Origin of the sequence: Thermovirga sp., assembly GCF_017656375.1 — a bacterium.
Lineage (GTDB): Bacteria > Synergistota > Synergistia > Synergistales > Thermovirgaceae > Thermovirga.
Genome location: NZ_JACDOB010000002.1, coordinates 57,672 through 115,342 on the forward strand (window position 1 = coordinate 57,672; position 57,671 = coordinate 115,342).

The 57,671-nt window shown below is 42.7% G+C and carries 56 protein-coding genes and 1 riboswitch (2 of these 57 cut by a window edge); of the genes, 7 read left to right on the top strand and 49 right to left on the bottom strand.

What is annotated here, in order from left to right; translation table 11 throughout:
• From ald to H0Z23_RS01785, 12 genes are all read right to left on the bottom strand, one after another.
• Positions 1-255, bottom strand: the start of a protein-coding gene (gene ald, locus H0Z23_RS01730) for an alanine dehydrogenase (protein ID WP_296867206.1). The gene continues 861 nt to the left of window position 1, outside the view; only the first 255 of its 1,116 coding nucleotides appear in the window; the start codon lies at positions 253-255; the stop codon falls past the left edge of the window.
• 121 nt (positions 256-376) lie between these two features.
• Positions 377-1,492, bottom strand: a complete 1,116-nt coding sequence (gene alr / locus H0Z23_RS01735) for an alanine racemase (RefSeq protein ID WP_296867208.1) — start codon at positions 1,490-1,492, stop codon at positions 377-379.
• Between the two features lie 86 nt (positions 1,493-1,578).
• Entirely contained in the window at positions 1,579-2,955 is a 1,377-nt protein-coding gene (locus H0Z23_RS01740; protein ID WP_296867210.1) for a sodium:alanine symporter family protein, read from the bottom strand.
• Between the two features lie 287 nt (positions 2,956-3,242).
• Positions 3,243-4,397, bottom strand: coding sequence for a glycine/sarcosine/betaine reductase complex component C subunit alpha (grdD, locus tag H0Z23_RS01745; protein WP_296867212.1), 1,155 nt, complete (start codon positions 4,395-4,397; stop codon positions 3,243-3,245).
• A 15-nt stretch (positions 4,398-4,412) separates the two neighbouring features.
• Positions 4,413-5,951: a glycine/sarcosine/betaine reductase complex component C subunit beta gene (grdC, locus tag H0Z23_RS01750; RefSeq protein WP_296867214.1), complete on the bottom strand. Its 1,539-nt coding sequence runs from the start codon at positions 5,949-5,951 to the stop codon at positions 4,413-4,415.
• Positions 5,952-6,018: 67 nt separating this feature from the next.
• Positions 6,019-7,326: a glycine reductase complex selenoprotein B gene (grdB, locus tag H0Z23_RS01755; protein WP_296867216.1), complete on the bottom strand. Its 1,308-nt coding sequence runs from the start codon at positions 7,324-7,326 to the stop codon at positions 6,019-6,021.
• A gap of 31 nt (positions 7,327-7,357) precedes the next feature.
• Positions 7,358-7,834, bottom strand: coding sequence for a glycine/sarcosine/betaine reductase complex selenoprotein A (grdA, locus tag H0Z23_RS01760; protein ID WP_296867218.1), 477 nt, complete (start codon positions 7,832-7,834; stop codon positions 7,358-7,360).
• 28 nt (positions 7,835-7,862) lie between these two features.
• A complete protein-coding gene (locus tag H0Z23_RS01765; protein ID WP_296867220.1) occupies positions 7,863-9,149 on the bottom strand; it encodes a glycine/sarcosine/betaine reductase component B subunit in 1,287 nt (428 codons plus the stop codon).
• A 35-nt stretch (positions 9,150-9,184) separates the two neighbouring features.
• Positions 9,185-9,502 (bottom strand): thioredoxin domain-containing protein, encoded by a 318-nt coding sequence (locus H0Z23_RS01770; RefSeq protein WP_296867222.1) that lies wholly within the window; start codon positions 9,500-9,502, stop codon positions 9,185-9,187.
• Positions 9,503-9,553: 51 nt separating this feature from the next.
• On the bottom strand, positions 9,554-10,009 hold the full coding sequence (locus H0Z23_RS01775; protein ID WP_296867224.1) for a GrdX family protein: 456 nt from the start codon (positions 10,007-10,009) through the stop codon (positions 9,554-9,556).
• A 93-nt stretch (positions 10,010-10,102) separates the two neighbouring features.
• A riboswitch (glycine riboswitch) is annotated at positions 10,103-10,216 on the bottom strand.
• Between the two features lie 136 nt (positions 10,217-10,352).
• Positions 10,353-11,693: a sodium-dependent transporter gene (locus tag H0Z23_RS01780; protein ID WP_296867226.1), complete on the bottom strand. Its 1,341-nt coding sequence runs from the start codon at positions 11,691-11,693 to the stop codon at positions 10,353-10,355.
• Positions 11,694-11,903: 210 nt separating this feature from the next.
• The gene (locus H0Z23_RS01785) at positions 11,904-12,686 is read right to left on the bottom strand and encodes a nitrilase-related carbon-nitrogen hydrolase (RefSeq protein WP_296867227.1); all 783 of its coding nucleotides are present in this window, start codon (positions 12,684-12,686) and stop codon (positions 11,904-11,906) included.
• A 140-nt stretch (positions 12,687-12,826) separates the two neighbouring features.
• Here H0Z23_RS01785 and H0Z23_RS01790 point away from each other — a divergent pair, with 140 nt between their 5' ends.
• From H0Z23_RS01790 to hypE, 3 genes are read left to right on the top strand one after another with little or no spacing between them, the layout of a single operon-like run.
• The gene (locus tag H0Z23_RS01790) at positions 12,827-13,075 is read left to right on the top strand and encodes a HypC/HybG/HupF family hydrogenase formation chaperone (protein ID WP_296867229.1); all 249 of its coding nucleotides are present in this window, start codon (positions 12,827-12,829) and stop codon (positions 13,073-13,075) included.
• Entirely contained in the window at positions 13,056-14,150 is a 1,095-nt protein-coding gene (gene hypD, locus H0Z23_RS01795) for a hydrogenase formation protein HypD (RefSeq protein WP_296867231.1), read from the top strand. The genes H0Z23_RS01790 and hypD overlap by 20 nt, the downstream gene beginning before the upstream one ends.
• 4 nt (positions 14,151-14,154) lie before the next feature.
• The gene (gene hypE / locus H0Z23_RS01800; RefSeq protein ID WP_296867233.1) at positions 14,155-15,147 is read left to right on the top strand and encodes a hydrogenase expression/formation protein HypE; all 993 of its coding nucleotides are present in this window, start codon (positions 14,155-14,157) and stop codon (positions 15,145-15,147) included.
• Between the two features lie 47 nt (positions 15,148-15,194).
• On the opposite strand, the gene H0Z23_RS01805 is transcribed toward hypE, so the two are convergent.
• The 11 genes from H0Z23_RS01805 to H0Z23_RS01855 form a co-directional block, all read right to left on the bottom strand.
• On the bottom strand, positions 15,195-15,980 hold the full coding sequence (locus H0Z23_RS01805; RefSeq protein ID WP_366928862.1) for a TIGR00282 family metallophosphoesterase: 786 nt from the start codon (positions 15,978-15,980) through the stop codon (positions 15,195-15,197).
• A 12-nt stretch (positions 15,981-15,992) separates the two neighbouring features.
• The gene (gene rny, locus H0Z23_RS01810) at positions 15,993-17,522 is read right to left on the bottom strand and encodes a ribonuclease Y (protein WP_296867235.1); all 1,530 of its coding nucleotides are present in this window, start codon (positions 17,520-17,522) and stop codon (positions 15,993-15,995) included.
• Between the two features lie 106 nt (positions 17,523-17,628).
• A complete protein-coding gene (locus H0Z23_RS01815; RefSeq protein WP_296867237.1) occupies positions 17,629-18,066 on the bottom strand; it encodes a regulatory protein RecX in 438 nt (145 codons plus the stop codon).
• Positions 18,063-20,144 (bottom strand): ATP-dependent DNA helicase RecG, encoded by a 2,082-nt coding sequence (gene recG, locus H0Z23_RS01820; RefSeq protein ID WP_296867239.1) that lies wholly within the window; start codon positions 20,142-20,144, stop codon positions 18,063-18,065. Before recG ends, H0Z23_RS01815 begins: the two co-directional genes overlap by 4 nt.
• 7 nt (positions 20,145-20,151) lie before the next feature.
• On the bottom strand, positions 20,152-20,643 hold the full coding sequence (locus H0Z23_RS01825; RefSeq protein WP_296867241.1) for a DivIVA domain-containing protein: 492 nt from the start codon (positions 20,641-20,643) through the stop codon (positions 20,152-20,154).
• 41 nt (positions 20,644-20,684) lie between these two features.
• Positions 20,685-21,383, bottom strand: a complete 699-nt coding sequence (locus H0Z23_RS01830; protein WP_296867243.1) for a YggS family pyridoxal phosphate-dependent enzyme — start codon at positions 21,381-21,383, stop codon at positions 20,685-20,687.
• Positions 21,377-22,339: an HlyD family efflux transporter periplasmic adaptor subunit gene (locus H0Z23_RS01835; protein WP_296867245.1), complete on the bottom strand. Its 963-nt coding sequence runs from the start codon at positions 22,337-22,339 to the stop codon at positions 21,377-21,379. Before H0Z23_RS01835 ends, H0Z23_RS01830 begins: the two co-directional genes overlap by 7 nt.
• 17 nt (positions 22,340-22,356) lie before the next feature.
• The gene (locus H0Z23_RS01840) at positions 22,357-23,319 is read right to left on the bottom strand and encodes a 2-hydroxyacid dehydrogenase (RefSeq protein WP_296867247.1); all 963 of its coding nucleotides are present in this window, start codon (positions 23,317-23,319) and stop codon (positions 22,357-22,359) included.
• A gap of 9 nt (positions 23,320-23,328) precedes the next feature.
• On the bottom strand, positions 23,329-24,102 hold the full coding sequence (folE2, locus tag H0Z23_RS01845; RefSeq protein WP_296867249.1) for a GTP cyclohydrolase FolE2: 774 nt from the start codon (positions 24,100-24,102) through the stop codon (positions 23,329-23,331).
• Between the two features lie 2 nt (positions 24,103-24,104).
• A complete protein-coding gene (queD, locus tag H0Z23_RS01850) occupies positions 24,105-24,467 on the bottom strand; it encodes a 6-carboxytetrahydropterin synthase QueD (protein ID WP_296867331.1) in 363 nt (120 codons plus the stop codon).
• Positions 24,468-24,533: 66 nt separating this feature from the next.
• On the bottom strand, positions 24,534-25,475 hold the full coding sequence (locus H0Z23_RS01855; protein WP_296867251.1) for a DUF72 domain-containing protein: 942 nt from the start codon (positions 25,473-25,475) through the stop codon (positions 24,534-24,536).
• Positions 25,476-25,614: 139 nt separating this feature from the next.
• On the opposite strand from H0Z23_RS01855, the gene dapA reads away from it, so the two are divergent.
• Together dapA and H0Z23_RS01865 are read left to right on the top strand one after the other, a co-directional pair.
• Positions 25,615-26,520, top strand: a complete 906-nt coding sequence (gene dapA, locus H0Z23_RS01860) for a 4-hydroxy-tetrahydrodipicolinate synthase (protein ID WP_296867253.1) — start codon at positions 25,615-25,617, stop codon at positions 26,518-26,520.
• Positions 26,517-27,074, top strand: coding sequence for a flavodoxin family protein (locus H0Z23_RS01865; RefSeq protein WP_296867255.1), 558 nt, complete (start codon positions 26,517-26,519; stop codon positions 27,072-27,074). Before dapA ends, H0Z23_RS01865 begins: the two co-directional genes overlap by 4 nt.
• A gap of 27 nt (positions 27,075-27,101) precedes the next feature.
• Here the strand turns inward: H0Z23_RS01865 and H0Z23_RS01870 are convergent, their stop codons facing one another.
• The 5 genes from H0Z23_RS01870 to H0Z23_RS01890 are packed head-to-tail and all read right to left on the bottom strand — an operon-like array spanning position 27,102 to position 32,861.
• Entirely contained in the window at positions 27,102-28,226 is a 1,125-nt protein-coding gene (locus tag H0Z23_RS01870) for an ATP-NAD kinase family protein (protein ID WP_296867258.1), read from the bottom strand.
• Position 28,227: 1 nt separating this feature from the next.
• Positions 28,228-29,817, bottom strand: a complete 1,590-nt coding sequence (gene gcvPB / locus H0Z23_RS01875) for an aminomethyl-transferring glycine dehydrogenase subunit GcvPB (RefSeq protein WP_296867260.1) — start codon at positions 29,815-29,817, stop codon at positions 28,228-28,230.
• A gap of 25 nt (positions 29,818-29,842) precedes the next feature.
• Entirely contained in the window at positions 29,843-31,234 is a 1,392-nt protein-coding gene (gene gcvPA, locus H0Z23_RS01880; RefSeq protein ID WP_296867262.1) for an aminomethyl-transferring glycine dehydrogenase subunit GcvPA, read from the bottom strand.
• Positions 31,235-31,265: 31 nt separating this feature from the next.
• Positions 31,266-32,033, bottom strand: a complete 768-nt coding sequence (locus tag H0Z23_RS01885) for an SDR family oxidoreductase (protein WP_296867263.1) — start codon at positions 32,031-32,033, stop codon at positions 31,266-31,268.
• Positions 32,034-32,069: 36 nt separating this feature from the next.
• Positions 32,070-32,861, bottom strand: a complete 792-nt coding sequence (locus tag H0Z23_RS01890) for an SDR family oxidoreductase (protein WP_296867265.1) — start codon at positions 32,859-32,861, stop codon at positions 32,070-32,072.
• 99 nt (positions 32,862-32,960) lie between these two features.
• Here H0Z23_RS01890 and H0Z23_RS01895 point away from each other — a divergent pair, with 99 nt between their 5' ends.
• Together H0Z23_RS01895 and H0Z23_RS01900 are read left to right on the top strand one after the other, a co-directional pair.
• Positions 32,961-33,611 carry a GntR family transcriptional regulator gene (locus tag H0Z23_RS01895; protein ID WP_296867267.1) on the top strand — a complete coding sequence of 217 codons (651 nt, stop codon included), beginning with the start codon at positions 32,961-32,963 and terminating at the stop codon, positions 33,609-33,611.
• A gap of 168 nt (positions 33,612-33,779) precedes the next feature.
• Positions 33,780-35,891, top strand: coding sequence for a glutamine synthetase III (locus H0Z23_RS01900; protein ID WP_296867269.1), 2,112 nt, complete (start codon positions 33,780-33,782; stop codon positions 35,889-35,891).
• Between the two features lie 43 nt (positions 35,892-35,934).
• Here H0Z23_RS01900 and H0Z23_RS01905 read toward each other — a convergent pair whose 3' ends face one another.
• The 21 genes from H0Z23_RS01905 to nrdD all read right to left on the bottom strand — a co-directional run.
• Positions 35,935-37,722, bottom strand: a complete 1,788-nt coding sequence (locus H0Z23_RS01905; RefSeq protein ID WP_296867270.1) for an O-antigen ligase family protein — start codon at positions 37,720-37,722, stop codon at positions 35,935-35,937.
• A gap of 25 nt (positions 37,723-37,747) precedes the next feature.
• Positions 37,748-39,103 (bottom strand): replicative DNA helicase, encoded by a 1,356-nt coding sequence (gene dnaB / locus H0Z23_RS01910; protein WP_296867271.1) that lies wholly within the window; start codon positions 39,101-39,103, stop codon positions 37,748-37,750.
• A gap of 1 nt (position 39,104) precedes the next feature.
• Complete coding sequence (gene rplI / locus H0Z23_RS01915) at positions 39,105-39,551, bottom strand: 50S ribosomal protein L9 (protein WP_296867272.1); 447 nt, start codon at positions 39,549-39,551, stop codon at positions 39,105-39,107.
• Positions 39,552-39,558: 7 nt separating this feature from the next.
• The gene (locus H0Z23_RS01920; protein ID WP_296867273.1) at positions 39,559-40,509 is read right to left on the bottom strand and encodes a YybS family protein; all 951 of its coding nucleotides are present in this window, start codon (positions 40,507-40,509) and stop codon (positions 39,559-39,561) included.
• Positions 40,510-40,631: 122 nt separating this feature from the next.
• Positions 40,632-40,868 (bottom strand): 30S ribosomal protein S18, encoded by a 237-nt coding sequence (rpsR, locus tag H0Z23_RS01925; protein ID WP_296867274.1) that lies wholly within the window; start codon positions 40,866-40,868, stop codon positions 40,632-40,634.
• A gap of 33 nt (positions 40,869-40,901) precedes the next feature.
• Positions 40,902-41,390 (bottom strand): single-stranded DNA-binding protein, encoded by a 489-nt coding sequence (ssb, locus tag H0Z23_RS01930; protein WP_296867275.1) that lies wholly within the window; start codon positions 41,388-41,390, stop codon positions 40,902-40,904.
• A 12-nt stretch (positions 41,391-41,402) separates the two neighbouring features.
• Positions 41,403-41,684 carry a 30S ribosomal protein S6 gene (rpsF, locus tag H0Z23_RS01935; protein ID WP_296867276.1) on the bottom strand — a complete coding sequence of 94 codons (282 nt, stop codon included), beginning with the start codon at positions 41,682-41,684 and terminating at the stop codon, positions 41,403-41,405.
• 77 nt (positions 41,685-41,761) lie between these two features.
• Positions 41,762-42,067: a septum formation initiator family protein gene (locus tag H0Z23_RS01940; RefSeq protein ID WP_296867277.1), complete on the bottom strand. Its 306-nt coding sequence runs from the start codon at positions 42,065-42,067 to the stop codon at positions 41,762-41,764.
• Between the two features lie 2 nt (positions 42,068-42,069).
• Entirely contained in the window at positions 42,070-43,749 is a 1,680-nt protein-coding gene (gene argS / locus H0Z23_RS01945; RefSeq protein ID WP_296867332.1) for an arginine--tRNA ligase, read from the bottom strand.
• Between the two features lie 20 nt (positions 43,750-43,769).
• Positions 43,770-45,638, bottom strand: coding sequence for a hypothetical protein (locus tag H0Z23_RS01950; protein ID WP_296867278.1), 1,869 nt, complete (start codon positions 45,636-45,638; stop codon positions 43,770-43,772).
• The gene (secA, locus tag H0Z23_RS01955) at positions 45,639-48,323 is read right to left on the bottom strand and encodes a preprotein translocase subunit SecA (protein WP_296867279.1); all 2,685 of its coding nucleotides are present in this window, start codon (positions 48,321-48,323) and stop codon (positions 45,639-45,641) included.
• 137 nt (positions 48,324-48,460) lie between these two features.
• Positions 48,461-49,852: a tryptophanase gene (locus H0Z23_RS01960; RefSeq protein ID WP_296867280.1), complete on the bottom strand. Its 1,392-nt coding sequence runs from the start codon at positions 49,850-49,852 to the stop codon at positions 48,461-48,463.
• A 172-nt stretch (positions 49,853-50,024) separates the two neighbouring features.
• The gene (pgsA, locus tag H0Z23_RS01965) at positions 50,025-50,564 is read right to left on the bottom strand and encodes a CDP-diacylglycerol--glycerol-3-phosphate 3-phosphatidyltransferase (protein ID WP_296867281.1); all 540 of its coding nucleotides are present in this window, start codon (positions 50,562-50,564) and stop codon (positions 50,025-50,027) included.
• Positions 50,565-50,636: 72 nt separating this feature from the next.
• On the bottom strand, positions 50,637-51,341 hold the full coding sequence (locus H0Z23_RS01970) for an ABC transporter ATP-binding protein (protein WP_296867282.1): 705 nt from the start codon (positions 51,339-51,341) through the stop codon (positions 50,637-50,639).
• Positions 51,334-52,128: an ABC transporter ATP-binding protein gene (locus H0Z23_RS01975; protein WP_296867283.1), complete on the bottom strand. Its 795-nt coding sequence runs from the start codon at positions 52,126-52,128 to the stop codon at positions 51,334-51,336. The genes H0Z23_RS01970 and H0Z23_RS01975 overlap by 8 nt, the downstream gene beginning before the upstream one ends.
• The gene (locus H0Z23_RS01980; protein ID WP_296867284.1) at positions 52,125-53,177 is read right to left on the bottom strand and encodes a branched-chain amino acid ABC transporter permease; all 1,053 of its coding nucleotides are present in this window, start codon (positions 53,175-53,177) and stop codon (positions 52,125-52,127) included. The genes H0Z23_RS01975 and H0Z23_RS01980 overlap by 4 nt, the downstream gene beginning before the upstream one ends.
• Positions 53,174-54,067: a branched-chain amino acid ABC transporter permease gene (locus H0Z23_RS01985; protein ID WP_296867285.1), complete on the bottom strand. Its 894-nt coding sequence runs from the start codon at positions 54,065-54,067 to the stop codon at positions 53,174-53,176. Before H0Z23_RS01985 ends, H0Z23_RS01980 begins: the two co-directional genes overlap by 4 nt.
• An 84-nt stretch (positions 54,068-54,151) precedes the next feature.
• Entirely contained in the window at positions 54,152-55,225 is a 1,074-nt protein-coding gene (locus H0Z23_RS01990; protein ID WP_296867333.1) for an ABC transporter substrate-binding protein, read from the bottom strand.
• Positions 55,226-55,402: 177 nt separating this feature from the next.
• A complete protein-coding gene (locus tag H0Z23_RS01995) occupies positions 55,403-56,575 on the bottom strand; it encodes a glycine C-acetyltransferase (RefSeq protein ID WP_296867334.1) in 1,173 nt (390 codons plus the stop codon).
• A gap of 77 nt (positions 56,576-56,652) precedes the next feature.
• Positions 56,653-57,351 carry an anaerobic ribonucleoside-triphosphate reductase activating protein gene (locus tag H0Z23_RS02000; protein WP_296867286.1) on the bottom strand — a complete coding sequence of 233 codons (699 nt, stop codon included), beginning with the start codon at positions 57,349-57,351 and terminating at the stop codon, positions 56,653-56,655.
• Positions 57,348-57,671: the 3' end of an anaerobic ribonucleoside-triphosphate reductase gene (nrdD, locus tag H0Z23_RS02005; protein WP_296867287.1), read on the bottom strand. Its footprint extends 1,836 nt past the window's final position; only the last 324 of its 2,160 coding nucleotides appear in the window; its start codon lies off the right edge, out of view — the gene reads right to left on this strand; the stop codon is at positions 57,348-57,350. Before nrdD ends, H0Z23_RS02000 begins: the two co-directional genes overlap by 4 nt.

Here is a 57,671-nt window from a genome sequence, read left to right on the forward strand (position 1 = left end):
CATCCTGTCGTATTCCTCAGGAAGGGGCTCTTTAACCTTTACTATCATATCCGCTACGTTCCACACCTCATCGGCCGTATCCAATATTTTGGCACCGGCTGCTACATACTCTTCATCGGTAATTCCAGAACCTAGTCCTGCACCTTTCTGAATAAACACCTCATGGCCTGCTGCCACATAAGCGTGCACAGCGGCTGGTATCAACCCAACCCTATATTCGTGGTTCTTGACTTCCTTGGGACACCCTATCTTCATTTAAGCTACGCCTCCTCTTTAGCTTGATAAATTACGCTAGCCGCAATGTATATTGTATATCTTCCTATTAAAACCTTCAACCCCCTAGTGCCTTTATTTTATGTCCTATATTAGGTCAAATCTAAACGTAAATTCTGGGAACCCTCGGGGTAAATAGGTTCGGTATTTCGTAGTTTATAGTACCTAAATGTTTCGCCATCTCCTCGGGGGTTATTTCCTCGTCACTTTGTTGACCTATCAAAACAACTTCATCTCCTACTTTAACGTCTGGTATGTGAGTAACATCAACCATAGTTTGATCCATACAGATACTACCCAATATCGGGGCTCTCTTACCCTTTATTAGCACTTCGGCTTTCATGGAAAAACTCCTAGCATATCCATCATGATACCCAATAGGCAAAATTGCTATCCTATCGTTTCCCCTCGTCATATATCTCAAGCCGTAGCTTATTCCGCTACCTTGAGGCAAAGTCCTGACACAGGCTACCTCTGTAACAACTTTAAAGACTCTCTTCAATTCTATTTCTTTCCGGCACCATTCAGAAGGCCACATGCCATATAAAATAATTCCCGGCCGAACAGCATCCATATGCATTTGAGGGAAATTCAGAGTACCTGCACTATTGCAGCAATGTCTAATTCTAAATCGTACGTTTTTTGTCCTTAAAACATCAAGCACATCGCAAAAACGCCTAAATTGCAGCTGGGTGTATTCTCTGTTACGCTCATCAGCCGTAGCAAAGTGGGTAAAAATACCCTCAAGTTCAAGGCCCTTCATCGAGAGAAGTTTTTCTACCACATCCGGAACCTCTTCGGGCAAGAAACCAATACGACCCATGCCCGTATCTACCTTAAGGTGAACCCTGGCCACCTTTCCCAAGTCAATGGCCACCTTGCTGAGGGTTTCAGCAAAAGAAAGGTCTGTGATCGTTGCCGCTATATCTTTCTGCACATATTCCTCAGCTGCTATTATAGGAGATGGGCCTAAGACCAAAAGGGGGACAGAAATTCCTTTCTCTCTGAGAGTAATAGCCTCATCAGGAATCGCAACGGCCAACCTGGAACATCCTGCATCAACAAGTGTCCTTGCAACCTCGAGCATCCCCATACCATAACCGTTAGCCTTGACAACACCAATAACTTGAGATTGCTCTTTTACCAGCCCCTTCACCTGAAGAAAATTGTGCTTCAGGTTCTCAAGGTCAACCTCCATCCTCGTTGGACGAAAATTCAAAGTTATCGCCCCCTAAAACTAATATTTGCGGGGGATACAATTACCTTATCCCCCGCAACGCTCAAACTATTTCACTCGCACTATACCTACTTGATTAACCCTTCTTTCCTCTTTGTATCAAAATCTTTGACTAGCTTGCGCATTTCGTTGGACAGCCACAGTAGCGCTATCAGGTTAGGGGCCGCCATTAACCCATTCATGGTATCAGACAAATTCCATATGTTCGACAGGAATTTACCGCCGCCACCCCAAGCACCCACTACAACTACCAAGATCCAGAGAGCTTTATATATTGGGGTTATCTTCAGACCAAAGATATATGTTGCTCCAGTTTCACCATACCAGTACCATCCCAAAATGGTCGAGAAAGCGAACATAGCCAAACCGGCAGACAAAATCATAACCCCGCCCCTACCTAAAACAGATTGGAAGGCCGTCAAAGTTAGCTGGGCTCCAGTAAGTTCTGGCGATCCCGTAAGGGTACCGGTCGCCAAAATGCTTATACCTGTTATGGAGCACACAACTATCGTATCAGTGAAAACTTCAAAAAGCCCATAGCAACCCTGCCTTATAGGGTGATCCACAATGGCAGTAGCATGTACCATAGGGGCAGAGCCCAATCCTGCCTCATTGGAGAAAACACCTCTGGCCACTCCCTTGGTCAAAGCCATTTTCACAGACCACCCTGCTATTGCACCAGGCATAGCCATAGGATCATTAAACGCATATTTCACCGCCTGTCCTATTGCGGCAGGAACCATGTCTAAATGCATAAATACTACGATAAGTCCACCTATAATGTAAAAGATAGCCATAAAAGGAACTAAATAGGTCGTAACATCCGAAATTCTCTTCAATCCACCCAATATAACCAATGCAACCAAAACTGCTACGACAACACCAGATAGCCAGTGAGGAATCCCATACCCCAAATATAGGGCCTCTGCTGTTGAATTTGCCTGTATGGCATTTCCAATGCCAAAGGCAGCAAAAGTCGTGAAAAAGGCAAACAGCCACGCAAGCCATTTTTGTCCAAGTCCCTTTTCCATAACGTACATAGTGCCACCACGCCAGTTGCCTGCAGCGTCTTTTTCTCTGAATCGCACAGCAAGGGCTACTTCCGTCATTTTGGTAGTCATCCCAAATACAGCAGTGACCCACATCCAGAAAAGAGCACCCGGACCTCCTAAATGCAGTGCTGTGGCAACCCCTGCTACATTTCCGGAACCAACAGTAGAAGCCAAGGCTGTAGCCAAAGCGCCAAAAGAAGAAATAGTTCCTTCCCCTTCGGCCTTTTTGCCCAGCTTGCCTAGCACTTCTTTGAACATAAACCCAAAATATCTAACCTGAGGAAAACCTAAAATAATGGTAAGGTATATACCTGTTCCTACCAGTAAAGCCAACATAGGTGGTCCCCAAACAAACCCATTGACTATGCCGTTAATCCTCATTAAGGCTTCCAACTAAAATCCCTCCTTCTAGCTTCTCTACCCATACAACTCCTCCTAACTGCTCACCCTTATAACCTTCCATACACGAAACTCCCTTCTCTCACCCCCCTTCACAAATAATCTTTACTTAATTATAACACGTCACTCAGGAATAGTTCCTTCCTTTGTTCCAAACAGAAACACAAAAAGAGGTATTATCCCTTTTCGCGAACTAACATATACTCTACGAAACATCAGGGACAACACCTCTTTTCGAGTTTTAGTTTTTTCTTTCTAAAACACTCTACTTTAGAAACTATTTATATATAACCCTTCTCCTTAAGCACCTCAGAAGCCCTAACCAATTTTGCTGCAGGTACTTTAACCACTGGACCAGTACATCCCATTGCAGATTCAGCATAAATTCCGTTTTTCCACAGCTCCTTGACTGCCCCCTCTATGGACAATACATCTATGCCATGAATCTCTTCTTCCGTAGGCTCTGCTGGCGGAGCTGTTACATCCTCTTCCTTTGCGGCTGAAGTGCTATGGCGCAGAGAATCCAGTACCGACGAAAGCCCAGCTTTCTCAGCTAACTTCAACTCCTGGCCTAATACATCCTGAAGGCTGCCCCTAGTTGCATCTGCCGTAAACTCTATGGCATTGGCTATAACTGGGGCACCTGAAGCCCTAGAGATTATAGAGACTATGTAGGGCCACCCTTTCCCTATTGAAGGGCCATATCCCCAGCCTACAGCTTCATAGTTACCTCCTGTGGTGAAGGCCGAAAAAAGCTTGATCAAAACGTTACCCGTAAGGGTATCGGTAACACAAACATCAACGGCGCCAGCAAGAAGATCGTTTCCCCTTAAGATCGCTCCACCGTCCTTACGTATGCTCTCTCCGAACTTCAATGGATATCCTTTTTCTACTAACTCAGACAGTTTTCTGTAGACCACCTGGGCACCTTCAATGTTCAAAATTCCGATCTTGGGCTCCTTAATTCCTACAGCCTTTGCCACAGCGCTACCATATATGGCGTTGAGCACCATGGCCTCCAATCTAGAAGTAGAGCTCGTGCCTGTAGTGGATGCAATAAACATTGCCTTACCTCTTCCTGGGGTTACTACTCTCCCTATAGTAGTAACTCCCAAGGGGAACGGGTAATGTAAAGCCACTGCCCCATCTATAGTTCCAGATTTCAAAGCATCTTCCATAGCTTTCGCTATTTCATTTTCATCCCTTGAGGTCTCAATCCACTCAAAGCCATGGTCCTCCTTTGGCTTAGGGCCTATCATTACAACCTCCACACTTTTGTTTCTAGATCTAGCTAGACAGGCCCCTTCCAGCAGCTCTCCATCACCATGCTCACTACCTGAAGCCATAAGTCCAACTTTTATAGGCTTTTCTCCATAGCGAGCCTTCTGCACAATTACAGAAAGTTCTTCTCCTATAATTTTCTTTAAATTATCCATAAAAAACACTCCTCATTATTGCTGTTTCTTAAGGTCTTCTGCCAATCCTTGCAGGACATCCAAAACAGCCTCTCTTATTTCTTCTCTTGTAAGAGCTGCCTTTTCTTCTTCTTTCTGGCCCGGCTCAATAATAAAAGATGCCCCATCAGAAAGGTTTGTAAGTCTCGCCAGGAACAAGCTGCCCTTACCTATAATCATTGCTCGTTTCATCTCATTGGCCTTTATTGCATCACAAGCATGCCCGATAAATGGAACCCCTGAAGGAATGTGTCCCTGTGTGTGGGCAAAGCCAGGAATACCCTTGTTTTTAACAAATTCGTTCATAGCACTCTTCTCCAAGCGCCCTTTCATAACAGCAAGTGCAGCTATCATTTTAAAGTTGGCCAAAGGCACATCCCCGGCACCTGCAGGTAAGGTTATTTCCGGTATATGAAGTTCTGCTGCATATTTGTCTATATCGTTGAAATCCAAGCCCAGCTTCTGCAGGGGCTCCCATACTAAAGCACTTGTAATGGCCTGGGGTGAAGCTCCAGCTGCAACGGAGTGTTTGCCTAGGGCATCCAACCTAATCACTGGATTTTCTCCGTCCGAGGGGCCAAGAAGAACAGCAAAGCCTCCAAGACAGTCCTCAAGAGCTGGCATATCTTTTTTAATATGATCTCTACTGTTCATAAAAAGTTTAGGAACAGCTCCCCCAGCCAAAACTACAACGTTTTTTCTAGCACCAGATGCCACCTGGCATGCTCCTGCTATAACTGCGTTTACCGGGCCAGCACAAAAACTTCTCACATCACATCCAGAAGCATTGACACATCCAGCTATCTCCGCAACGGCCTTAGCAAAATTGCCGCCACCTCTCTGGTTAGCGTCTCCTGCAGCTTCCTCAGAACATTCTACAACGTAATCAATTTCTTCAGGTTTGATACCAGCGTTTTTCATCAAATGAAGCAAAGAAAGCACTCCACCTGCTTTGCAAGCTATATTTTCTAAAAGCACGTAAGATGACAGGCATTCATCAGTCTCGTGCCCTCTTCTGCAACATCCAACAACCCTTTCGCCAAGATACAGAGGAAGTGCTTCGTTTTCGTTGACCTCCTTCATTATTTCTTCCTGAGGATGACCTGCTTCAAGTCTCTTCAATTGGGATTCGTTCAAAAGGGAATGACCTTCCAATTTGCTTTTTATTTCAGAAGCAAAGATCTCTTCCAACCAGATTATGTCAAAGACATCACATATATCCATAAGCCCAATAAATTCATCTTCGGGCATGATTTCCCCGTATTTACCGAAGCGATCACAACTTTTCAATCTATTTTCATACATAGGGCTTGGCTGCTGCTCCAATTCTGCTAGGGTTATTCCTCCTATATAGGCCTGATTAGGAGCATAAGCACAAGCTTCCTTGTAGCTCTGCATTTTATTTTTTAGATTTTTGATAAATTCCGTCTCGCCTCTTAAAAGTCTCTCTGTAAACGGAGTATTACCGTAGTGAAAAGCAATGTTTGGAACATGATTCAGACAGTAAGAATAGCCCTTTATTGATGCTTTAGCCATTTTTGTTTCCTCCTCCTAAAAAGGTAAGGGGAAAGACACGTCGCGCCTCTCCCCTTACCTAGTATTATTAATCGTTAAATACCGTTTGATCTTCCACCTCGGTCTGAAGAGCTTTAAGAGCCTTCATTACAAGGTGCTTGCGCAATTGCTTCTCTTCTTCAGGTGTTTTTGTTGGATCTCCTAATGGATGAGGTATAGCAACAGCAGGAACTATTCTATTGGCTCCTACCGTTAAAGAAATAGGAACTATGGTACATACATGCACTACCGGCAAGCCGGCTCTTTCAATTTCCTTTACGATCGTTGCACCGCAACGAGTACAGGTTCCTCAGGTCGAGGTCACAATCACAGCAGTTACGTTAGCATCCTTGAGCTTCTGCGCTATCTCAGCACCAAATTTCTTGGCGTTCGCCACAGATGTGCCATTACCAACTGTGGTATAGAAAGTTTCGTGGAATTTCTTGATGACCCCTTCTTTCTCTAACTCCCGCATAACGTCAACAGGCAGCACCCTGTTTGGATTCTCATTAGCGTATGTGGGGTCGTACCCACCATGGGCCGTTTCATGAGTTTCAGCAGAAAGAGATTCCACGCCTGCCAAACTATATTCTCCATATTTAGAAGCACTGGAAGCCTCAATGTGATCAGGGTTGCCTTTAGGGACAATTCCCCCCGATGTGACAAGAGCTATAGTTGCCTCGGCCAGATTTGCTACAGGAGGATTAGGTGGTACTCGATCAAAAACAGGCATGGGATATTCTGTTGTGTAAGGTTCGCCTTTTAGTTTCTTCACGAACATATCCACTGCCCTTACGGCTCCTATTTTATCCGCAAAATAGTTAATTCTTACACCTTTCGGGATATACCCTTCCTCTTCTGGCTTACCTATAGGTTCGCCACGCAGTTGCTTAAGCACGAGCTTCGCCATAACAGGAATGGCATCTTTCATCCCTCTAGCGCTATCTGCGGTCTTGACTATATACGTTGCCTTCTTGAACATGTCCACGCCTGGGTTTTCCTCATACATACCAGTAACAGTAGGTATATTGAGCTCGTTAGCAACAGCTTCACATACTGCTCCACAGGCCGTGCCGTATCTGCCTGCGTTGAAAGCTGGACCTGCCACTACCGCATCAGGCTCAAACTTGGCAATGAGCTCAAGTATCTGTTTTTTTGCCTCTTCTATGTTATCGGCAAAGTAGGAATCTCCACATATAACAGTCCCTACTATTTCCGCATCTCCGCCTAAAGCACCGTTAAGGGCCAAACCGGGACCAACCGCTCCATCTCTGGCTTCTGGCCTGTAATCGGCCTTTTCTTCTCCACCTACACCAGCAAAAAACTGGTTTATGTAATGTACTACCCTGTATGCCATTCTTCCCCCCCCTTCCGCAGATATCTACGATCTACAGTGAATATTTGCTATACTGTTCTCTAATCTTTTTAACTGCAGCTGCTAATGCTTCCGTATCAAGAACCATCTCCATCATGCCGACCTGCTCTTCCCAAACAGAGGGGTCTGCTTCTCCCTTGATTTCCTCCTCAAAAACGTGGTAAACAGCGAGTCCCAACGAGACTCCTGCCAACGGACCTGCAAAGGTTGGATCTCCATTAGTAACGGTCTCAGCATATATCTCGGCGCCTTCTGGATCTGAAGAACCCAAAACTACAACCACGTTCTCAGCACCGTATTTTTCTGCTGCATCCTTAACCCTTTGCTGATTTTGCAGGTCCATTGCACCTGCAGCTGTTCAGACGAAACACTCTGTGACGGAGAAAACTATTTCTGCGCCACTATTCTTCAAGCTTTCCTCCATTGCTGGCCCGGCTACACCATCGCGCTCACCTAGGAGGATCAGCTTTTTCCCTGTAAGCTTACCCATGCACTACACCTCCTATATATTCAAGATCTTACCCTGTGTAAGCAGCTATTCTATTGAAACCCAGTTCGTTAGTTGCTCCAGTTATTGCCTGTATCTCCGTTTCTATTGAGCCATCTTCCCTTAAGGAACCATCAAACCCGCCTGCTATGATATCTGCGTATTCTGGGAAGCCTATCACCTTTTCCATCTTAGGCAGCACAACCACTTCATTGGCGTTTCCTGCAGTAACCACTGCATCTGCCTCGGAGCACGCATCGGCCAGAGACTGGCTCGCTCCATCTCTTCCTGCGTATTCGTCTGTCAAAAGAACCGTTTTGATGCCTGCTTTCTCTGCTTTGCGGCAATTCATGATTAGGTCAGTATCCGGGTTCCCAAAACCTTCTTCCGTAATAATCAGACCATCTACACCCAAAAGTCTGGCAAGCTTTACAGCATATGAAGAGCTTCTCTTCTTGTCTGCAAGAGTAGTGTTTTCGTTGGTTATTATGCAGCCAACAAAGTTAAAATCTTTGCCATGCCTTGCGTACATTTCTTTTATAACTGGATTGTTAAGATGGGAATAGGTGTTATTTTTATCGCATGCCGAAACACAGTTACCTGAAACTATTGCTCCGTCCATGACTTCATTTGGATGTATTAGAGTAGGTAGTATCTTTTTGGCATCTACCCCATAAACGTAGGTATCATGTAACAAACCTTGCGATTGGAGCATGTACAAATATGCAACTTTAGGAAGTCCCTCATGTGATTTCATAGCTTCTGCAAAGCAAGGCAACTCGTAAGTCTCTACTTCATCAGCTGCAGCACCCTTTACAGCACATGCCAGGTAGTGGGCCGTCTTGAGTCCAGCCATACGGCAAGCAGCTTCATATTCGTGTTTTTCAAGCCCCTCTTTGGGTTCAAAAACTAGTACCACGTTGTTTGTCTTAGAGAAAGGAGTGTAATCTGCCCCAGGACCTGACATATCAATAATACCTTCCTGGAAACCAACTATCCTTCCGCAGGTCACAACTGCAGCCCCAGAAAGCACTAATGTCTTACCACAACCTACCGTATCAACATCCCCTATGAATCCAGGGAAAACCTCATTTTCACCCTCAAGCTTGCACCGAGGCTCCACCACATCTTTAACAGGTAGTATCCTTACGCTCTCACCTGGCTTAGCAAAATCGACGGAGACTTTAGCAAAACGCTCATCTTCCAATAACATCTCCTCTATTTCTGCCTTATTGACATAGAGCGTACCCCCATCAAATAAGGTTTTATCGCCCCACTTCAAATCAGTAACTTTGACTTTATGTAGCTCAAGCTTCAAACTCAATCCCTCCCTTCGTTATCGTATTACTCCCGCTACAGGAGTTTTTCAACTCTCTCCCTTATAGCTTCGGGCGTAACATCTCCACCAGTAATTCTTTCCTTCAGTTCTCCATCCTTATAGAATAGAAAAGTAGGAACGCCCATGACTCGCAAAGATATTACCAACCTCCTGTTTTCTGCCACATTCAGCTTGCAGAATTTAACCTTCCCCTCGTACTCTTTTGCCAATTCCTCGACTTGGGGCATCAATGCAAGGCAAGGACCACATTTAGGCCCCCACAGGTCCACTACTACAGGAAGGTCACTCTTAAGAACTTCTTCCTCATAATTATCCTTGTTAACCTCTATCATGCGTTTCACCTCCTTTTAAATAACCAATTTATTCCCCACTCTGAATGGGAATTACCAGCCAGTATTAATGCCATTACTAATAGCCTTAGAAAAATCATACTTTATGCCATAGCGGTTTAAATTAACTGAGACAAGGTATAAGTCAAGAATAGCGTAATCCTCAGCTACGCTTTCAACTCGGGGGGGATTTTTTGAACCTTCAGGCATGCCAGAGCGAAATTTGAGAATGCTCTTTTCTATTAGTCCCAAAGATTCCAAATCCACATTAAATGGCTTGTGTTCCTTCGACACTCGCAACCCAAGGAGGATAGTTCTATAAGGTTGCTGTCTGGGAGTAAAATTACCATATAGAGGATGATTCAGAAGGGCCCATCCTTGATGTATGTAATCCCTCGCCTTCTCGAGAACAGATAAAGCATCACCTTTTACAAACTCGAGACAATCAATTTGCCCTTCGAGGATTTTATTATTGGATATGACCTTATATTTTTCATATTTGCCGAACATCGGAAACCCCCTATTACCTGAATAGGTGGGTTCTCTGTTCTTGCGTCGCTGCTCTTCAACTTAAAGCTCAAAGCAGCCACGTGTTCAGAGACTCGTCCAGCCGCAATCCTTTAGCCTGAGAGTTTCCCTTCAGCTAGAACAGCTGAGGTTGCACCTTCGGCGCCCCGTATTTCTACAAGCACTCGGGGTCTCTCTTGCGACCTTCATCCGAACCTAGCAAGTGTATTTTTGCACAAATGCTTACAACGGTCAACCTTGTTTATTATAAGCCAAAACAAAAAAACAATAAAACCGGGCAATTAACTGCCCGGTTTTATAATACCACTTGACAATAAAATACTTGTTACCATTTCAGCCCTGTTATAAATATATAGGCTATCGCAACTGGAGCCACTATTCTGCATACCCAAAGCCAAGCTGTCTCAAGCCCAAAAGGCACAGTACCATTGTTGGTAACCTCTTTCTTCGCTCCTTCTGTCCATATCCAACCCACAAACAAAGCTATGAACAGGCCACCCAAAGGCAGCAGCACATTGGAGGCAATAAAGTCCGCAGAGTCAAGAAAATCTCTACCTCCCAATTTGGGCAATTTACCCGCCAATCCTAAAACAGAAGGTATACCCAATAAGAATATCAGTAATCCATTTGTCCACGCGGCCTTTGCCCTTGACCATTTCATTTCATCGATAAAGTAGGCAGAAACAACTTCCAAAAGGGATATGGCCGAAGTCAAAGCAGCGACAAACAGAAGCAGGAAGAACAAACCGGACCAAATTGCGCCCCCTGGCATCTTGGCAAAAACATTGGGGAGGGTAATAAAGGTAAGGCCAGGCCCTGCTCCAGGCTCCACACCGAAGGCAAAAACTGCTGGGAAAATGACCAAACCTGCAAGGAATGCCACCGCAGTATCCAAGAAACAGACCTGCGCTGCAGCACCAGGAAGGACTTCTTTTTTATCCAGATAACTACCATAGGTAATCATACAACCCATACCTAAAGACAAAGAGAAAAACGCTTGCCCCAACGCTGCCCCAAGGGTTCCAGCATTAATTTTGGAGAAGTCAGGCTTAAGGTAAAATGCTATACCTTCTCCTGCCCCCTGCAGAGTAACAGCTCTGACAATCAAAATCAACAAAATGATGAATAGGCCAGGCATCAAAATCCGGCAATACTTTTCAATTCCTTCGCCTATTCCCTTATAAACTATATAAGTAGTTATTATCATAAAAAGTGCCTGCCAAGCTATAACTGCACCTGAATTGGTTATGAATCCAACAAAGAAATCCCCCGCTTTCCCCTGCTCAGCAATTTGCATAAGGCCTGTAAAGGATTTAAGGAAATATGCTATAGTCCAGCCCGCAATAACGCCATAATAAGAGAGAATTATGAAACCCGCTGCAACCCCCATCCAACCTACAATAGTCCAAGCGCCTCCTTTGAGCTTCTTGAAAGAACCAACAGCATTAAGTTGAGCAGCCCTTCCTATGGCTATCTCTGCAAGCATGACGGAAAAACCTATGACAAAGACCAAAGCGACGTAAAGCAAGACAAAAGCAGCACCACCATTTTGCCCCGTTATGTAAGGGAACCTCCATATGTTACCAAGCCCTACAGCCGAGCCTGCTGCTGCCAGAATAAAACCCAACTTAGAACCCCACTGTTCTCTTTCCGCTCCGTTACTCATACTATCCCTCCTATCGTTTCTTCTATATTATTATCCTATTTATCAACTACAAAATTTTCAGACCATCACCTCCTTCTGATATCTTATACTATATTATAAGTATTTTTTGAATTTTCTTGCAACGTCTATGATTGTTTTTTTAAAAACTTTGTAACAAAAGTTCAACTTTTTACTCCTCAATAAGCTATCATTTTGCATGCTATTATATTTTTATTTCCATTTTCGGTAAATAGCCGATCTTTTAGATGAAACAACTAAATTTTTCGCCCTGGCCCTATTTACCAGGCTCAAATCCAAAGTTACCTTTTCTATGGTTGGTTTTTCGTTTAAGTGGATTACGACATCCCCAAAGGGGTCGATTATCATGCTCTGTCCCCCAAAAGAGAACCCTTTCCCCTCATCACACCTATTTACACCCACCACAAACACCTGATTCTCAATGGCTCTTGCAATCAATAAAGTCCTCCAAAGACGTATATGTTTCTTTGGCCAAGCACCAGGAACAAAAAGCACTAAAGCTTGCTTTTCTGCCAGTGCTCTGGATACTTCTGGAAATTCCATATCAAAACATATCATAACACCACATGATACCCCTGCTATGGACATTAACCCTAGAGATGATCCAGCTTTGAACAAATTAGGCTCCTTATGTCCTGGATAGAGGTGGATTTTGTCGTAAAACGATTTCCTTCCTTCAGGTGAGTATATATAACACCTATTTCTGTTCCCCTGCTTAGTGGTAATGGCCATTGAGCCAGCTATTATCCACGTCTTATATCTTTCTGCTAAATTCCCAATATTTTCAATCAGAGGTGAGTTTTCTTTTATTAGAATTCTAGGGTCTGTTACAGGGTAAGTCGCATTCCAGAGCTCCGGTAAAACCACAACATCACATCTCATCCTCAGAGCGCTCTCCAAGTTTCGCATAACCATTTTTATGTTTCTGTCGGGATTTCCATGAGCTACTTTAAGCTGTACTATTCCTATTTCCATTTTTTCACCCCTCTTATGGGCTTTTCTTTTTTATAATGAAAATAATACACTAGGAATAACATAACATGTACTTTCTAAGTCTGAGACTTAAAGTTAAAATAACTAAGCAGCTCATACCTCAAAAAGAAAGGAGCATCAATATGTGTCTTGCGGTACCACACAAAATAATAAAGATGTTAGATAAAAACAGAGCCATTGCCTCCGCAGGGCCTGTTGAGGTCGAGATACGAACTGATATAGTACCCGACCTTGCCATTGGTGATATGGTTTTAGTCCATGCAGGTTTCGCCATAGAGAAGCTTGTAGGAACAGAAGGAGAAGAAATATGCACCTTGTGGGAAGAATTAAGGGAAGTGATGGAGAATGAAAATGTCTTCCCCTCAAACTGAAGAAAAAATGGTACTAAAGCTTTCCCAAGCTTTAAATGCCCTCTTAAGTAAAGAAGGCAACAAAAGCATAACCATAATGGAAGTATGCGGTACACACACAGTGTCCATATTTCGCCACGGCATAAAATCTCTTCTTCATCAATCATTCAAACTCATATCAGGGCCTGGATGCCCCGTTTGTGTAACAGACCAATCAGAAATAGACGCAGCCATTTCCATAGCCGAAAGAGAAGATTCAATAGTAACCACTTACGGTGATATGCTTAAGGTACCAGGAAGTTGGAGTTCTCTTCAAGAATGCAGAGCTGGTGGCAAATCAGTAAAAGTAATAACGTCCGTTGCTCAAGCCCTTGATATTGCCAGAGAAAACCAAGACAAAAAAGTAGTATTTCTGGGTGTTGGATTCGAAACTACTGCCCCAGCAACAGCTGCAGCTTTGATAGAAGCAAAAAAAGAAAAATTGGACAATTTCCTAGTTTTCTGTATGCATAAAACAGTTCCTCCTGCTTTGGAAGCATTAGCCAGCTCTGAAGAGGTATCTCTAGATGGATTTTTGCTTCCAGGACATGTGAGCGTAATCATAGGGCTGGAACCTTATCGCTTTATACCCGAAAAATATGGAAAAGCTTGCGCTATAGCGGGATTTGAACCTTTTGAAATCATGGCAGGCCTTTTAGAGATAACCAAACAAATAATTAAAAAAGAACCTACAGTTAAATCCATGTACCCCAGAGCCGTAAGGCCAGAAGGGAACTTAACTGCCCAAAACCTTTTAAACCAAGTCTTTGAGCCATGTAATGCACATTGGAGAGGTTTAGGAGAAATTCCCCTTTCTGGCTATAGACTGAAACCAGAATTTGAGGTTCACGATGCCTCAGTTCGTCTAGAAATAAAGGAATATGCCTCCTCACCTCCACCGGGCTGTCGTTGCGGAGATGTGCTAAAAGGCCTCATAAGCCCGATCGAGTGCCCGCTATTCGGTAATCCATGTAACCCTATGCACCCTGTGGGCCCATGCATGGTCTCAAGTGAAGGAAGTTGTGCGGCACAATACAAATATGACAGGAGGAGGTAATTTTATGGAAAAACTAAATATTGGACATGGTTCGGGAGGAAGGCTAACTTCTGAAATAATATTCCAAATACTGCAACCTTTCAGAAAAGAAAACGTTTCTCCCTATTTGGAAGATTGTGCCATAGTAGATGGTAATATAGCCATAACGATAGATGGATATACCATATCGCCTCGATCTTTCCCCGGGGGGAATATTGGTGAACTTGCAATCTGTGGTTCCGTAAATGACCTAGCAATGCGAGGGGCCAAACCTAACTTTATCGCTATGGGGCTGATTGCAGAAGAAGGTCTAGCTAAAGACGAACTTCTCTCCTACATGGAAAGTGCAGCAAAGGTATGCTCAGAGCTCTCCATACAGTTAGTGACAGGAGACACCAAGGTGCTCCCAAAGGGGCAAGTCGATGGCCTATATATAACTACCTGCGCAATAGGGACTCCTCCTTCAAATAGAGATCCCCTAGGCATGCATCTTATAACCCCCGGAGACGTACTTATAGTAACCACAGAAATCGGACAACATGAGGCAACAATAGCAGCTTTAAGATACGGCCTATCAGTCCCATCACTGCAATCAGATTGCGCACCGCTATGGCCTTTAGTAGAACAGATAATAGAAATGGACGGCATAAAATGTATGAGAGACTGCACTAGAGGAGGACTCGGCACCGTCTTATGTGAATGGGCAGAATCCACATCCCTTGGGATAGAGATCGAGGAAAGCAAGATACCTATATCCAATGAGGTCTCATCTCTCTGCGACATTCTGGGCTTTGATCCCCTTTATCTAGCGTGTGAAGGTTGTGCAATCATAGCCGTCGCCCCAGAAACCTCAGAAAAAGTGCTTTCAGTACTAAAAGCCCATAAATTAGGAGAAAAAGCCCAAATAATAGGTAAAGTTACAGAAGAGCATAAAGGTTACGTAGGCATGAACACAAAGGCAGGAGGCAGAAGACTCATAGATATGCCCGTAGGAGAAATGCTCCCTCGTATTTGCTAAATTAAACACATAACCCCAAAAATAAAAGGCGGAGAAATCTCCGCCTTTTATTTTTCATAAACATCGTAAATACGAACAATATCCACGGCCCTTCCTGTAGTCTCTTCCACTTCAACAACTACCGCATTGAGGATTAACCCATTCTTACATACCTCGAATTTAGAAGGTGTTCCTTTTAGGAATCTTTCCATAACTCCAAACTTATCCATACCTATTACTCCAGCATGGCCTCCAGTCATCCCAACATCAGTTATGTAAGCCGTACCTTTAGGTAATATCTGTTCATCTGCCGTTTGTACGTGGGTATGAGTACCCAAAACACAAGACACCTTCCCATCGAGAAACAATCCCAACGCCTTCTTTTCTGAAGTCGCCTCCGCATGGAAGTCAACTACCACCACTTCAGCCTTCACACTCTCAATAATTTCTTCAGCTTTTCTGAAGGGGCAATCAATAGGTGGCATGAACACTCTGCCTTGTAGGTTCATTACCAATATATTTATGCCATTCCCAGATCGGAACAATCCGTACCCCTGCCCGTGAACGCCCGGAGGGTAGTTGGCAGGTCTTAATACCCTTTGTTCACTGTCAAGGACCTCAAGAAATTCCTTCTTGTCCCAAACATGATTTCCGCTGGTGAGACAATGAAATCCAATATCAAACAACTCATTCATTACTTTTTCGGTAAGCCCGAAACCTCCCGCTGCATTCTCTGCATTCACAATACGAAAATCAAAGGGACCCCACTGAGTTTCTATTTTTCGGATATTCTCTTTCAGGAGCGTTCTTCCTGGCTTTCCCACTACGTCTCCAACAAAAAGAATTCTCATCATCTTCTCCCATTGCTACTTTGCGTACTCTACAGACCTAGTTTCCCTAACCACCACAACTTTTATCTGGCCTGGATATTTCATTTCTTCCTCTATTTTCCTTGCAATATCAAAAGCTATCTTATGTATAGCTTCATCATCAGCTACATTCGGGGAGACCATAACTCTTACTTCCCTACCAGCCTGAATCGCATATGCCTTACTTACTCCTTTAAAGGACTTTGCTAGAGTTTCAAGCTTTTCAAGCCTTCGAATGTAAGATTCAAGGCTCTCTCTTCGCGCCCCAGGCCTTGATGCACTTACTGCATCTGCCGCAGCGACAAGGACATCATAAACTGATGTCATTTCTTCATCTTCATGGTGGGAAGCTATGGCACTAACGACTTCAGGAGGCTCTCCATAGCGTCTCGCTAGATCTCTTCCGATCAGCGCATGGGGACCCTCCATCTTATGATCAACTGCTTTGCCTATATCATGCAATAGGCCAGCACGCTTTGCCAAAGTCTCATCCAGGTTCAACTCTGCTGCCATCATCCCAGCCAAGTGGGCTACTTCAAGGCTATGAGAAAGCACATTTTGACCATAACTGGTCCGAAACCTGAGCTGCCCCAGCAATTTGACCAGCTCTGGATGAATGGACTTAATTCCCACATCCAATAGAGCCTCTTCTCCCGCCTCTAATATCATTTCCTCTACATCTTTCTGAGCTTTCTCGACGACCTCCTCTATTCTGGCAGGGTGAATACGGCCATCTAAAACTAATCTCTCCAAAGACAATCTTGCAACCTCCCGCCTTACGGGATCAAAACTACTGAGCGCAACGGCTTCAGGGGTATCGTCCACTATCAAGTCGACCCCTGTATAAGTCTCAAAGGCTCTTATATTCCTGCCTTCGCGACCTATTATCCTCCCTTTCATCTCATCTGAGGGCAAATTAACTACGCTAACTGCCATCTCTGAAGTTTGGTCCACAGCACACCGCTGAATGGCCCCAACCACTATTTCTCTAGCCCTCTTCTCCGCTTCACGCTTGGCCTTCTCTTCTAATTCCTTTATCCGCGCTCCAATAAAATGCGCTGCTTCTTCTTCTGCCTCTTTCAACAGAACCTCTTTGGCCTCTTCTCTTGTCATGCCCACTATTTCTTCTAATTTTTTAAGTTGCTCCTTATGTAAAACCTCGATTTCTTCACTTTTTTTCCTGAGTTCATCTTGCTTTTGCCTTATCTCATCCTCGCGCCTCTGAAGCATATCTAATCTTCTCTCTAAGTTCTCTTCCTTCTGTTCCAATTTACGCTCCGCTCTTTGAAGCTCCATACGCCTTTCCCTAATCTCTCTTTCCGCTTCTTGGCGCAACCTTATTATTTCTTCCTTTGCCTCTGTCAAAAATTCCCTTTTCTGCCGTTCGGCTTCCTGGTATGCCTCTTTAAGGATCCTCTCTCGTTCATTTCCTGCTGTCTTTATTTTTTTCGTAATTAGACCCCTGTAAATCAAAAAGCCGGCAATAGCACCGACGGCAGCGCCCGCTACGAGCACAATTGGTAGCATGTAAACATCACCCCTTATTCCATTGTCAAGTTACGTAATCATAATTACAACATAACCCATATTTGCTATCTTGAAGTAAATCCATACCTCAAATGTATTCTACATATTAACATGCATCTTCACAAGTCATATCCAAAGCTCTTCTTATTGCAGATGAATTAAAACCTCTTCTTATCAACCTAGATCTTATTTGCTCCCTGCTCAAGTGCTCACGCCACTGGGAAGCCAATTTAAGGCACTTTGCAAACTCTTCCTCGCCAAACGTTTTCTTCACCTCTTCAATATGCTCTTCGGATATACCCCTTTTGCGCAACTCCAGCAAAATCCTTCTTATTCCCCATTCCTGATGGGTTTGAGCAAAACAGGCGGCATAAAATTTATCATCTATTAAACCACTTTCTTCTAAGTTTTCCAGTACCTTCAAAGAAACATCCTCACTGAAATTTTTGTGACGCAATTTCCTCATGACTTCTTTACGTGTATAGGCCCTTTTGGCCAATAATTTAAAGGCAAAAGCTTTAGCATTTCTCTCTTCTTCGTTCATGCCGTTATCACCAATTCGAGTTTGTCGCCCAACTTTCTCAACAAATCTTCTCTTAGCTTTGGGAATCCATCAAGCCATGGATCCCTTTCAACCAGAGAAAAAGCTTCTTTTCTAGCTGAATACAATATTTTCCTGTCTCTTAGCAAATCAGCAACACTAAAATCAGTAACTCCATGTTGTCTTGTCCCACATACTTCTCCTGGTCCACGTATAGCTAAATCTGCCTCAGCGATTTTAAAGCCATCGTTCGTGGAACACATTGCCGCAATTTTTCTTCTACCGTCGTAGTCATCCGTCTTTCCAAAAAGAAAACAGTACCCCTGTTTTTGACCTCTGCCAACTCTACCCCGCAATTGATGAAGTTGAGACAGGCCAAACATCCATGGATCCTCTATGACCATTACTGTCGCGTTTGGAACATCTATCCCTACTTCGATAACCGTCGTGGAAACTAGGATGTCAATTTGTCCTCTCTCAAAATCTTTCATAATTTGCTCTTTTTCTTTATAGTTCTTTTTCCCATGAAGAAGCTCTACCCGTTTATTTTTAAAAAATTCCCTTAAATGAGAAAATCTCTTCTCTGCCGAAGTTATGCTTGAATCCTCATTTTCCTCTATCATTGGACATATCCAATATACTTGCCCTCCTTTCTCTATTTCTTCCCTTAAGAAAGCCATAAGTTCTAACTCCATGTCCTTCCCCACGCTTTTTGTAATTATATTCTTTCTTCCAGGGGGCAGTTCATCTATGATGGAGACCGATAAATCTCCATAAACAGAAAGGGTCAAAGTCCTTGGGATAGGCGTTGCGGTCATGACCAACACATGAGGCTGCTCTCCCTTGTTCGCCAGAATATTTCTTTGCAAAACTCCAAATCTGTGCTGTTCATCTATCACAACTGCTCCTAACTTTTTGAAAGATAAATTATCTTGTATTAATGCATGAGTTCCCACTACAACGCTTATTCTGCCTTTTGAAAGACCATCATATATTTCTCTTTTTTGGGCAAGGGGCACTGAGCCTGTCAACAAAGTAACTTTTACACCCAAAGGAGCCAGCCATCTATCTATTTTTTTAAAATGTTGCCTAGCCAAAACTTCGGTAGGAGCCATGAAAGCCGCCTGGTAGCCACTATCAACAGCACAAAGCATAAAGAGTATAGCTATCACAGTCTTCCCAGACCCAACATCCCCCTGCAGCAAGCGATTCATAGGGATATCTTTAACTATGTCCTCTTTTATCTCGGAAAACACCCTTTTTTGGGCATCAGTGAGCTCAAAGGGAAGTATCCTATCAATAAAAGAGTTTAACAATGAACCTTCTGTATTGAGTTTGTGTCCTCTATTACCTTTAACGTAAGATTTTTTTCTTATAGCAAGACCCAACTGTAACAAAAAAAGCTCTTGAAATGCCAACCTGTTGCGCGCAGCTAACCAATTTTCTCTTGAACTTGGAAAGTGCATTTCTTTAATAGCTTGAAAAAAACCAGGATAACCATACTTTTTCAGGATATCTCCAGGTATAGGATCCTCAACACTACCTTCAAGCAGACAAAGGGTTTCTTTTATTATTCTTCTTATCCACTTTTGCACCAATCCATGAGTCCCAGGATAAATGGGGACAACAAGTCCCACGTTTTCAGGGGCCTCCCCTTCTTCAACTACCTCAAATTCTCCATTATTTACCTGTTTAATCCCCCCTCTTATCTCAATCTTTCCATAAATGGCAACTCTCGATCCCGGTTTTAAAATACTTTTTAATCCTACACGATTAAACCACACAGCCTGAATTAAAGAAGTACCATCGGTAAGCAAGGCAGTACAAATAGTAAGATTTTTTCGTCTTGCCTTTCTCTGTTCGACGCTTACGACTCGGGCCAAAAAGGCCTGGATTTTTCCTGGTTCTAGAGAAGACAAGTCAGAAAGCTTACTTCTGTCCTCGTATCTTCTGGGGATAAACCAAAGCAAGTCTTCTACAGTTTCAACTCCAAGCTTTTTAAATTTTCTAGCACGAACAGGCCCAACCCCTTTGAGATACTGGACAGAAGAGCCAAGCTCCAATTTTTTCAATCTTTCCAAACGTTTGTTACTCCTCCTTGACTGGTATTTCTTCTCTATCAATGTTCGTTGTTTCTAGGGAATTGAGCAATGAGCCGTATTTAGATATAAGCCCCTTAAATTCCGCTATGAACTGGTACCTGACCTGCTTTAAACGCTCAATATCTCTCCTGTAAGCTTCTGCCTTTTCCTTGGCATCCATAACTATTTTGTGTGCTTCAGCTTCAGCTTCAGCTATTATTACCTCTGCTTTGCTCTCTGCGTTATTAACTCGCTCTTCTGCACTCTTTTGGGCTAAGACAAGAGCGTCCTGTAATGACTTCTTTAATTCGTTATACTCTTTTAACTGATCCTCCATCCTTGCCACTGTAGTCTCAAGAATTTTTATCTTTTCAGAATAATCTTGAACAGTAACTATGACCTTTTCAATAAAATCTTCCACTTCCTCCGGGTTATAACCTCTCAAAGATCTACTAAAAGAAATATTCTCTATATCCAGCACAGTCATAATAGTTTCCATAGCATCCCCCCCCTTCTTTTGCTACTCATTTCCGACCACTTTTAGTTCCTTGGCCCAAACAGTGCGGTACCGATCCGGACCATAGTGCTACCTTCCATTATCGCATATTCAAAATCACCACTCATTCCCATGGAAAGTTCTGGTAGCTTTATTTTTAACAACCCTTCCAACTTGGAGCGCAACGTTCTCAAACACGCAAAAGACTTCCTTATTTCATCTTCCCTGTCTGTCAGAGGCGCCATCCCCATTAGCCCTATGATTTTGATATTTTTGCATCTATCTAACACATGTTCCATTAAAACCTCGACTTCGCACGGCTGTACTCCTTGTTTGCTCTCCTCTCCTGATATATTAACTTCTACCATGCACTCCAAAATTTTTCCTTTTTCCAAAGCTAAGCGTTGGAGGATATCTGCCAGATTGGCACTGTGCACACTCTGAATACAATCAAATATATCTATGGCCTTTCTTGCTTTGTTTCTCTGTAATGTACCAATAAAATGCCAAGGTATATCAAGGTCCCTTGGCCAATCTTTCCTTTTCCGCATCGCTTCTTGAATTCTATTTTCTCCAATAGCATAAATCCCTCTTTTAGCAACTTCTATCATTTCCTCTAGCGTTCTGGTCTTCGTGGCTGCTATTATTTTAATTTCCTCTGGTTTCCTTCCAGCTTTCAGGGCAGCATTAGCAATTCGCTCTTTTATTCTTTCCAGATTCTTTTCAATAACTTCTCCTACCATAATTTGATCACTCCCTCCCTGGCCTTCGAAGCATTTTTCACCACAACCTCACCTGGTTTCAGCCCTTCAGTAACCATGAACTTTCCCTTGCCAAGAGGAAGACCCATAACTTTACGTTTTACGACTTCATCTCCTTCTACGCGATAGACCCACAATTTCCCACCCTGCATTAAAACAGCACTTTCCGGTATCACTACGCCCCTTTTCTCACCCATACATAAAATTAAATTGATTTCTCTTGATCTGACAATTTCCAGTGGGAAAAAGGGCAAAACCAAATATATTTTACGTAAAGAACCTGTTTGGCTTATTGCTTCTATGTCTGCATCAAATGCAAAACTACTTTTCTCCATTTTTATACTTATTTTACGATCTTTGATCATGTCTTCCAATGCCGGAAGCGAACCTATATATGCTATCGCCCTCAACTGCTGAGGTTGAGGTATCAGTTTTCCTACAGGCATTCCTTTCATTACAGAGCTTCCATTTTTTATTAGCTTTAATTTCCTATTTACCGAAATCCCAGCATTGTTCCAAAGGTTAATGTAATTCCATTGACCTTCGTAACCATCTAGCCCTGCAATAAAATAACCTGGCTTTTTGGCCCTTATATAAAACCGCTTATCCGTGTCCTTACTTTCTATAACAGCTAATGTCTCGTTTACCCCAACAAAGAGCGGCCCTATCCCTTTAGGATAAAAAACTTTTCCTTCTGCCGGAGAAAAAAGAACTTTTTCTTGCCAAAGCAGCACGGCCTTAAAAGGAGTCTCATCCAAATAAAAACCTCCTTCTGCTGACGCTAAAGGAGGTCTTGCAGCAGAATAACGTCTGTACCACATCATATAAACATAAACAGAGCCCGCTATAATACACGAAACGCACAGGGCATAAACCAGCTTTATTAAAGTCTTATAGAGGAATTTATTACTTTTTTTTATTTTCCTTCTTCTCCTCATAACCAATTGCAACTGCCTTAATTTTTATTCCCGCAAGTCAATAAAGATCTCAGTTCTTCTCCCCTGTAAAAACGCTTGATGTTCTGTACAATGAAAGAAGCAACTTCCTTCACGGCTTCATCAGTAACCCCCCCAATGTGAGGAGTCACTACCACCCTCTGATCTGCCAACAACGGATCTTCTGGATCGGCTGGCTCGTCCCAGAACACATCCAATCCAACACCTGCTAGTTTGCCCTCTTTGAGAGCATTCTCTAAAGCCATCCTGTTTACGAGCTCCGCTCGCGCAACATTTACGAGGTAAGAACTTTTTGGCATTTTATGGAAGAAAGAATCATCAACCATACCCCTCGTCTCTTCATTAAGCTCCAACGCTAAAACCACGAAATTGCTTTCTGAAAGAGCTTTGGGCAAATCCTTCAATAAATAAAATTCATCTAAAGCTAGAGATTCAAACTCTGGCTTGTACTTTCTATTTACCCCTGCTACTTTCATTCCAAAGCCCTTAACTCGCTGAGCCACGCATTGACCTACATTACCAAGGCCAACTATTGTCACTGTTTTCCTCCATAGAGAAGTGCCTCTGGGAGCATAGAGCCTTCTTTTATTCAGATTTTCTTGCGAACGCTTCCATCTTCGGGCTAAAAGAAGCATAAGCATAACGGCTATTTCTCCCACGCCCTCTGCGTTGCCCGTGCCTCTAGAGGGAACATTGCAAACTCTCACTCCCCTTTTTGCACAAGCGGACAAGTCTATTTTCTCTACCCCCACACCCCATTGATGTATCAATTTGAGATTAGGGGCCTTATTCAACAAATTATCATCGACACGCATAGGCCCTATTACCATAACTTCCACTGATGGTAACACTTCCAGCAGCTCGTCCTCTGAACACACCTCTACTTCGAGCCCCTCAAAGATGTATTCCACCTCCGGAAGTAGCTTTTTAAAAGCGTTGCCTACAAATACAATCTTTCCCATAATTCATTTTCACCTCCTTTTGTCTCTAACTAAACTTGCAAAGGCATCATGATTATGAATACTTTCCTGGCTCACCACCGACACAGAATACCAATCTATCCTGCTATCTTGATCCAGCTTCAAAGCCACTTCTCTTACCACGTCCTCGACAAACCTAGGATTAGAGTACGCCTGTTCCGTAACAAACTTCTCATCTTTTCTCTTAAGGAGAGTATATACCGGAGAAGATGCGCAACTTTCTGCCACAGCAACTAATTCTTCTATCCATACACGCTTGTTCATCCTAACTTCAATAGCAACTTGCGCCCTCTGATTATGGGCACCATATTCCGATATTTCCTTTGAACAAGGACAGAGCGTATGTACTGGAACTGCAACTTTCACTGTAAAATCAAAATTTTCATCATAAGATGCCCAAAAAACTACATCGTAGCGGGTATAACTGCTAGATTTGCTGACAGGGGCCTTTCTATTTATAAAATATGGGAATTCTATCTTAACCTCTGATCCACTAGCATTAAGTTTCTTCTTTAAGTCAATTGTCACCTGTTCTAAACTTTCGAGAGTTACCCTACCTTTAAACTCATTAAGGACTTCAAGGAATCTACTCATGTGGGTTCCTCTAAAATTACGAGGAAGCGAAACAGCCATGGTAACGTTAGCTACAGTATGTTGTATGTTTTCCTTAGGATCCAGGACAACTATGGGATAAGAAACGGAAGTTACCCCTACTCTATCTATTGGGACATTACGGGTATCTTTTTCGTTTTGAACGTCCTTCATTCTCAAATCCTCTCCAGTTTTAATATGATGGAACTACCTGGACCTTCCCACAGCTGAATCTCCGATAAGGAACAATCCTTTTCCTTGATTACAGGCTCCAATCTTTCTTTTATCCATAAAACTACGTTCTCCGTTGTGGGTTGAGGAATTATATCGTTAAGGCACGAATGATCTAAAACTGACAAAACTTTTTCTTTCACAATCTCTTTAAGCTCAATAAAATCCATTATCATTCCTTCGCTATCTGGCTCGCCTTTCACGGTAATCGCCAATCTATAGGTGTGACCATGAAGACGTTCACACTTGCCATGATATTTCTCCAAATAATGGGCTGCATCAAAAGTGAACTCTTTTTTTACGTACATAACCGTCACTTGCTATACCTCCTTCAATGATCTGGTAAAGCTTATAGCTTCATAATATCTATTGGATCAATCAAGGGGAAGGCCTTCCTGCTCAATTTGCAAAGCATCTTCGATTTCCATCCCCAGATACCTCTTCATCTGAAGGGCGTTCTTGACCGCAAAATCTCTGAAACAGTTATTGAACATGGCAAATACAACAGGAACTTGCTCAACCCTTTTTGCTACTTCTGCCACTAAAGCCCTTAACTCCACTTCATTATATCTGTAAGCAAAGCGTTCAGAAACAGAAGCTCCCTTCTTCATCCAGCCTTCGTTGTTTCTTCCATGGAGCCTCAAAATAGTTCCCCAACTTGCAGTAATAGGCCACTCAAACGGCACTGTCCACACTAACTTGGGCTCATCTACTGCCACATAAGCTATATTTTCATCTTCCAGCATACCTAAAAAAAGATCCTTGTTGCCCTTCTCAAGCCAAGATCTATGCCTAATCTCCACTGCTACTTTAAAAGGCCTACTTTTTCTTCCTAAAAATCTTATATATTCCAGGGTTTTTTCCTCGTATCTAAACCAAGGCGGAAATTGAAATAATAGATAGCCTAAGCGTCCCATACTCTGTAGAACGTATATCCTACTGTAAAAAAGATCCCAGAGCAAAGTTCTAGCGGTTCTTTCAAGGTCAAATAATTTAACTTTACCCTTGGAAGCCTGATTTGCGTTATTTCTACCAAACACTTCAGGTGGTAAAGCCCTGGACGCTATAGCATGAAAAGTAAAAAGCCCAAAGGCTTTTATATTGAACAAAAAATTAGGGGGCGTCCTCAAGGTCCACGCATACAAAGATTTTTCCTTCGGAATAGAATAAAAAGAACTGTTAACTTCCACAGTGTTAAAATGCTGAGAATAAAACTTCAATTTGTCTTCTGCATTCCTAGCATTTTTTGGATACCATCCACTTGCCACCAAGGAACGATCCATCCATGAACACGTTCCAACTCTGATTTCGGACATGTTTTTAGTTGCCCTTCCCCTCCCAGCCAGAATCCTTATTGTTAGCAATATATAATATTACACATGCAATTGATAATATAATAGCTTAAAATAGTATAGTTTATGGTAAATACACTTAAAACCGAAAGGAGCAAAAAAAATGGAGCTTAAAGGAATTTTTGCCCCCATACCAACACCTTTTAATGACGATTACACTCTAAATCTGGAAGCCCTCGAAAAAAATATGGATTATTGGATATCTACTCCTCTTGACGGCATTGTAGCAGCAGGTTCTAACGGTGAATGGCCCCTACTCAGTAATGACGAAAAAATTATGCTTTTCAAATCCTGTGTCAAATATGCAAAAGGAAAGCTAAAGGTTATAGCAGGAACTCATTGCCCTTCTACTCAAGAAACCATAACGTTATCAAAAGAAGCAGCAAAAGTAGGTTGCGATGCTGTTTTGATCCTTCCTCCTCACTATTATAAGGGACAAAACTCCCCAGAATTATTGAAACAATATTTCTTTGAGATAGCGGATAAATGCCCAATTCCTGTGGTCCTATATAACATGCCAGCAAATACTGGGTATAATATGAGCTACCAAATCGTTAAAATATTGGCGAAACATCCCAACATTATAGGTATCAAAGATAGCTCTGCAGATATTGTGCAAATATGCCAAATATGCAAAAACACCCCTTCTCATTTTAATGTATTTGCCGGATCAGGAAGTTACCTTTTGCCATCGCTAGCTGTAGGCTGCAGCGGAGGCACCATGGCCGTGGCAAATATATTTGCAAAGGCATGCAGCGATATCTTGAAATACTTTAAAAACAACAATATAGAAAAAGCCAAGGAACTTCAGCTAGCAATAGTCGACATAAACCAAGCAGTTACCAAACGATACGGAGTCCCTGGATTGAAGGCAGCTATGGAAATTGCTGGACTGTACGGAGGACCGCCAAGGCCTCCACTCATGCCAGTTGCAAAGGAGGTAAGAGAAGAAATAAATTCTATTTATACTGAATTCAAAAATCTTTATAAGGGGGTAGAAAAAAGATGAAAAACATCCTAATTTTACTTGGGAGCCCTAGAGCAGATGGAAACAGCGACAAAATTGCAAAAGCCTTTGCAGAAGGAGCCCAAAAAAACGCTGCAAATATAGAGACTATCAAATTATCACAAAAACAACTGAAGGGCTGTCAGGACTGCAGAAAATGTTGGCAAACAGGAAAACCATGTGTTATCCCAGACCATATGCAGGAAATATATGAAGCCGTAGATAAGGCAGACCTCATCGTATTTTCAACTCCCCTTTATTGGTACACATGGAGCAGCCAAATGAAACCCGTTTGGGACAGATTTTTGCCATACGTATCAAAGGAAGCCCCAAGGACATTGGCAGGAAAAGAAGCTGTACTCCTTGCTGTTGCGGGCGACTCATCAGAGGAAGTATTCAAAGGGCTAGTTTATTCTTTCGAAAAATCTTGTTCCCTCTTGGGAATGAAAATCGTAGCGAAACTTACTATTCCTGGCGTATATAATCCGAAAGACATTGAGCAGACATCAGCTCTTAAAGAAGCAGAAAAATTAGGAGAAGACCTTACCAAAAACTAAACAATTCGAGGCTTAGGAGGAAGTCCCCTAAGCCTCTACTCTATACATCATTCTCTCTCTGTAGCCTGTAATCACCGGATAAACGCCTCTCATGGACTTATCTAAATTGGCGTCTCCCGAATCCACCAAAAGAGGAGAACCGTGTAGCGATGCTATTTTTTGAGGTGTAGAAACTATAATAATGTTCTCCTTAGCAACGCGTCTTATCACTCTCGGGCTCAATTGTAAATTTCCTCTGCCCAAAATATACCCCTGCCCCCCAATAGGAGAAACTATGACCTTTACCTTTTTATGTTGTTCAACGAGCTTTAATATTTCCTTTTCTATCAAATCCTTTCCTATGAGAGAACCATCTAATACCCCGTCTACACCTAAAAGGGATTTCTCGATGCCTAGCCTGTCTCCTATAGCTTTAACTGTAGTGCCAGGCCCTAAAAGATACAACGTTCCTTCTTCCATGTTGGTTACTACTTCCTCCGCTATGGCCTGCTGTATAGCCCTCTCGCTAGGCATTGTCCCTGCTTTCCTGGATTGAATTTTGTTTCTCTCCCACGGAATCAGAAGATATCCAAAAAGCCTAGCCTTCACTTCTCCGGCCCTATAGGCTTCTTCATCTATATCCATAACTTCCGATTCCTTTAGGTTTCTAACTTTACCGCTCAGAAACTTAGCAGCAAGTTCTCCTGCTTTTGCCGGAGTTACAGCAAAGGCGGCAGAATGGATTTTAACACCTGACGGTATACCTAATACTGGTACATCCAAGCCTATGGCAGAACATATATCTCGAGCAGTTCCATCTCCTCCAGCAAACAAGATAAGGTCAACTTTACACTCTTTCATCAACTTAGCGGCCTCAATAGTGTCAAGGCTGCTAGAGAGCTCTCCTTTAAACTTGGGAAAGGCTAATTTGTAATTTTTTGTATACACCTTCAGCAAATTCTCCCCCATATCTTGGGGACAAGTATAAAATAAACTGTCAACATTAATACATTTAAATAAAGCCTCTAGGGCCTCCCGCGCCCTCTGAGGGGCGCGGGGGGTTGCCCCTAAAGCCAGGGCTTTTTCTAAAGTGTGGATTCCGTCAGTTCCTTTTAAGCCGACAGCTCCACCCATCCCTGCTATAGGGTTCACAATTAGCCCTATCTTTTTCATGCTACTCATCCCTGTTTTTGCGAGGTTCAAAATATCCAGTATATTTCTTTTTATATGCTCTCCAAGTAATAGCCCATTTTTCAGGATCATCAAGGTAATCATGATCAATGTGATGTATCACGCTCTTGTGAGGTGCCGTCTTTACTATTTCTGGATTTGTATAAGCCTCATTGGCTACATGTTTCAATATCGCTATGAACTCGTCTAGTTCATCTTTAGAGTAGGATTCCGTTGGCTCAATAGTGAAAGGCTCTGGAACTATCCAAGGTTCATGACTGGTCCAGTAGTGTACGCCAAAATCGAACATTCTGTTTTGTATATCTGTTGTTGTAACTCCTGTATCTTTGTAAAGTTTTTCCCAACTGTAACGCACCTGTTCCATTCTGAGCTCACCTTCGGCATATGGCGCACTGGCTCCCTTTATGTCCAATATTTTTTTGAAGATATAGTTATTGTTTAATAATGCTACTTTAGCTGCCTCCTTCAATCCTTCTTCCCCAAGGCTCCTAATCCATGCATAGGCCCTAAGGATTACCGGCACCACACCATAAAAATCTTTTACTTTCCCAATGGTGTTAGGCACATCGTAGTCCAAGAAGTATTTCCCTGTTGTCTCATCAAAGGACACTAGAGGAACTGGCAAAAATTGGGCAAGCTCTTCCGTAACACCAACAACGCCTCCACCAGGACCGCCACAACCATGGGGGGAAGAGAAAGTCTTATGGAGGTTATAGAAACAAAGATCAAAACCTGCCTCCCTTGCCCTGGTAAGCCCCATGATTCCATTCAAATTAGCCTGGTCATAGCTGCACAAACCTCCAACGGAGTGGACAATATCTGTAAATTCTTTGATCCTGGAATTATAGATACCTATATCTTCTGGATTGGTTATAAACAAAGCTGCAGTTCTTTCTGAAACTGCTGCTTTAAGGGCCTCGATATCTGGTCTTCCATCCGGGCCAGGGTAAATGGTAATAACTTTAAAGCCCTTCAATTTACTTGCTGCAGCGTTTGAGGGATGAGAAAAAATTGTCGTTATTATTTCGTCACGTTTGTCTGACTCTCCTCTGCTATCAACCCAAGCACGCACTATGGATGCAATTGTAAAGATTGCATGAGAGCCGCCACCAGGATGAAGGGAAAAACGGTCCATACCAGAGATACCTCTCAAATATTGTTCCGTCTCATACATCATCTTAAGGAGCCCTTGTACCGTCTCCTGAGACTGGAACGGATGAAGTTCTGAAACTTTAGGATTTGCCGCAAGCTGATCATTTATTTTAGGGCTGTACTTCATAGTACATGTCCCTTGACCAATATCAATGTTCAAATCAGCCCCCAAGTTCTCTTGAGAAAGCCTGAGATAATGTCTTAGCACCCTCATCTGTCCCATCTCTGGCAAGTTGGGGGGAGCTTCACGACGAAGCTCTTGTGGAATTTCTTCCAATCCTTCATCAGGGTACCTCATAACCTCATCTACCTCGGGTATCAGAATTCCCCTTTCTCCCTCTCTGGAAAGCTCATATATTATGGGTTCATCCCATCTGGCTTGATGGAAATCTCTCAGTTTGGTTTCCATGTTCATACCCATATAGCCCATCTCCTTTCTAACAAATCTAACTCACAACTTTGGCTATCGCTCTTGCTAAAAACTCAATATCTTCAGCAGTATGAATTTCCGTCACACAGAAAAGGCCACATTCACCCAAAGCAGGGAATTTTTCACTAAGGTCAACACAACCAAATATTTTTTCTTCCAGCAATTTTTCGTTGATTTCTTTGACCTTCATTCCCGTATCATCAAAATTCATGACGAACTCCCTATATGCTGGAGTTTGGTCAAACATGGGTTTTACTCCAGGGATTTTCGCCAAGAGGTCTCTTGCATAACGAGTTCTCTGTAAAATACCCTTTCCAAGTTCCTCCATGCCCTTAGGTCCCATCAGCGCCAAATATACTCCAGCAGTTATGGCCCAAAGAGCAGCAGCTGTACCAACAAATTCCTTTGCATTTTCTCGCTTGGCAAAAGAGGTTCTTTCCCAAGCCACATCACCAAAGCCCCACTCTTTGTGAGACGTAGGCGCTATTCCGAAAAGTCTGGAAGGATATTCCATGACAAATCGTTCTTCGTCTGGGGTCGCAATAAAACCAGCCCTTGCCCCTCCGTAATACATATGAAGGCCAAGGCTTTGTAAATCTCCACAAACTATGTCAGCGCCGTATCTGCTGGGCGGGGCTAAAACTCCCAAGGAATTGGGTTCAACAAAAACTACCAAAAGTCCTCCTGAGCTATGTATCGCTTCCGCAATCGCTTGCCCCGTAGTTTCTATGGTGCCAAAGAACGAGGGATTTTCAAAGTAAACAGCAGCAATGCCATCGTTGATCTTCTCCTTCAAAGCATCTAAATCAAGCCTTCCCGTTTTTGGATCAAATGGTATGATCTCTACTTCAACTCCTGGATGACAATAGTTCCTTATAATTCGTAGTCTGTCCGGACTGGAATTACCTGCTACAAGAACTTTGTCCCTTTTTGTGATCCTGGAAGCCATCCTCAGCGACGTGGCTGCAGCTTGGGAGCCGTCGTAAGTGGGCACGTTCACCACATCCATATCCACAAGCTCAGCCATCATGCTTGCGTACTCGAAAAGAGCTTGGAAACGCCCATGATCTTCATAAGGTTCGCCTGCGTAAGCAGTCAAAAATTCCGATCTTCTATTTACCTCATCACATATGGCAGGCACATGGTGCTGGTAGCACCCCCCACCAAGAAAACTCAAATATTCCAAGCAAGATGCATTCTTGCTCATCATGCCATCTACATGCCGCTTAAGGTCCCATTCAGAAAGTAATGGCTCTGGAAGCCCCATGGAACCCTTAAATTTAACCTCTTCCGGTATGCACTTATAAAGTTCCTCTATGTCATTTATGCCTATAGCCTCTAGCATCTCCTTCTGGACACTAGGTTCTGAGTTGGGGATATAGGGGTAGACTATTTTTTTCTTTTCCATAAGTTGTCCCTCCTTTTTGAAAGTCTGTGCTTTAGGCAGTTCCACCACCGTCAACGACAAGATTGGCTCCAGTTATCCATCTAGACAGGTCGCTGACGAGAAAATAAACTGCCATTGCTATATCCTTTGGTTCTCCTAATCTTGCCAATGGCCTCTGTGCGCTTTCTTTAAGCCATTCTTGTTCATCAATTCCAAGTTGACGAGCTTCATCTCTTAATAAAGGAGTATCAGTGTCTCCAGGATTGACACAGTTGACCCTTATGTTTTGTGGCCCATGATCTATCGCCATAGCTCTCGTAAGATTTACAACCCCACCTTTAGCCGCACAATACGCAGCAGCCTTAGGACCTCCTTTTATTCCCCAACCAGAACCTATGTTTACTATGCTCCCTCCACCTCTTTTCTTCATGTAAGGAATAACGTGCTTCGAAACTAAAAACGTACCCTTCAAACTTACATCCAACACCGCATCCCAATCTTTTTCTTCCAACTCCTCCACGCTCTTCCTTCGAATAACCCCTGCACAGTTCACCAAAATATCAATTCCGCCAAAATGTTTTGCTACGGCCTCTGCCAACTCTGTGCAACTTTGTTCAACCGTAACATCACAGAAAAAATACTTTGCTCTTTTGCCAAGCTTTGATGCCACTTCTTCCCCTTTGTCACAAGAAACGTCCACAACTGCAACCGAAGCACCCATCTCATGAAGAAATTCAGCACAACCTCTTCCTATCCCTGAGGCAGCTCCTGTTATTACGGCTACTTTCCCATTAAGGCTGAACATTTTATCGTCCTTCATCTTCCATTCCTCCTTTTTATCATTAACTTTTTATGCTTAAATCAAACCTGCTGTTTCTCCACCATCTATGGGAATGTTAGCCCCTGTGATATATGAAGCCTCTGAAGAAGCAAGGAAGGCAAACAAAGCCGCTATTTCTTCCGGTTGAGCATGCCTTTTAAAAGGTATCTTTTGATTCACTTGCTCCAACATTTCTGGGGTGTACTCGGCTTTTTGCATGGGAGTAAGAACGTAACCAGGACTTATAGAATTCACTCTGATTGTGGGGGCAAATTCTAGAGCCATAGTCTTTGCTAAAAGTATCACTCCTGCCTTTGATGCATTGTAGTCAGCGTAAAGAGGATGACCTTCCATGCCGTTAGTTGATGCAGTCATGAGTATAACCCCACTACCCTGATGCAGCATCCTTTTTGCTGCTTCCTTTGAGCACAAAAACATTCCTTTGAGATTTACTCCTAATACCTTATCCCATTGTGAAGGCTCAATGTCTACAAATTCATTTCTGACACTTATGCCTGCATTGGAAATCAAGACATCAAGCCCACCCATTGCTTGGTCAATAGTAGAAAACGCCGCGGCAACTTCTAAAGAAGAGCTAACGTCGGCTTTTATGCCAAGTTCTAATTCCGGCAAGGAATCTTTCAATAGCTCTAGTGCCTTTTCATCCTTATCCAAGACCACAACCCTGCATCCTTCGGAAATAAACCTCCTCGCAGTAGCTAAACCTATGCCACTTGCACCACCTGTAACTACTACCCTTTTCCCCTTCAAATCTGAATACATCTCATCCACCTCACCTTGTGAGCCTTTTCTAATGTTTGTATACATGGTATACTACGTATACGTTTTACAACAACTTCCTAAAAGTGTCAATAGACATTTTGTTGTAAAATCTTTGTTTGTGAGTTTAATTAAGGAGGGTACCCTATGAATAATCCTCAAGGAAATTATGAAACTGCTGCAGAATACGTCTACAGGTCCATAAAAAAAGACATCTTTTTAAAAAAGCTGAAAGCTGGGCAGAGGCTACCGGAGTCTTCAATAGCCAAAAAACTTAACGTCAGCAGGACCCCTGTCAGGGAGGCCCTTCGCAAACTTGCAAATGAGGGGTTAGTTACTATAATGCCCAATGCAGGCGCCAGACTCGTATCCCCCTCTCTACAAGAAATAAATGACGCTTTTGAGCTGCGAAACTATCTGGAACAAATAGCAACAACCAAGGCCATAGGCAAAATAACTCCTCTACAAATATGCAAATTGGAGGAAGCTATAGAAGAAGAAGAAAGAATATTTGTAAAAAGGGATCTGGAAGAGTATCTCAGAATAAATATACAATTTCACCACATAATAGCCGAAGCTTCCGGCAATGGCCTTCTCGTGGAATATGTTGACAACGTACTGTCCCGCATATATGTCTTCATGGTCTTCTACGAATCTTTCTTTGATTTCGATACAAACCCCAGCCTAGAGGAACATCGAGAGATTGTAAAGGCCTTTAGGCTTGGCGACAAAAAACTTGCACAAAATCTAATGGAACATCACATCCTGCACTCCGCAGAAGCTCTAAAAGTCAAATAGTTTTTGGTGGAAACACTGTTTTGTTTTGCGTATACACATGAATTTATTATTTTTTGCAGCCCAAAAAGCTAAATTTTGCAATTTCTAGCCGGTTTTTATTGCAAAATTTTACTGGATGTAGTATAAAGTCCCCATAATATTCTAACTATCAATATAGGAGGACTTATAATGGCAGAAGCTAGAACTATAAAGAATTTTGCTATAAATGTATTTGATGACCGCGCGATGTTGGAGCGGCTCCCCAAGCAAGTCTACAAGAAACTTAAGAGCGCTATCGAGGAAGGTCTTCGCTTAGATGAAGATGTAGCTGAAGTAGTCGCCACAGCCATGAAAGAGTGGGCAATCTCAAGGGGAGCAACTTATTATACCCACTGGTTTCACCCTAGAACTGAATTGACTGCTGAAAAACATTCTTCATTCCTGAGCATTGATGCCCAAAAAGGCATCCCCCTTGAAACTTTCGCAGGAGAAGATTTGATACAGGGTGAACCAGATGCCTCTTCCTTTCCTTCAGGAGGGATGAGGTCGACTTTCGAGGCAAGAGGATATACCGCATGGGATCCTTCAAGCCCAGCATTTGTTATACCTTCAGAAAAAGGTGGCACTTTATGTATCCCTTCCGTTTTCATAAGCAATGACGGCACCCCACTTGACATGAAAACTCCCCTACTCAAAGCGCTTACCGCTGTAGAAAATAGGGCTCTCAAACTCCTTAAAATCTTTGGGAATAGAAGCGTTAAGTGGGTAAAGGTCACTATGGGAGCTGAACAAGAATTCTTCCTTATAGATGCAAAAACTAGCTTAAAAAGGCCAGACATACTTTTCTGCGGTAGGACACTAATGGGTGTTTTGCCACCCAAGGGGCAGCAAATGGAAGATCACTACTTTGGATCCATCCATCCTCGCGTGTTAGCCTTCATGGAAGATGTAGCAGAAATGATGGGATCACTAGGAATGGTACTTAAAACAAGACACAACGAGGTCGCCCCGTGTCAATTTGAATTTGCCCCTCAATTCTCGGAGGCTAACCTGGCAGTCGACCAAAACCAGATATTGATGGAACAAATGAGAAGAATTGCAAGACAGCACGGCCTACGCCTGTTGCTACACGAAAAACCCTTCCCAAGCATAAATGGAAGCGGAAAACACATGAATTTTTCATTGATCGATAGCGAAGGAAGGAATCTGCTAAAACCCCCAACAAACCAGAAAAAGAGTTTGCAGTTTCTTACCTTATTATCCTCTTTGCTTCTAGGCGTAGCCAAATATGGTGGGCTTTTAAGAGCATCAGTAGCTACTCCTGGTAACATGCACCGCCTGGGTGGCAATGAGGCGCCACCAGCAATTATAAGTGTTTACTTGGGAGACGTCCTGACTCAAATTATGGCACAGATAGAAAAAGGCTTGCCAGAAGAAATGCCATCTAAGGGATTGTTGGATATAGGGTTAAACAGGCTGCCTACTATCCGGAAAGAAAACACAGATAGGAACAGAACTGCCCCATTGGCTTTCACTGGAGATAAATTCGAATTCCGCGCTCCCGGTGCATCCCAATCTCCAGCTGGACCGCTGACCATGATTTTAGCGGTATGGGCTTGGGGTATGGACCAAATGCTTGAAAAGATTGAATCAAGAATAGGTTCTACGGACATAGCTGACGCAGCTTTGGACGCCATCAAATGGGTCGTCATAGAAAGCAAAAACGTTAGATTTGAAGGAAATTGTTATTCTCCAGAATGGATTATGGAGGCAAAAAGAAGGGGGCTCCCCATCGCAGAGACTACATATGACGCATTAAGGCTTTACTTGCAGCCTGAACATATGGAATTATTGAGTTCTCTTGGGATAATGACTGAAAGAGAAATAGCTTCCTTCTACGAAACGAAAATAGAGCAATACAACAAAACTCTGGAAATAGAAATGACCGTTATGGAATCAATGGTGTGGGAAGGGGTGCTACCAGCCATATCCAAACAAGTTTGCCTTGAGGGAACTGCTCTTAAAGCAATAGACTTCGTAGAAAAACAATTTCCCGACTGGCAGGAGCAATTGGAGAGCATATGCGAGATAAAAAATGCATTACTTAAATCCGTAAAAAGGCTTTCGGATATTCGAACTAAAGCTCAAGGAATGTCTACAGATGCCAGATCAGAATTTCTAACCAGCGACGCTCTGCCTTTTGTGGAAGGCATAAGGGGAATGTGCGACGCAGCGGAAAAGACAATTGCCTCGGAATACTGGCCATACCCCAGATACAGGGAACTCCTTAATTTAGATTAAGCAAACAACAGTGTTGAAGTGAAAGTTGATTCACAAACTACCTTCACTTCAACACTTCATCCAAACTAGTAGGATTCGCATAACCTATCAGGCTTTCCAACATTTTCTTATCGCCAAAAGCTTTATATAGATAAATAAGCCTGTACAGCTCCTTAGAATGAGGCTCCTTATTGAAACATTCCTGCAATCTGCTCATGCCTTCAACCAAATCTTCCACTTTACCAGAATATTTGGCTCTTTCAAGGTAGTGATAAGCCAACGCTTTCTCTGCAAGGTCTCTGACCAAAAGGCATCCTGATGCTTTCTCTAGGAGCTGTCTAGATATTTCCGGGTTCTTTGATTTTATTGAGCGTAATATAAACTTATCGCCTCTCATGGCACCTGCAAAAGCAACCATTCCTAACAAGCTAAATCCAAGTATTGCTCCTCCCAAAACTCTAACCATGTAGTCTCTTCTTATCGCTGTCCATTCAAAATTCTTAGGTAAAAGTTCCCTGTTCGAAATGGCAAAAGCAAAAGCTACCCATAGAGCATCCTCTATTCGATGGAAAGGCCTAGTCCACAGAGCATCAAACCAGATCAGAAACAACAAGCCACAGGCCCACAAGGCCTCTAACGAAAGAACCTTTTTACTCAACACGGCCCTCATAAAATGCCAAAGCCAAAAGCATCCCAAACCAATTAGAACAAGTCCTCCAAACAAGCCGACTTCACAGAACCACTGAAAAATTTCATTATGTGCCCAAAGAGTAAACTTCCACTCTTTGTCCGGATATACCTTGAGCATCTCCTTTTGAGCTTCTAAATAGTTCCACTTAAAGTGCCCCAGCCCCACACCAGTCAGTGGATGCATCTTGAACATGGTTAGAGCAGTGGCCCATATGCTGTCTCTTTTCCCGACTTCTTCTACCTGGGTCAACATATTGTTGGTCTTTTCCAAAAAGGCGCCACCTCTACCATAAAGCAAAGTCCCAACTAGTGTGCTTGCTAAAATCAATATCAAAATTAATACCCTTTTTCTTAGCTCTCCCTTTATTGAAACCTTATCTATTATCCTTGAGCCCACTAGTAACAAGACCCCAAGACCTGTAAAAAATGAAAGGATTGAGGACCTGCTCGTGGTATTCCATAATCCCCAACTCAAGACAATCACCAATGCTACGTTAGCCAACAATAAGGCCTTATATATCCATTTAGACGGAGATTTGTACCTCCTGAATAAAAACAAAAAACCAGATGAAAAAAGCATCATGGCCACCCAGAGGCCCAACATGTTCTGCTGCCCTGTGTTCCCTATATACTTTCCTGGTGTAGGTAATATAAAGTGAAATGTACCACTGAGCCCTCGAAACTGAAGTTCAGCGAAAAGAACATTTAAAGCGGCATTTAAAGATCCGAACCATAACAAAACATCCAGTTTTTTGCCATCAAAATCGTGATAAGAAAGGAGATAAGTTACCCATAAAGCTGTAAAGAAAAACCACTCTCTAACAAAAGTTGGAATGGAAGTTATTGGAGCCCACAGAGGCTGTAGAGTCAAAAACAAAATCAAGAAAAGCCAAACCACACCAAAGGGCTCCATTTCCAAGCTTAATTTCTTCTTTCCTTTTATCAACATATTGGCTCCTGCCAACACAGAGGCTATGCCAATAGGTATAAACGCCACCGCCCATTTCATGAGATGCAGTGACTGATACCAACTTGCACCTGAAAAAATAATATTCGGAATCGTTAGGGAAACAAAAAGACATAAAAACAGAATTGTTTGATTTATCAGCTTTGCAGTACTTTTTCCTTTAATCTTTAATGATCCATTTAATGAGCGCCGCAAATCCTTACCTCCTTGAAACTTGTACCTAATAAGATTCAAAAGCCTTGTTAACAAACCTTGCGTATTCCTTCTGGAAAATAAGGTTTACCGTGCCAGTTGGTCCATTCCTGTGTTTGGCTAAAATGACTTCTGCAGTGGGATCTTCCAACTCCCCACTAGGAGATTCATAGTATCCTGGCCTGTAAAGCAATATCACCAAGTCCGCATCTTGCTCTATGGCTCCGCTATCCCTGAGATCCGAAAGTTGAGGTCTCTTCTCGTTCCTCTGCTCTACTGCCCTTGAAAGTTGGGATAAGGCCATGAGGGGCAAATCTAACTCCCTTGCGACTGCCTTTAAAGAACGAGATATCTCCGCTACTTCCTGCTGTTTGTTTTCGATTCTTTTGGGCAAATGCATGAGCTGAAGATAGTCCACTATTATCAAACCCAAGCCATCTTTTACGTACTGAGATTTAAAACGGCGGCTCCGGGCCCTGAGCTCCAGTGTTGAAAGGACAGAGCTATCATCTATAAAAATAGGCGCACCCGAAAGTTCGCCTGCGGCCTCTGCCAAGTCGTGCCAGCTGCTTTCATGGAACACCCCAGTTTTTAAATCGTGTATGTTTATTTTTGCTCTAGACCCCAACATCCTTAAAACTAGCTGTTCAGCACTCATTTCTAAACTGAATATCAAAACTGGAATGGAATGCTCAACAGCAGCATTAAGGGCTATCCCCAAAGCAAAGGCAGTTTTCCCCATGGACGGTCTTGCCGCCAAAATATTTAAGCTTCCAGGCTGAAAACCGCCAGTTAAACTCTCGAAATCATTAAATCCTGAGGGCACACCATTGACCTTAGCAGAAGGTGAATGGAATCTCTCCTCTATATTCTTAAAAGTTGGCGCAAGAACATCGCTTATTCTTCTAAAAAATGCCTTATTGCCACTTTGTGTTACCTCAAATACAGCCCTTTCTGCCTCATCCAAGATTTCCTCTAGTTCTTTATCCTCTGCATATCCCATCTTTGCTATTTCTGTTCCAACCTGAATAAGCCTCCTATGTACAGCCTTATCCTTTACGATCCTGATGTGGTATTCCACATTCGCGGTTGTAGGAACAGCATCGACCAGTTCGGCTATAAAAGCTTGCCCTCCTACCGACTCGAGAAGATTCTTTTTAGATAGTTCCTCCATTACGGTCAAGGGGTCCACTGCCTTGGATTTAGAGGACATCTCGCAAATAACATCAAAAACCAGCCTATGCACCGCATCGTAAAAATCATCGCTTCTTAATGAGTCTACAGCCAGCGTCAAAGCATCAGCGTCCAACAAGCAGTCCCCCAAGACTGCCCTCTCTGCTTCAAGGTTATGAGGTGGAACTTTTTCAAAAAGCTTATCTGCCAACTTATTCTGCCTCCACCAACATGGTCATTTGGGCTTCTACCCCTGGATATAACTTTACGCTAAATGAGTATTGGCCTATTTCCTTTACATTCCCTTCAAACTTAATGTCTTTCTTGCTTATTTTTACTCCAAGCTGCTCTTCCAGTGCCTTAGCTACATGAGATGATGTAACACTTCCAAATAGTTTTCCTTTGTCACCAGCACTTACTGAAATCTTCACAACTTTACCATTTAGCCTTTTCTGCAAAGCCAAAGCTTCTTCTTTAAGCTTCTTTTCCTTTAACGCTAGGGACTTCTGTTTCTGTTTCCACTCCGCCAGCTTTGCGGGAGTCGCCTCTTCGGCAAGTCCTCTAGGTATCAGGTAGTTTCTCCCATAGCCATCAGAAACGTCTATCAGTTCACCTTTTTTACCTAATTTGGGAACATCTTCAAGCAAAATACATTTCATGGTACATCTACCTCCCTATTTTAGCCCTTAAATCAATCCACATATCTATAATACCTAATATTAAAATAATTTGCGTTAACAAAGGGAATAAAACAACTATCCCTACCAAAACTAGCCTAATAATCTTTTTGATTTTTTTATACGACATATAAAACCAAAAAACAGACAAACCCTGTAACATCAAAAGACCGCTGGAAAGAAGCCTCAAGTTTAAACCTATTCGCAAAAAAAGTTCTGGAAAGCTGCCACTAAATCCCATAAAGCTCAAAACTCCGGAAAGCAAGAAAACCCAGAAAATGCTTTTAGGGAAAGACCAACGCCCAAAAGGCCTTATAGGGGGCAATTCATTGCTACCCAATCTACGTAAAACCAATCTACTCACACCATAGCTCAAAAAACAATCCACCGCCGAAGCCATTATGAGCAAGGCTGGAAATATTTTAGGGATCATAGCCAGCGTAGCCGCCATCTGCGCTCTTGCCGTATTTAAAGCTTCTTTTGACATCCCTATGTCGTTATAAATTGAGGCTACTTTATCTATTATGGACATCATTTCTTCTGGGTGAACATCAAAAGGATTGACTCCTGTCAGTTTCGCCAAGATAATCATCAGAAGCAATTTGCCACCAAGGGATATTAGAACCCCATATAAAATGATCTCAACTGAGTTTCTATAGCGCTTGGAAAGGAAACCCAATCCTACTCCAAGAACACCAAAACTCAGCACAAAAAAGAAAGCCCCACTAATACCCACAAATAGACTGACAAGAATCGTCGCAACAACCAAACCTAGCAAAGCTCTCGCCAAGTTGTGGCGCAATCCCAAAACAACTAATGGCGCGGGACACAAAAAAGCAAACACCATACCCACTACCGGAAGAACATAGCTTGCAAGAAAAAGCACTACTGCAAGTGCTATTAACAAGGAAGATTCTACAATTTCTCTAGGCCTTTTCATAACTCCTCCCCTTGGCTGTTTTCTTATTATCTTCACTACAGTCAAGGGGAGAAGCTCGCACTTCCCCCCTTGATAACAACGATCCAATACCTTTGAACAACCTTCTTGCTTGTATCTTTTAATTATTCAGCTATATATGGTAGCAATGCCATAAATCTGGCGCGTTTTATAGCTGTGGTGAGCTGCCTCTGGTGTTTAGCACATGTGCCAGTGACCCTACGGGGGATAATCTTACCCCTGTCACTCATGTACTTCTTGAGCTTATCTATATCTTTATAATCAACTTTTGTTACCTTATCCACACAGAAAAAACATACTTTAGGTCGTTTTCTTCTCTTTCTACCTTGAGGATAGGCCATAATTAACCTCCTTTACAAGAATCAACTTATAATCTAAAAGGGTATATCTATTTCTCCTTCTTCTTCTGAATTTGAGGACACTTCCGAGAAATCCATGGGGAATTCAACACCAAAATCTTTTTCCCTCAGGCTTCCTACTCTCTTTTCAACTGAAGGAGAATTTGCATCATCAAGCTCGACGCTATCTCTTTTGGCACCTAAGAATATAACTGATTGAGCTACTACTTCAGTAACCCACTTTTTTTCTCCACTCCCAGTCTCATAGGTTCTAACCTGAATCCTGCCTTCCACAAGAACCGGGCGACCTTTTCTAAGATAGCGCTCACAATTTTCGGCTTGATTTCCAAACACAACAACAGGTATGAAATCTACCTGTTCTAAAACCTCTCCATCCCTGCTGCGGCCGATCCTGTTAACCGCAACAGTCAACTTAGCAACAGCCTGGTTAGATGTAGTATATCTAACCTCGGGGTCCCTTGTAAGGTTGCCCATCAAAATGACTTTATTGAATCCACGGGCCAAAAATATCACTCCTTAGTCCTCATTGAGAACAACCATGTGACGCATCACTTGCGAGCGGAGCTTCATAATCCTCTCAAGCTCCGCAATCTGAGAGGGATCCAGCTTAAACTCAAAAACAGCATAATATCCTTCTGTTTTCTTCTTGATAGGATAAGCCAAGGCCTTTTTACCCCAAACATCGACTTTACCTATCTCTCCTCCCAGGTTTCGCACGACCTCTTGCAGCTCTTCAACAAGAGCCTTATGATCCTCAACTTCAGGCTCAAGAATAACCATCATCTCGTATGGTCGCACGCTATTCACCTCCTCCCTTTGGACTTAGGTCTCTCTTAATATTAGAGAGACAGGGAAACACAGATATGTATTATACGCTACGGGCTATCTTTGGACAACCCATCGGCAGAAACTATTTCTATTTTATAAAATTTTTCACTAGGGAAAGTCATATTAAACTGTTCCCTCGCCAACCTGGCTATCCCCTCTGGGGTGCTGTAAAATTTTAGTTTTTCTTCCATTTCCTGATTTTTCCTGCTCAACTCTACCAGGTACTCCATTTTTGAGTCTAATAGTCGCGAGAGCCTTTTTATCTTTCTTATTTCCATAAAGTACGCTGTCCCCATTATTGCAACCAGGCATACTATGGAAGCAAACAAAAGGACCCAGCGCAACCTAATCATGGCTACATCTTCTCCGGAGCCGACACCCCTAAAAGTTTCAGCGAGTTAGCTATCACAACTCTACACGCCTCCACCAAGCACAGCCTGGCTTTTTCGAGCTCTGGCTCAACTCCCAAAACTCTGTGGGCATTATAGAAACTATGAAAAGCACTAGATATATCATACAAATAAAACGTCACCCTGTGAGGCGCCAGTTCCTCTGCGGCTTTAGCCATTTCCTCAGGGAAAGAACCTATCTTCCTGATCAAAGAAACTTCTTCTTGCGAACTAAGCAAGGAAAAATCCACGCTCTCTAAATTTTCAGGCATTGACACTCCTCTAGATTTTGCTTCCCTGAATATGCTGTGTATTCTGGCATGAGCATATTGAACGTAAAAGACGGGGTTCTCATTAGTACTGCTTTTTGCCAAATCCAGATCGAAATCAAGATGGCTATCGGATCTTCTCATGACAAAGAAATACCTTGCTGCATCGACACCGACTTCCTCCATTACTTCTCTCAAAGTCACAAATTCTCCTGAGCGGGTAGACATAGATACTTGTTTCCCGCCCCTCAAAAGATTGACAAATTGTATAAGGAGCACTTGCAAATCCTCAGGTGATCTACCAAGAGCTTGCACAGCAGCTTTCATCCTTGGGATGTAACCATGGTGATCCGCTCCCCACACGTCTATCACCATGTCGAACCCTCTATCAAACTTGTTTTTATGATACATAATATCAGACATGAAATAGGTAGGAGCACCATTGCTCCTTATAAGAACTCTGTCTTTATCATCTGAAAAAGCAGTGGCCTTGAACCACGTGGCACCATCTGCTTCATAAGCGTATCCGTTGCTCTTCAACGTCTCCAACGTTCTTTGAAGCAAATCGCCTTCATACAATGATTTTTCAGAAAACCACATATCAAAATTGACGCCAAAATCCGCCAAATCTTTCTTTATGCCTTCCAATATTACTCTGCAGGCATAATCCTTGAAGTAGGGCAATGATTCTTCGGGAGGAATTTCCAAAAAACGATTCCCTTCCTCATCAAGTATTTGTTGTGCTAATTCATATATATACGCCCCTTTATATCCATCTTCAGGGAAGGGAGCCTTTCCTGGTTCGCCACATATTTCAAAATATCTAGCCTGAGTGGACTTACCCAAAAGGTCTATTTGCAGACCAGCATCATTTATGTAATATTCCCTTTGCACATCCCACCCTGCGAAGGCCAAAATGTTAGCACACACATCTCCAACAGCAGCACCTCTTCCATGGCCAACATGTAGAGGTCCAGTAGGATTCGCACTTACAAACTCAACCTGAACTTTCCTTCCTTTTCCCACATTCACTCTGCCAAAATCAGGGCCGTCCTTGATGACATTAATCAACAGCTCTGATATCCATTTTCTAGAAAGGGTAAAATTAATAAAGCCTGGCCCCGCAACCTCTGCCTTTTCTATATACGGATTACTTCCCAACTTATTGACAATGCCCATAGCTAAATCTCTTGGCTTCTCTCCAAACACTTTCGAATACTGTAAAGCGATATTTGTAGCCCAATCTCCATGTTCCTCTCTTTTAGGTCTTTCGACTTCTACTTCCACTGACTCCTCAATCTTAATACCTCTTTCGTCGGCCAATTCAAGTACCGCATCTCTTATTAATTCCCTCAAAATATCTGATGGTCCTGTCATCATTTATATTCTCACCCCGCTTAAGGTTTTTTCTGGAGGGGAACAGTTAAATCCTGCCACCTCGCATACCTGGTCATTAAGGCCCTCAAAACATCAAGCTTTTCCTCCGATAAAGGAGGTCTGGAAACAATCAGCTTGGTCCCACCTTCAAGCTTCAATCCCTTATCACGCACTTTGATATCTTCTATAAAGCTTATCCCCTCTTTTTCATAGGACTTGACATTTGGCAAGGTTAAAACCTTATAGCCTTCGGGCAACCTCAGTTTTAGACTCTGCTCAAACACAAAGGGATGTTTTATCTCGACACTCTCCTTCATATTGGCAAGCTCTTCCTGCCAAGGCATGAATACCATGGGCCAGCGCAAAAGCAGTCTTCCCTCATTTGCTATCCCAATATTGACGTTCACAGGTAAATCTATATTAAATGTCAAGCCTTTAGACTCTATTTTAGCTCCTCTCAAATCAATGCCCGGAACGTTTCGAAACTTTACATGCTCTAAAAATTTCTTAATACCTTCTTCAGTAAGGCCTTTTTCTAACAGATCAGATACCCAAGCTCCCGAAGCTTTTATAGACAACACGCCTTCTGCTCTGCCATCGCTTTCCAAAGACAAATTCCAGAGAAAAGAAAGTTTATGTTTTTTTGCAGGCCGAGCATCTATAGTTTCATTTATTATCTCTCCATCCTTTAACCCCAAAATAGTTCTCCCATACAACTCTGGTGTAACTATCCCAGGGCTTGTAAACTGCCCAAATTTATAAAAGAAGTCTTTACCTCCCGGAGGCACAACATGAATAATTGGAGCCTCCCACAACGCCAACGTACCAGGCACCTCGTCCTTTGTGCCCACCGCAGGTAAGAAAAATATGCTTACCTTCCAACCTATTTGCTCTAAAAGTTTCCAGGCCAATCCAGTAGCTTGCCAAGGTGTCAATTTACCTTTTTCAAAAAGGTAGCCTGTTGGCAGTGCCCCCGAAATATCCAAACTCTTTAAAATTTTAGAATTTAAATCACTCAAAACCTTTAAACCCACTTCCGCACCCTTAAACTTACGAGCATTACCTTCAGCATATTCTGGCAATAACCTTTTTGCTTCGTTTCTCAAATACTCGTAACCCGATTCTAAGGCTCTCTTTGTTCCTTCTCGCATGCTAAAAACAATAACCGGCTCATTATTAACGAAAACAGAATTCCACTTTTTGGAGCTAGAATCAATCAAAGTCCACTCATATCTATCTTTTAAGGTTCCCTTTTCCATAGTTGGGGCATCTACACCTACGGTCTTCCAATAAAAATTACTTCCCTTAGGGATTTCCACAATTACTCTCTGCTCCCATTGTGGTAAGGATAACGACAAATCTACCCTATCCTCAATGTTTACTCGTCTAGGCCATATTTGCTTAAACCCCAGGACCATAACATTGCCATTTAAACTATTGGGAACCCTCACTAAAACTGGAGTTTCCCTTTCTCCAAAGGCAGATGCGGGAAGCAGGGGCAGGGCTTTTTTAAACGTATCTCGCCTAAAAAGAGAAGCCTCCAAAATCTCCAGTTTTCCTCCTTCAGGTGGAGTTATTTCAAGCTCAGGCCAAACTTCAGAAAGGCGAGTAACTTCCTCTACCACCAAAAAAGTCGTACGTTCCATCGAGCCGTCAGCTGCAAGGTTATATTTTATCTCCCTCAATAAAATTAACCCTTCTGTCTTATCGAATAAATCGGAAGAAGGGGCTTCTGTAAGCAATCTCAGCAAATCCTTCTCCACATCCAAAGCTTTAGCGGTAGGAGCTAACCCAAAAACCAACAAGAAAAGCAAAACTAACAGCAGCGGCTGTTTAAAAGAAAATAACCTCTCCATCTTATATCTGTCCTTTCTGTCTTTAAAACGCATCTACTTACCCTTTCCGCAGCAATGTTTGTACTTTTTTCCACTACCACACGGACATGGATCGTTCCTACCCACTTTGGGGCCCTTTCGTATAGGCTGACTCTTACCCGTCTGGGCTCCACCTAGCTCTTGGGCTTTTCTTTGGGTAGGAGTCATCATTCCTATGGGCAATAAATCTTTACTTTCTTTTATTTTACCGGGGCCTTTAGATTCTTCTTCTTTGACTACAGAAACTCTGAACAGGTATTCCGCTATATTCAACCTGACCCTTTCTGTCATCTCGGTAAATAAATTGTAAGACTCAAATTGATATTCCAGTAGAGGATCCTTCTGCCCTATAGCTCTCAAGCCTATACCCCTTCTGAGTTCGTCCATAGCCAATAAATGTTCCTTCCACGCACTATCAAGCACATGAAGAAAAATAAACCTTATAACCTCGTTCGCTGTAGCATCTCCCATTTCAGTTACTTTCTTCCTAAACTTTTCCTTCAATTTACCTATTATCTTTTCAGAAACGGTCTCTAATTCTTGAGGATCCTTAACTTCCAGGAGGGGTTTTTCCACCCCAGGCCCAAAAACGCCTTTAAGCTTTATTGATACTGCCTCTATTTGGGGTTCTCCCCCATCTGGAAATACGCCTGACAGAATGCTCTTAACGGCATCCTCTATGATCTGTACAGCCCTTTCAGTAAGATCCTCTTCGATCAGTATGTTGCGCCTTTCCTCATAAATTGCCTCCCTTTGCTGGTTCATCACATTGTCATACATTAAGAGCTGACGTCTTATGTCGAAGTGATACTGTTCTACTTTTTTCTGTGCTGATTCTATAGCCTTTGATATCAGACCATGCTCTATGGACTCTCCTTCTTCCATTCCCAACTTTTGCATCAATCCATCAATTCGGTCTGAACCAAACAAGCGAAGCAAATCATCCTCCAAAGAAAGATAAAATCTGCTACAGCCAGGATCTCCTTGCCTTCCACTTCTACCTCTAAGCTGGTTATCTATCCGCCTAGATTCATGCCTCTCGGTACCTATAACCTTTAATCCACCTAATTCGACTACCTTTTCGTGTTCTTTTTGGCACTCGGTTATCTTTTCTTTCAATATTTTTTCATACTCTTCTTTATGTTCTGAAAGGTCCAATCCCGCTTTTTCCATTTCCTCTCGAGCGAGAAATTCCGGGTTCCCTCCAAGAATTATGTCTGTACCTCTACCTGCCATGTTGGTAGCAACAGTGACGGCGTGCAACCTACCAGCTTGTGCTACTATATAAGCCTCCTTTTCATGATACTTAGCGTTCAGCACACGATGAGGGATCTTTCTGGCTTTGAGTATTTTGCTCAGGCGCTCTGAATTTTCTATGGAAGTAGTGCCTACTAAAACTGGTTGGCCAGTTTTATAAGTTTCTTCTATCTCGTCCGCAACTGCAGCGAATTTCTCTTTTTTTGTCCTCAATATAACATCAGGATAATCCTGGCGTATCATAGGCCTATTTGTAGGAATAATCACTACTTCAAGCCCATATATCTCCTTAAATTCCTCTTCCTCAGTAGCAGCTGTTCCTGTCATACCCGCTATTTTGCGATACATTCGAACATAGTTCTGCAGCGTTATGGTCGCTAATGTCTGGTTTTCTCTTCCGATGGGCACTCGTTCTTTTGCTTCTATGGCTTGATGCAAACCATCAGAATACCTGCGCCCAAACATAAGGCGCCCAGTAAACTCGTCAACTATAACTATTTCATTATCTTTAACAACATAATGAACATCTTTTTCAAACAGATAATGTGCCTTCAGCGCTTGAACAACTCTGTGCCCTAACTCTGAATTGTGATACTCAGTAAATAGATTCTTCACCCCAAGCAACTTTTCACATTCTGCTATCCCATCTTCTGTAAGGGCTACATTGCGTTCCTTTTCATCTATCTCGAAGTGAATCTGAGGCTTAAGGCGAAGTGCTACATCATTGGCTTTTTTATATATTTCCACATTATCTTCCGACGGACCAGAGATAATCAATGGAGTCCTTGCTTCATCGATTAGGATTGAATCCACCTCGTCAAGGATTATGTACTCGTGGCCTCGCTGAACTAACTGGGATGAGTGCAGTGCCATGTTGTCCCTGAGATAATCGAACCCAAATTCAGTGTTGGTACCATATGTTATATCTGCCAGATACGCTTCTTTCCTCTCCTGGTTATCCATGAAAGCATAAATTACACCTACGCTGAGTCCAAAGAAATTATAGATGGGCTTCATCCACTCAGCATCTCTTTTGGCCAAGTAATCGTTGACCGTAACAACGTGAACTCCTTTGCCTGAAAGGGCATTTAAAACTACCGGTAGTGTAGCAACTAGCGTTTTCCCCTCACCTGTTTTCATCTCAGCTATCTTGCCCTCATGAAGGGCAATGCCGCCCATAAGCTGCACATCGAAATGCCTTAAGCCAAGGACCCTTTTTGAAGCCTCCCTCACAGCAGCAAAAACTTCCGGAAGCATTGAGTCAAGGCTTTCTCCTACCAAGGCTCTTTCCTTAAATTTGTTCCCTAAAGCAGAGAGTTCTTGATCCGACAGTTTCTCCATTTCAGGTTCCAAACGATTTATTGCTTCCACTATTTTTCTGTATCTTTTTAAATGCCTTTCATTCTTATCAAAGCCAAGCTTTTTTATCAGAGTCTCAAACATACTATTCACCTCTACGAAAATAACAAACAAAATCATGCATCAGATTTTCATTATAGTGCCCTCTCATAAAGCAGTCAAAAAAGCGGGACCTTTTGAGGTCCCGCTTTTCCTAATTATCGAACAGGCCATCTATGTTGCTATAGGTTGAATGGTTCCAAATGGGCAAGGAAGTGATGTATACCCTCTACTGGGGGTGCGTATTTAACTTTAAGTCCATATTTTACCTGATCCCTTCTCTTATACACATCTATTATCTTCCTAGCCACGTATTCTAAATGGCTGTTCGTATAAGTCCTCCTGTTAATAGCAAGTCTGTAAAGTTCCAATTTGGGCAGCTTCAATTCCCCCGTCTTTTCGTCCTTGGTGGCGAAAGCCAAAGCTCCCAACCCTATACCTCTTATCGCACCTTCCCTGTAAACTTCTATGGACAAAACATCGGCTGGGAAATATTCCTGGGGGATGTGAGGGAAAAATGCCGCGGCATCTATGAATATAGCATGTCCTCCAGCAGGTTTCACAAAGGGAACTCCGCCTTCTTCAAGCATCTCACCAAGATAACGGACTTGAGCTATCCTGTGAGCCATATATTGTTCATCTGTCATTTCCCTGAGCCCTACAGCCAAAGCTTCCAAGTCCCTACCGGCAAGTCCCCCATATGTCGCAAACCCCTCATAGAGAATAACCCGTGGCAACAGAGTATGATACATCTCCTCCGTTCTACAACAAATCATGCCTCCTATATTGACGAGAGGATCCTTCTTGCACGAAACAGAGATACCATCCGCTGTCTCCATCATCGCCTTTATAATTTCCGCTAAACTCCAAGATGAATATTCTTTTTCTCGCATCTTAATGAAGTAAGCATTTTCTGCCATCCTTGCAGCATCAAGGAAGAAGGGGATATTATACTTCTTGGCCATAGCGGAGACTTCCTGTAAATTTTTCAAGCTTACTGGCTGTCCACCACCAGAGTTGTTAGTCACGGTCACCATTATAAGAGGAATAGAGTCTTTGTTTTCCCTTATAACCCTTTCAAGCTTCCTAATATCCACATTGCCTTTGAAAGGATAATCACTCTCCGGGTCAAAAGCTTCATCAATCACGCAATCCACCGGCGTTGCTCCATTATTGAATATATGGGCACGGGTAGTATCAAAGGGCATATTGAAAGGCACTATATCCCCTTTTTTGACAAGTGTCCCAAAAATAACGTTTTCTGCTGCCCTACCCTGATGTGTAGGAATTACGTAATCAAAACCCAACACTTCTTTTACAGCATTCTTGAGCGCGAAGAAGCTGTCAGCTCCTGCATACGCTTCATCTCCACACATCAAAGCTGCCCATTGGTACTTACTCATGGCACCTGTGCCTGAATCAGTCAAAAGGTCAATGTAAATATCCTTTGATGCCAATCCAAACATGTTGTAATGGGCTTTTTTTAGCGCTTCCTCTCTTTCTGCCTCATTTGGAACCCGTACAGGCTCCACCATCCTTATTCTAAAAGGTTCTGGTTGAATCGGAGAAACCATAACAAAACCCTCCCTGTTTATTTCTCATCTTCTGCTCTTCTGGAGGTCTAACTGGTCTCTCTCCACTTATCTGCCTATAAGCCATATTATAACATTTAAAATCTCGCAACATGGAATATATATAAGTGATGATACATTAATGGGGACTTGCTATCCACCGAAAGGGAAACACCTAAAAAATATCCTTCAATTTCCAAAAGTAATCTATCCCGGATGCCACAGTAATGAACATCGCTAAGACCATAGCAAAAAAACCACCAGGGAGGTTAAAGATTACGATTAGAATAGCTAAAATTTGTATGATCGTCTTGGCCTTACCCCATTTTGATGCAGCCACAACACGCCCCTCAGATATAGCCACCATCCTCAATCCAGTAACGAAAAATTCCCTCGAAACTATAACTACAACTATCCATGCCGGTAGTCTCTGCAGCTCAACTAAAGCTATAAGAACAGCAGTTACCAGAATCTTATCCGCTAGAGGGTCAACCAACTTGCCAAAATTTGTTACGAGGCCTTTTTTCCTGGCTATGTATCCATCCACTGTATCAGTCAAAGCAGCAATTATAAAAATAACGCCTGCAAGCAAATCTCCATATGGCAACCCTAAAAAATCTCCCCATTGAATCCGCAGCGTTAAAATCACCATGATAAGCGGCGCCAAAAACACCCTCAGCAAGCTTATAGTATTTGGCAAGTTGAGCGTTGTCATTACAGTCCCTCCTCTAACCATAAGAGGGCCGCTTTAATGCGGCCCTCTTAACTTCTAGTACAGATAGTTCTTTTAGCCACCCAAGTAAGCTTCTTTGACTTTTTCGTTTTGTAATAATTCCTCCCCTGGGCCTTCGAGTACTATTTTACCAACTTCCAAAACATAGGCATAGTGCGCTACCTTAAGTGCCGCAAAAGCATTTTGCTCAACTAATAAAACAGTTTTGCCTTGAGAGTTAATGGTCTCAATAATCTCAAAAACTTCCTTAACCAACAGCGGAGCTAATCCCAAAGAAGGTTCGTCAAGCATAACGACATCTGGATTGCTCATAAGAGCCCTACCGAGGGCAAGCATCTGCTGTTCTCCTCCAGATAGGGTCCCACCCTTCTGCCATGTTCTCTCCTTCAGCCTAGGGAACAACTCGTATACCCACTCGAGGTCCCGCTGTATCCCTTCTTTGTCGTTTCTCGTATATGCTCCGAGCATCAAGTTCTCCAACACTGTAAGGTGCGGGAATATTCTTCTACCCTCAGGCGATAAAACCATACCGAACTTCACTATGTCCTCAGGTGCCCAATTTTCTATTCTCTTTCCTTTATAAGTAACTGCACCCTTCGACTTCTTGACCAAACCTGCTATGGATCTTAAGGTGGTGCTTTTGCCAGCACCATTTGCTCCTATTAATGTCACTATTTTCCCTTCAGGTACCTCAAAGGATATACCTTTTAATGCATGAATACCTCCGTAGTGAACATGCAAATCCTGAACACTAAGCATTTTGCACGTACTCCTCTCCAAGGTAAGCCTCTATAACTTTTGGGTTAGATTGAATTTCCTTAGGACTTCCTTTGGCTATGGTGACTCCATAATCAAGAACCCAAATATGCTCACATATTCCCATTACTACTTTCATGTCATGCTCTATAAGAAGTATAGTGAGGTCAAACTGTTCCCTTATATTCTTTATGAACCCCATTAACTCCTGAGTCTCCTGGGGATTCATACCTGCGGCAGGCTCATCTAGCAACAAAAATGAAGGTTCTGTAGCAAGCGCCCTAGCTATCTCTAGGCGTCTCTGGGCACCATAAGGCAAGCTGTCTGCCTTCTCTGATGCATGATCCTTTAGCCCAACAGCATCAAGCAAGGCCAGTGCCTTATGACGAATTGCCTTTTCTTCCCCAAAATAGGAAGGCAAACTCAGCAAAGCATGCCACCACGTGGTTTTTTGCCTCAGGTGACCTCCAATCATGACATTCTGAAGTACCGTTTCGTTAGAGAAAAGCCTGATATTTTGAAAGGTTCTCGCTATACCTAAATGACACACTTTATGGGGTGGAAGCCCTGTAATGTCTATCCCCTTATAAACGATACTTCCTTCTGTTGGCGTATAAAACCCTGTTATCATGTTAAAACAGGTGGTCTTACCCGCTCCATTAGGACCTATTAATCCGTATATTCTTCCTTGTTCTATCTGTATATTGAAATCTGACACCGCCGTAAGGCCACCAAATCTCATAGTTACATTCCTGGTCTCCAGCACCAGGTCCTGGGATGTAGACATCATGCTCCTCCACCCCTCTTCCTAAAGACCCCCAATATAGTATCCCAAGTTATCTCTCTCATCCCCATTATTCCTTGCCGTCTGAAAAGGATAATGAACAACAGTGTTAAGGAGAAAACAACCATCCTCATTCCGGGAATGCCCGGAATGTAAAAAGAACCTATAGTTATTGGGTTTTCGACAAACCTAAGCCATTCCAGAAGTACGGTTATTATTATTCCTGCTATAACAGATCCGGAAATAGAACCAAGACCACCAGCTACAACTATCATCAGCACGTTAAAAGTAAGAATAAAAAGAAACATCTTGGGATCTATTGTGGTGAGGAGACTTGCAAGCAAAGCCCCTCCTACACCAGCAAAAAAAGACCCTATGGAAAAAGATATAAGTTTGTATTTAAAGGTATTTATACCCATAGCTTTCGCTGCAATCTCATCATCTCTTATAGCCTTCAGAGCGTTGCCAAAGTTACTGTTAACCAACCTGACAATAACGTACAGCGTGACAAAACACCAACCATAATTCCACCAGATATTTGCATAACCAGGAATACCTTTGAAGCCTAAGGCACCATTAGTCACCCTTGGCAAGTTATTGGCAAGAACTCTTATTATTTCTGCAAAGCCCAAAGTAGCAATACCTAAGTAGTCTCCACCCAGCCTAAGAACAGGAAGACCTATTAATAGACCAAACAAAGCTGCCATCAATCCGCCTGCAAAAACAGCAACCAAGAAAGGAGCATGCATAACTGAGAACGGCCACATAGCTGGCTCCAGTATAAACATCATCTCTTTCTGAGCAGGGGAAAGTATTAGAAGGGCACATGTATAAGCCCCTATGGCCATAAAACCTGCATGCCCCAAGGAAAACAAACCAGTAAATCCATATATCAGATTAAGACTCAACGCAAGTATTATGTTTACAGCTATAAGATTAAGTATTTGAATTTTGTAGCCATCCAGGTTTCCTTCCGCCCAGTATAGGAATAGAGCTAAACAACCCAACGCAATTGTGTTTAAAATGTAATCTCTTCTTTTACCGACTTCCATCATACTTTATCCTCCAGCTTCTCTCCAAGAAGTCCCGTAGGCTTGAAGAGTAATATTATTATGAGGAGAACAAAAGCAAACGCATCTCTATAACCTGCAAGAGATGGCATAAAGGCCACTATCATTATCTCCATAAAACCTAATATCAGGCCTCCTATGACAGCTCCTTGTATAGAGCCTATACCGCCGAAAACTGCAGCTATAAAGGCCTTAAACCCCGGTATAACACCCATAACCGGCTGAAGTTGGGGGTACCTAAGAGCCCACATTATACCTGATGCAGCAGCAAGCGCAGATCCCATACCAAAAGTGAGAGCTATAACTTTATTGACTGGCACTCCCATAAGCCTGCTGGTTTCTATATCTTTTGATATGGCTCTCATGCCAAGACCAGGCTTCGTTTTGTACACAACGAAAAGCAAAGCCAGCATTAAAACAAAGGAAAGCACCGGTACCACCAAAGTAAGAGGCAAAAGTCTTACCTTACCTAAGACTATTACATTTACAAGCCACTCGGGCCTTTGAACTTCTCGTGGTATAGCCGAAAAGACCACTATAGCAAAATTCTGAAGGAAAAAGGACACCCCTATTGAACTAATGAGAGCAGAGATGCGGGGTGCATCTCTCAATGGCCTATAAGCTACCCTATCTACCATTATCCCTGCAAAGGAAGTAACAATAATGGAAACAACTACCGCCATAAACCACGGCAGGTGTAACAGTGTAACTCCCCAAAACACAAAATAAGCTCCTAACATGAAAATCTCACCGTGGGCGAAATTAATAAGGCGCAATATGCCATAAACCATAGTGTACCCAATGGCTATCAAGGCATATAAGCTGCCCAACGTAAGAGCATTTAAGAAGTGCTGAACAAACATTGATAAGCTCATTTGAGCTCCTCCTTGCTTTCAAAGAGATGGGGGAGGCAATTCAATCATCCTCCCCCGCCTCTTTTTGTTTTGGATATGTAGGATTTACAATTCAGGTTCTATAGTAGCAACATACTGTTTTTTGCCATTAACTATCTTAACTATCCCCACAGGTTTCTCAGCATCATGAGTTTCGTTTATCGTCGTAACGCCTGTTACTCCCACGAAACCCTTCGTCTCTGCCAATGCCTTGGTAATAGCCTCCGGATCTGCGCTACCAGCACGCTTGATGGCATCTATCAAGATCATATAGGCATCATAACCCAAAGCTGCATTGACGTTGGGGTCTTCTTTGGGGTGAAGTTTTTTCCAATTTTCGGTAAACTCCTTGGCTACAGGATTCATATCCTTCATGGATGGATCATAAGGGAATGTCGTGTGAATGAAACCTTCAACTGCACTGCCACCTATCTCGGCTATCTTGGGGTTATCCATGGCATCTCCGCCCATAATCTGGAAATCGGCGCCTAACTCCTGGGCTTGCTTCATTATTATTGCACCTTCGGCAAAATATGAGGGTATAAACAGCACATCGGGTTTCTTGCTTATTATCTCTGTCAACTGGGCAGTAAAGTCCTGATCTCCTGAATTATATTTGAGCTTGGCTACAACTTCTCCACCCATTTTCTTGAATGACCTCTCAAAGAAGCCAGCAAGACCTACAGAGTAGTCATTGGCCACATCAACAAGAATTGCTGCTTTTTTGAGGCCAAGCATTCTATAGGCATAAGTTGCAGCACCTGCTCCTTGATATGGATCGATAAAGCAAACCCTGAAAATGTACTTCTTCCCCTGGGTTACCAAGGGGTTGGTGCAAGACGTGCCTACCATTGGGATGCCGGCCTTCTCAGCAACTTCGCCTCCGGCCATCGCAAGAGAAGAGCCATAAGTCCCTATTATGGCCACTACCTTTTCCTTGTTAATCAAGCGCTTGACCGCGTTCGCAGACTCCACCTTATCAGACTTATTGTCCACAACAAATAGCTCAACTTTCTTGCCGAGAACTTCCGGAACCTCTTGATGGGCCATCTTAACACCATCAAGCTCCAGCTGGCCACCAAAGGCGTTCTGACCCGTCAAGGGTAGATAAACACCTATCCTGATGGCATCATCCGCCATTGCTTGGCCTGCACTGAATAATAACAGCCCAAAAATCAATGCCACAGACATCAAACTGAAAAAAGAAGCTTTTCTCACTCACCTTCACCCCCACTTTTAATGTGTATTTCTACAAGAAAATTTTACATGAAAATAACGCTTTTTAAAACCCTACGAACCTAACTTGAAGGAGAGCAATTAGCCAATCACCCCCAATTCCTTACCTGCTTCAGCGAACGCTGAAACCGCATAATCCAAATCCTCCCTTGAGTGAGAAGCGGATACCATAACTCTTATTCGCGCTTTTCCTTTAGGGACTGTCGGGAATGCTATTGCCTGGGCAAAAACATTCTTTTCAAACAGCTTCAAACTTAATTTCTTTGCTAAAGTCGCTTCCCCTACCATAACGGGAGTTATAGGCGTCTGGGTATGTCCCGTATCAAAACCCAATTCTCCCATTCTTGCTCTGAAGTAAAATGCATTATCCCACAGTTTTTCCACCAGCTCCCCACTTTCTTCCAAAATTTCAACCGCGGCGATGTTCGCTGCCACATCAGGAACAGTGAGAGCACTGCTAAAGAGATTGGGTCTCGCTTTCTGCCTAAGATATTCTATAAGCTCTTCTTTACCCGCCACAAAGCCTCCCATGACGCCAAAAGCCTTTGATAACGTTCCTACCTCTATATCGACTCTTCCATGGAGGTCAAAATGGTCCACTATACCTCGACCACTTCTTCCAAGGACGCCCTCTCCGTGAGCATCATCGACCATAATCATAGCTCCATACTTTTCAGCAACCTCCACAAGGGCCGGAAGGGGAGCCATATCCCCATCCATGGAAAAGACACCATCGGTAACAACAAGCTTTCTACAATTTACTCCTTCTTTCTCCTTTAATGCTCTCTCCAGGTCCTCCGGGTCGTTATGTTTATATCTTATTATTTCAGCCCGACTCAGACGACAACCATCTATAATAGATGCATGATTCAGTTCATCGCTAAAAATTATGTCACCTTTACCTACTAAAGCAGGTATGGCAGACAGGTTGGCACAAAAACCTGATTGAACCAGTATTGCCGCCTCTGTCCCTTTAAACGCGGCCAGCTTTTTCTCAAGCTCTATATGTACCGACATGGTTCCAGCTATAGTTCTAACAGCACCTGGACCTACTCCATACAAATCAATATATTTCTTAGCTTTGCTCTTTAACCTTACGTCATCACATAATCCTAAATAATTATTGGAGCATAGGTTTAACACCTTGCGACCTTCAATGACTACCCATGGTCCCTGAGGGCTTTCAATAGTTCTGATGTACGTATATAAGCCCTCTTCTTTGAGCCTGGTTAACTCTTCCCTTACAAAATCCATGTTAACGGCCACTTCCACCACTTCCTTTTGATATGATTTTCCAGGAATTTTCCTCTACCTTAGTATTATAGCAATTATCATAAATCTATCCCCACAACGGGAACATCTGGGAAAAAATCTTTTATACTTTCAGGAGAAGGTGAATCATAATCACAAAAACTCTCATCAAGAGTGTTATTTGGGCGAAAAAGCTGAATCCTCCATGTCGAGTCATAGGAGATTTGTTTCTGGATTTCTCTTAGATCCTCTAACGACATTAGCTGAGGAACATAGGTAGTTCTCAAAACGTACTCAATACCTGCCTGCTTTATAAGCCTCAAGGACTCCAAAATCTTATTTATATCAACCTTTGATCTAGTTATATCTGAGTATTTAGCCCAAGGGCCCTTTATATCCATCGCTACTGCCGATATTAGGCCTTCATCGATAAGCATAGCCAACATGTTGGGGTTTGAACCATTGGTATCTAACTTTACAGGAAGTTTTATTTCTCTCTTCAATTGCCTTATAAAAAATGGTAGCTCCAAGGAGAGCGTAGGTTCCCCCCCGGAGATTACAATGCCATCCAAAAAATTTTTCTTCCGTTCTATTTCTTTAATAACCTGCTTTGGGTCCAAAGTTTCTGTGAGGCGCAACACAAGATCCCTATTATGGCAATAAGGACAGCGGAAATTACAACCTTGAATAAAAACTACAGAGGCTACTCTCCCTTCCCAATCCAAAAAAGAGACGGGCAAAAGCCCGCCAATTGGTATATTACCGTAATGCCCTCTCATTGGATAACCACCCTTAACCTATCCTTCAGTTCCCCTTTTTTCCCTGAATTCCAAGAAGAGGTCTTAGTGAAATAACCAGTTATGCGGGTAATTCCATCAACATTTTTACTACCACATGACAAACACTCCTCTTGTAATCCCCTTTGGACCTTCCCACAATTGTTACAAACAGTGAACTCAGGGCTGAAAGCAACTTGAGCGTTCTCCGTATTAGTGAATATTTTCCTTACTAATGAAGCTAAAGCTTTTGGGTCTGGCCTACTCTCTCCAAGCCATACATGAGTAATGGCACCTGCCTTTATCATTGGATGGAAACGACC

Bases quoted from the DNA above. Each gene is read 5' to 3' on its own strand.
- grdD (WP_296867212.1), bottom strand. From the start codon at position 4,397: ATGGATAATTTAAAGAAAATTATAGGAGAAGAACTTTCTGTAATTGTG.
- grdC (WP_296867214.1), bottom strand. From the start codon at position 5,951: ATGGCTAAAGCATCAATAAAGGGCTATTCTTACTGTCTGAATCATGTT.
- H0Z23_RS01770 (WP_296867222.1), bottom strand. From the start codon at position 9,502: ATGATAGAGGTTAACAAGGATAATTATGAGGAAGAAGTTCTTAAGAGT.
- H0Z23_RS01775 (WP_296867224.1), bottom strand. From the start codon at position 10,009: ATGTTCGGCAAATATGAAAAATATAAGGTCATATCCAATAATAAAATC.
- H0Z23_RS01780 (WP_296867226.1), bottom strand. From the start codon at position 11,693: ATGAGTAACGGAGCGGAAAGAGAACAGTGGGGTTCTAAGTTGGGTTTT.
- H0Z23_RS01785 (WP_296867227.1), bottom strand. From the start codon at position 12,686: ATGGAAATAGGAATAGTACAGCTTAAAGTAGCTCATGGAAATCCCGAC.
- H0Z23_RS01790 (WP_296867229.1), top strand. From the start codon at position 12,827: ATGTGTCTTGCGGTACCACACAAAATAATAAAGATGTTAGATAAAAAC.
- hypD (WP_296867231.1), top strand. From the start codon at position 13,056: ATGTCTTCCCCTCAAACTGAAGAAAAAATGGTACTAAAGCTTTCCCAA.
- hypE (WP_296867233.1), top strand. From the start codon at position 14,155: ATGGAAAAACTAAATATTGGACATGGTTCGGGAGGAAGGCTAACTTCT.
- H0Z23_RS01805 (WP_366928862.1), bottom strand. From the start codon at position 15,980: ATGATGAGAATTCTTTTTGTTGGAGACGTAGTGGGAAAGCCAGGAAGA.
- rny (WP_296867235.1), bottom strand. From the start codon at position 17,522: ATGCTACCAATTGTGCTCGTAGCGGGCGCTGCCGTCGGTGCTATTGCC.
- H0Z23_RS01815 (WP_296867237.1), bottom strand. From the start codon at position 18,066: ATGAACGAAGAAGAGAGAAATGCTAAAGCTTTTGCCTTTAAATTATTG.
- H0Z23_RS01825 (WP_296867241.1), bottom strand. From the start codon at position 20,643: ATGGAAACTATTATGACTGTGCTGGATATAGAGAATATTTCTTTTAGT.
- H0Z23_RS01830 (WP_296867243.1), bottom strand. From the start codon at position 21,383: ATGGTAGGAGAAGTTATTGAAAAGAATCTGGAAAGAATAAAAGAGCGA.
- H0Z23_RS01835 (WP_296867245.1), bottom strand. From the start codon at position 22,339: ATGAGGAGAAGAAGGAAAATAAAAAAAAGTAATAAATTCCTCTATAAG.
- H0Z23_RS01840 (WP_296867247.1), bottom strand. From the start codon at position 23,319: ATGGGAAAGATTGTATTTGTAGGCAACGCTTTTAAAAAGCTACTTCCG.
- folE2 (WP_296867249.1), bottom strand. From the start codon at position 24,102: ATGAAGGACGTTCAAAACGAAAAAGATACCCGTAATGTCCCAATAGAT.
- queD (WP_296867331.1), bottom strand. From the start codon at position 24,467: ATGTACGTAAAAAAAGAGTTCACTTTTGATGCAGCCCATTATTTGGAG.
- H0Z23_RS01855 (WP_296867251.1), bottom strand. From the start codon at position 25,475: ATGTCCGAAATCAGAGTTGGAACGTGTTCATGGATGGATCGTTCCTTG.
- dapA (WP_296867253.1), top strand. From the start codon at position 25,615: ATGGAGCTTAAAGGAATTTTTGCCCCCATACCAACACCTTTTAATGAC.
- H0Z23_RS01865 (WP_296867255.1), top strand. From the start codon at position 26,517: ATGAAAAACATCCTAATTTTACTTGGGAGCCCTAGAGCAGATGGAAAC.
- H0Z23_RS01870 (WP_296867258.1), bottom strand. From the start codon at position 28,226: ATGAAAAAGATAGGGCTAATTGTGAACCCTATAGCAGGGATGGGTGGA.
- gcvPB (WP_296867260.1), bottom strand. From the start codon at position 29,817: ATGGGTATGAACATGGAAACCAAACTGAGAGATTTCCATCAAGCCAGA.
- gcvPA (WP_296867262.1), bottom strand. From the start codon at position 31,234: ATGGAAAAGAAAAAAATAGTCTACCCCTATATCCCCAACTCAGAACCT.
- H0Z23_RS01885 (WP_296867263.1), bottom strand. From the start codon at position 32,033: ATGAAGGACGATAAAATGTTCAGCCTTAATGGGAAAGTAGCCGTAATA.
- H0Z23_RS01890 (WP_296867265.1), bottom strand. From the start codon at position 32,861: ATGTATACAAACATTAGAAAAGGCTCACAAGGTGAGGTGGATGAGATG.
- H0Z23_RS01895 (WP_296867267.1), top strand. From the start codon at position 32,961: ATGAATAATCCTCAAGGAAATTATGAAACTGCTGCAGAATACGTCTAC.
- H0Z23_RS01900 (WP_296867269.1), top strand. From the start codon at position 33,780: ATGGCAGAAGCTAGAACTATAAAGAATTTTGCTATAAATGTATTTGAT.
- rplI (WP_296867272.1), bottom strand. From the start codon at position 39,551: ATGAAATGTATTTTGCTTGAAGATGTTCCCAAATTAGGTAAAAAAGGT.
- H0Z23_RS01920 (WP_296867273.1), bottom strand. From the start codon at position 40,509: ATGAAAAGGCCTAGAGAAATTGTAGAATCTTCCTTGTTAATAGCACTT.
- rpsR (WP_296867274.1), bottom strand. From the start codon at position 40,868: ATGGCCTATCCTCAAGGTAGAAAGAGAAGAAAACGACCTAAAGTATGT.
- H0Z23_RS01940 (WP_296867277.1), bottom strand. From the start codon at position 42,067: ATGATTAGGTTGCGCTGGGTCCTTTTGTTTGCTTCCATAGTATGCCTG.
- argS (WP_296867332.1), bottom strand. From the start codon at position 43,749: ATGACAGGACCATCAGATATTTTGAGGGAATTAATAAGAGATGCGGTA.
- H0Z23_RS01950 (WP_296867278.1), bottom strand. From the start codon at position 45,638: ATGCGTTTTAAAGACAGAAAGGACAGATATAAGATGGAGAGGTTATTT.
- secA (WP_296867279.1), bottom strand. From the start codon at position 48,323: ATGTTTGAGACTCTGATAAAAAAGCTTGGCTTTGATAAGAATGAAAGG.
- H0Z23_RS01960 (WP_296867280.1), bottom strand. From the start codon at position 49,852: ATGGTTTCTCCGATTCAACCAGAACCTTTTAGAATAAGGATGGTGGAG.
- pgsA (WP_296867281.1), bottom strand. From the start codon at position 50,564: ATGACAACGCTCAACTTGCCAAATACTATAAGCTTGCTGAGGGTGTTT.
- H0Z23_RS01970 (WP_296867282.1), bottom strand. From the start codon at position 51,341: ATGCTTAGTGTTCAGGATTTGCATGTTCACTACGGAGGTATTCATGCA.
- H0Z23_RS01975 (WP_296867283.1), bottom strand. From the start codon at position 52,128: ATGATGTCTACATCCCAGGACCTGGTGCTGGAGACCAGGAATGTAACT.
- H0Z23_RS01980 (WP_296867284.1), bottom strand. From the start codon at position 53,177: ATGATGGAAGTCGGTAAAAGAAGAGATTACATTTTAAACACAATTGCG.
- H0Z23_RS01985 (WP_296867285.1), bottom strand. From the start codon at position 54,067: ATGAGCTTATCAATGTTTGTTCAGCACTTCTTAAATGCTCTTACGTTG.
- H0Z23_RS01990 (WP_296867333.1), bottom strand. From the start codon at position 55,225: ATGGCGGATGATGCCATCAGGATAGGTGTTTATCTACCCTTGACGGGT.
- H0Z23_RS01995 (WP_296867334.1), bottom strand. From the start codon at position 56,575: ATGGATTTTGTAAGGGAAGAGTTAACCAGGCTCAAAGAAGAGGGCTTA.
- H0Z23_RS02000 (WP_296867286.1), bottom strand. From the start codon at position 57,351: ATGAGAGGGCATTACGGTAATATACCAATTGGCGGGCTTTTGCCCGTC.